The 57671-nt window shown below is 37.6% G+C and carries 45 protein-coding genes and 1 pseudogene (1 of these 46 running past the window's edge); 36 read left to right on the top strand and 10 right to left on the bottom strand.

Translation table 11 applies throughout. From position 1 onward, the window contains the following. The 15 genes from wecA to H4J70_RS15190 form a co-directional block, all read left to right on the top strand. Positions 1–723, top strand: partial view of a UDP-N-acetylglucosamine--undecaprenyl-phosphate N-acetylglucosaminephosphotransferase gene (gene wecA, locus H4J70_RS15260; RefSeq protein WP_259368063.1) — the 3' portion only. Its footprint begins 315 nt before the window's first position; 723 of the gene's 1038 nt are visible here — the last part of the coding sequence; its start codon lies off the left edge, out of view; its stop codon occupies positions 721–723. A gap of 205 nt (positions 724–928) precedes the next feature. Then, positions 929–1942, top strand: a complete 1014-nt coding sequence (gene pseB, locus H4J70_RS15255; protein WP_182251380.1) for a UDP-N-acetylglucosamine 4,6-dehydratase (inverting) — start codon at positions 929–931, stop codon at positions 1940–1942. A 23-nt stretch (positions 1943–1965) separates the two neighbouring features. Further along, entirely contained in the window at positions 1966–3126 is a 1161-nt protein-coding gene (gene pseC, locus H4J70_RS15250; RefSeq protein ID WP_182251379.1) for a UDP-4-amino-4,6-dideoxy-N-acetyl-beta-L-altrosamine transaminase, read from the top strand. A 4-nt stretch (positions 3127–3130) separates the two neighbouring features. Beyond that, positions 3131–3826 (top strand): pseudaminic acid cytidylyltransferase, encoded by a 696-nt coding sequence (gene pseF / locus H4J70_RS15245; RefSeq protein ID WP_182251378.1) that lies wholly within the window; start codon positions 3131–3133, stop codon positions 3824–3826. Then, positions 3819–4931 (top strand): UDP-2,4-diacetamido-2,4,6-trideoxy-beta-L-altropyranose hydrolase, encoded by a 1113-nt coding sequence (gene pseG, locus H4J70_RS15240; RefSeq protein WP_182251377.1) that lies wholly within the window; start codon positions 3819–3821, stop codon positions 4929–4931. Before pseF ends, pseG begins: the two co-directional genes overlap by 8 nt. After that, positions 4924–5583 carry a formyltransferase family protein gene (locus H4J70_RS15235; protein WP_182251376.1) on the top strand — a complete coding sequence of 220 codons (660 nt, stop codon included), beginning with the start codon at positions 4924–4926 and terminating at the stop codon, positions 5581–5583. The genes pseG and H4J70_RS15235 overlap by 8 nt, the downstream gene beginning before the upstream one ends. After that, a complete protein-coding gene (gene pseI / locus H4J70_RS15230) occupies positions 5573–6637 on the top strand; it encodes a pseudaminic acid synthase (RefSeq protein ID WP_182251375.1) in 1065 nt (354 codons plus the stop codon). Before H4J70_RS15235 ends, pseI begins: the two co-directional genes overlap by 11 nt. Positions 6638–6649: 12 nt before the next feature. Next, a complete protein-coding gene (locus H4J70_RS15225; RefSeq protein ID WP_182251374.1) occupies positions 6650–7909 on the top strand; it encodes a lipopolysaccharide biosynthesis protein in 1260 nt (419 codons plus the stop codon). A 49-nt stretch (positions 7910–7958) separates the two neighbouring features. After that, positions 7959–9419, top strand: coding sequence for a hypothetical protein (locus H4J70_RS15220; protein ID WP_182251373.1), 1461 nt, complete (start codon positions 7959–7961; stop codon positions 9417–9419). A gap of 14 nt (positions 9420–9433) precedes the next feature. Beyond that, positions 9434–10396 carry an ATP-grasp fold amidoligase family protein gene (locus tag H4J70_RS15215; protein ID WP_182251372.1) on the top strand — a complete coding sequence of 321 codons (963 nt, stop codon included), beginning with the start codon at positions 9434–9436 and terminating at the stop codon, positions 10394–10396. Between the two features lie 23 nt (positions 10397–10419). Next, complete coding sequence (locus H4J70_RS15210; RefSeq protein WP_182251371.1) at positions 10420–11541, top strand: hypothetical protein; 1122 nt, start codon at positions 10420–10422, stop codon at positions 11539–11541. Position 11542: 1 nt separating this feature from the next. Next, positions 11543–13474: an acyltransferase family protein gene (locus H4J70_RS15205; RefSeq protein WP_182251370.1), complete on the top strand. Its 1932-nt coding sequence runs from the start codon at positions 11543–11545 to the stop codon at positions 13472–13474. 58 nt (positions 13475–13532) lie between these two features. Beyond that, on the top strand, positions 13533–14240 hold the full coding sequence (locus tag H4J70_RS15200) for a WecB/TagA/CpsF family glycosyltransferase (protein ID WP_182251369.1): 708 nt from the start codon (positions 13533–13535) through the stop codon (positions 14238–14240). Between the two features lie 27 nt (positions 14241–14267). Beyond that, a complete protein-coding gene (locus tag H4J70_RS15195; RefSeq protein WP_182251368.1) occupies positions 14268–15434 on the top strand; it encodes a nucleotide sugar dehydrogenase in 1167 nt (388 codons plus the stop codon). A 51-nt stretch (positions 15435–15485) separates the two neighbouring features. After that, positions 15486–16520, top strand: coding sequence for an NAD-dependent epimerase/dehydratase family protein (locus H4J70_RS15190; protein WP_182251367.1), 1035 nt, complete (start codon positions 15486–15488; stop codon positions 16518–16520). Positions 16521–16704: 184 nt separating this feature from the next. Here the strand turns inward: H4J70_RS15190 and H4J70_RS15185 are convergent, their stop codons facing one another. From H4J70_RS15185 to H4J70_RS15170, 4 genes are read right to left on the bottom strand one after another with little or no spacing between them, the layout of a single operon-like run. Beyond that, a complete protein-coding gene (locus H4J70_RS15185; RefSeq protein WP_182251366.1) occupies positions 16705–18027 on the bottom strand; it encodes a hypothetical protein in 1323 nt (440 codons plus the stop codon). Positions 18028–18030: 3 nt separating this feature from the next. Continuing rightward, positions 18031–20916 (bottom strand): site-specific integrase, encoded by a 2886-nt coding sequence (locus tag H4J70_RS15180; RefSeq protein WP_182251365.1) that lies wholly within the window; start codon positions 20914–20916, stop codon positions 18031–18033. After that, a complete protein-coding gene (locus H4J70_RS15175) occupies positions 20916–23306 on the bottom strand; it encodes a hypothetical protein (RefSeq protein WP_182251364.1) in 2391 nt (796 codons plus the stop codon). Before H4J70_RS15175 ends, H4J70_RS15180 begins: the two co-directional genes overlap by 1 nt. Positions 23307–23320: 14 nt before the next feature. Further along, positions 23321–23971 carry a hypothetical protein gene (locus H4J70_RS15170; RefSeq protein WP_182251363.1) on the bottom strand — a complete coding sequence of 217 codons (651 nt, stop codon included), beginning with the start codon at positions 23969–23971 and terminating at the stop codon, positions 23321–23323. A gap of 799 nt (positions 23972–24770) precedes the next feature. On the opposite strand from H4J70_RS15170, the gene H4J70_RS15165 reads away from it, so the two are divergent. The 13 genes from H4J70_RS15165 (at position 24771) to H4J70_RS15105 (ending at position 44117) form a co-directional block, all read left to right on the top strand. Then, entirely contained in the window at positions 24771–25997 is a 1227-nt protein-coding gene (locus H4J70_RS15165; RefSeq protein WP_182251362.1) for an RNA-guided endonuclease TnpB family protein, read from the top strand. Between the two features lie 227 nt (positions 25998–26224). Next, positions 26225–27124, top strand: coding sequence for a UTP--glucose-1-phosphate uridylyltransferase GalU (gene galU, locus H4J70_RS15160; protein ID WP_182221000.1), 900 nt, complete (start codon positions 26225–26227; stop codon positions 27122–27124). 793 nt (positions 27125–27917) lie between these two features. Beyond that, complete coding sequence (gene pgi, locus H4J70_RS15155; RefSeq protein ID WP_182251361.1) at positions 27918–29537, top strand: glucose-6-phosphate isomerase; 1620 nt, start codon at positions 27918–27920, stop codon at positions 29535–29537. 188 nt (positions 29538–29725) lie between these two features. After that, positions 29726–31255 (top strand): SulP family inorganic anion transporter, encoded by a 1530-nt coding sequence (locus tag H4J70_RS15150; protein WP_182217332.1) that lies wholly within the window; start codon positions 29726–29728, stop codon positions 31253–31255. Between the two features lie 56 nt (positions 31256–31311). Beyond that, positions 31312–31617 carry a DUF1289 domain-containing protein gene (locus H4J70_RS15145; RefSeq protein WP_182217334.1) on the top strand — a complete coding sequence of 102 codons (306 nt, stop codon included), beginning with the start codon at positions 31312–31314 and terminating at the stop codon, positions 31615–31617. Between the two features lie 1951 nt (positions 31618–33568). Next, positions 33569–34993 (top strand): amidohydrolase, encoded by a 1425-nt coding sequence (locus tag H4J70_RS15140; protein WP_182251360.1) that lies wholly within the window; start codon positions 33569–33571, stop codon positions 34991–34993. 11 nt (positions 34994–35004) lie between these two features. Continuing rightward, positions 35005–36273: an amidohydrolase family protein gene (locus tag H4J70_RS15135; RefSeq protein WP_182245177.1), complete on the top strand. Its 1269-nt coding sequence runs from the start codon at positions 35005–35007 to the stop codon at positions 36271–36273. A gap of 666 nt (positions 36274–36939) precedes the next feature. Continuing rightward, complete coding sequence (locus tag H4J70_RS15130; protein WP_182251359.1) at positions 36940–37815, top strand: D-hexose-6-phosphate mutarotase; 876 nt, start codon at positions 36940–36942, stop codon at positions 37813–37815. Between the two features lie 121 nt (positions 37816–37936). After that, complete coding sequence (locus H4J70_RS15125) at positions 37937–38476, top strand: hypothetical protein (RefSeq protein WP_182251358.1); 540 nt, start codon at positions 37937–37939, stop codon at positions 38474–38476. Positions 38477–38479: 3 nt separating this feature from the next. Continuing rightward, positions 38480–40090 (top strand): GMC family oxidoreductase, encoded by a 1611-nt coding sequence (locus H4J70_RS15120; RefSeq protein WP_182251357.1) that lies wholly within the window; start codon positions 38480–38482, stop codon positions 40088–40090. An 819-nt stretch (positions 40091–40909) separates the two neighbouring features. Beyond that, a complete protein-coding gene (locus H4J70_RS15115; protein WP_182217344.1) occupies positions 40910–41200 on the top strand; it encodes an OadG family transporter subunit in 291 nt (96 codons plus the stop codon). 10 nt (positions 41201–41210) lie between these two features. Beyond that, positions 41211–42980: a sodium-extruding oxaloacetate decarboxylase subunit alpha gene (oadA, locus tag H4J70_RS15110; protein ID WP_182251356.1), complete on the top strand. Its 1770-nt coding sequence runs from the start codon at positions 41211–41213 to the stop codon at positions 42978–42980. A 6-nt stretch (positions 42981–42986) separates the two neighbouring features. Next, a complete protein-coding gene (locus tag H4J70_RS15105) occupies positions 42987–44117 on the top strand; it encodes a sodium ion-translocating decarboxylase subunit beta (protein ID WP_182217347.1) in 1131 nt (376 codons plus the stop codon). 126 nt (positions 44118–44243) lie between these two features. Here the strand turns inward: H4J70_RS15105 and H4J70_RS15100 are convergent, their stop codons facing one another. From H4J70_RS15100 to H4J70_RS15090, 3 genes are all read right to left on the bottom strand, one after another. Beyond that, positions 44244–45089 (bottom strand): transporter substrate-binding domain-containing protein, encoded by an 846-nt coding sequence (locus H4J70_RS15100; protein ID WP_182251355.1) that lies wholly within the window; start codon positions 45087–45089, stop codon positions 44244–44246. Further along, positions 45089–45760, bottom strand: a complete 672-nt coding sequence (pdxH, locus tag H4J70_RS15095) for a pyridoxamine 5'-phosphate oxidase (RefSeq protein WP_182251354.1) — start codon at positions 45758–45760, stop codon at positions 45089–45091. The genes H4J70_RS15100 and pdxH overlap by 1 nt, the downstream gene beginning before the upstream one ends. Positions 45761–45876: 116 nt before the next feature. Continuing rightward, on the bottom strand, positions 45877–46044 hold the full coding sequence (locus H4J70_RS15090) for a PA3496 family putative envelope integrity protein (RefSeq protein ID WP_157470838.1): 168 nt from the start codon (positions 46042–46044) through the stop codon (positions 45877–45879). Between the two features lie 214 nt (positions 46045–46258). Between H4J70_RS15090 and H4J70_RS15085 the strand changes: the two genes are divergently transcribed. Continuing rightward, the gene (locus H4J70_RS15085; RefSeq protein ID WP_182251353.1) at positions 46259–48481 is read left to right on the top strand and encodes a GNAT family N-acetyltransferase; all 2223 of its coding nucleotides are present in this window, start codon (positions 46259–46261) and stop codon (positions 48479–48481) included. Between the two features lie 260 nt (positions 48482–48741). Here the strand turns inward: H4J70_RS15085 and H4J70_RS15080 are convergent, their stop codons facing one another. After that, a complete protein-coding gene (locus tag H4J70_RS15080; protein WP_182251352.1) occupies positions 48742–48972 on the bottom strand; it encodes a hypothetical protein in 231 nt (76 codons plus the stop codon). A gap of 179 nt (positions 48973–49151) precedes the next feature. Between H4J70_RS15080 and H4J70_RS15075 the strand changes: the two genes are divergently transcribed. The 4 genes from H4J70_RS15075 (at position 49152) to H4J70_RS15060 (ending at position 52430) form a co-directional block, all read left to right on the top strand. After that, entirely contained in the window at positions 49152–50066 is a 915-nt protein-coding gene (locus H4J70_RS15075) for an ABC transporter ATP-binding protein (RefSeq protein WP_182245064.1), read from the top strand. 5 nt (positions 50067–50071) lie between these two features. Then, positions 50072–51076, top strand: a complete 1005-nt coding sequence (locus H4J70_RS15070) for an ABC transporter permease (RefSeq protein WP_182217357.1) — start codon at positions 50072–50074, stop codon at positions 51074–51076. A gap of 230 nt (positions 51077–51306) precedes the next feature. After that, positions 51307–52047 (top strand): transporter substrate-binding domain-containing protein, encoded by a 741-nt coding sequence (locus H4J70_RS15065; protein WP_182251351.1) that lies wholly within the window; start codon positions 51307–51309, stop codon positions 52045–52047. Continuing rightward, positions 52044–52430 carry a YbaN family protein gene (locus H4J70_RS15060; RefSeq protein ID WP_182251350.1) on the top strand — a complete coding sequence of 129 codons (387 nt, stop codon included), beginning with the start codon at positions 52044–52046 and terminating at the stop codon, positions 52428–52430. The genes H4J70_RS15065 and H4J70_RS15060 overlap by 4 nt, the downstream gene beginning before the upstream one ends. A gap of 10 nt (positions 52431–52440) precedes the next feature. Here H4J70_RS15060 and H4J70_RS15055 read toward each other — a convergent pair whose 3' ends face one another. Then, positions 52441–53040 (bottom strand): DUF4202 domain-containing protein, encoded by a 600-nt coding sequence (locus H4J70_RS15055; protein WP_070374524.1) that lies wholly within the window; start codon positions 53038–53040, stop codon positions 52441–52443. A 291-nt stretch (positions 53041–53331) separates the two neighbouring features. On the opposite strand from H4J70_RS15055, the gene H4J70_RS15050 reads away from it, so the two are divergent. The 3 genes from H4J70_RS15050 (at position 53332) to H4J70_RS15040 (ending at position 57096) form a co-directional block, all read left to right on the top strand. Beyond that, on the top strand, positions 53332–54969 hold the full coding sequence (locus H4J70_RS15050) for a CTP synthase (protein ID WP_070374523.1): 1638 nt from the start codon (positions 53332–53334) through the stop codon (positions 54967–54969). A gap of 158 nt (positions 54970–55127) precedes the next feature. Next, the gene (gene eno / locus H4J70_RS15045; protein WP_146800278.1) at positions 55128–56426 is read left to right on the top strand and encodes a phosphopyruvate hydratase; all 1299 of its coding nucleotides are present in this window, start codon (positions 55128–55130) and stop codon (positions 56424–56426) included. Between the two features lie 472 nt (positions 56427–56898). Then, entirely contained in the window at positions 56899–57096 is a 198-nt protein-coding gene (locus H4J70_RS15040) for a helix-turn-helix domain-containing protein (protein ID WP_259364816.1), read from the top strand. Between the two features lie 317 nt (positions 57097–57413). Here the strand turns inward: H4J70_RS15040 and H4J70_RS15035 are convergent. Beyond that, positions 57414–57671, bottom strand: a pseudogene (locus tag H4J70_RS15035) (transposase); the annotation flags it as partial.

Below are 57671 nucleotides of genomic sequence, written 5' to 3'. Positions count from 1 at the left end.
GCTAGTCTAATGATTTATGGTGTTGGTGGTTATATTTCAAACTTAGGTAACTTGTTTGGTTTAGGTGATGTAACACTAGGTCCTGTAGGTATTATATTTACTTATGTCGGTATTATTGTTGTTATCAATGCTTTTAATATGGTTGACGGTATTGACGGGTTAATTGGCAGTTTAAGCATTAATACTTTTACGTCTATTGCTATATTATTTATTATGAGTGGTCAAAACGATTACGTGAGTTACCCGTTAATACTTGCTACGGCGACTATCCCCTATTTAATTTTTAATTTAGGTTTAGCGTCCAAAGCCAAAAAAATATTCATGGGTGACGCAGGCAGTATGTTCATTGGCTTGAGTGTTATTTGGTTGCTTACTATGGGGACTCAAAATGAAAACGCCTCATTTAGGCCTGTAACCGCGCTGTGGATTTGCGCCGTACCATTAATGGATATGCTAGCAATAGTGGTACGACGTTATAAAAATGGTAAATCACCATTTAAACCAGACAGAGACCACCTTCATCATATACTTCAACGAGTAGGTTACAGTTCACGACAAACCTTGGTTATTATTTCTACATTCGCAGTAGCAATGTCAGTAATTGGTTTGGTGGGTGAAAATTTTGCTATACAAGATGTGATTATGCTAACAGGTTTTATATTTATCTTTGCTTGTTATGTACTAGTAATTCGTAAAATGACAAAATCAGAAAAAATTAAATAGGCAAACCTATTAGCATGAATAAATAGAGGCGCTCGTGAAGGCTATTGTCTCTTTGGTTACAAAGGGTTTAGACAGTTTTTAAACAAGCTGAAAAATGTCTCAATCAAAACGAAATTTGTCTCAGATAATGAAATTATCTGAGTGTATATGTTGAAAATACTCAACAAAACTAAATCTTAATTACTCGAAAAAGAATGGATATTGTATGTTAAATAACAAAGTAGTATTAATTACCGGCGGGACCGGTTCTTTTGGTAAAAAATTTATTGAAACCATTTTAGATCGTTATCCTGAAGTTAAAAAGATAATTATTTTTTCTCGAGATGAATTAAAGCAATCAATAATAAAGCAAAAATACCCTGAATATGATTTTCCTCAGCTTCGTTTTTTCATTGGTGATGTACGCGATAGATCACGGATCACTCAAGCTTGTGAAGGTGTAGATGTAATCATTCATGCTGCAGCCATTAAACAAGTAGATACAGCAGAGTATAACCCAACTGAATGTATCCGTACGAATGTAGATGGTGCTGAAAATGTTATTCATGCAGCATTAGCGTGTGGTGTTAAAGATGTTGTTGCTTTATCAACCGATAAAGCTTGTGCGCCTATTAATTTGTATGGTGCCACCAAATTAGTATCTGATAAATTATTTGCCGCAGCTAATAACATACGAGGCTCTAAAGATATTAAGTTTAGTGCAGTTCGATACGGTAATGTTATGGGTTCACGAGGTTCAGTTATTCCTTTCTTTATAGACAAGAAAAAAGAAGGTGTTCTACCTATCACGCATATGGAAATGACCCGCTTTAATATCTCATTGCAAGATGGTGTAAATATGGTGATGTATGCGATTGAACATCATTTAGGTGGAGAGATTTTTGTGCCTAAAATACCTTCTTATAAAATAACTGATATCGCAACAGCAATAGCACCTGAGTGTAAAACTCGTGATGTTGGGATCCGCCCAGGTGAGAAACTTCATGAAGAAATGATCACGGATACAGATTCTTTGAATACCATCGATCTTGGTAAGTATTATGCTATTTTACCTTCTGTGTCATTTACACATTCAGTTGATGATTTTATTACGCATCATAAAGCAGTAAAAGTACCGTTTGGCTTTAAGTATAACTCTGGTACCAATACTGAATGGGAAACAGTTGAATCACTTCGTGATTTAATTATTGAACATGTTGATCCAAACTTTACAGTATAAATTATTAGAGCGTAGATAAAAGTATGATCCCTTACGGAAAGCAAGAAATAACACAGCAAGACATAGACGCAGTAGTTGATGTGTTAAAATCTGATTTTTTAACACAAGGCCCACAAGTACCTTTATTTGAAGCATCAATAAAGGAAGCCGTGAATGCGGACTATGCTTTAGCGGTGAATTCTGCGACATCGGCATTACATATTGCCTGTTTAGCTCTTGGTGTTGGCGCAGGGGATGTTGTTTGGACTACTCCTATTACCTTTGTTGCCTCTGCTAATTGTGCTTTATATTGTGGTGCGGATATCGATTTTGTTGATATCAATAGTGATACATACAATCTGTGCGCCGATAAGCTTGAACAGAAGCTTATTCATGCTAAAGCTAATAATTTGCAATTACCTAAAGTTGTCATTCCCGTTCATTTATGTGGGCAACCTTGTGAAATGGATAGAATTCATAAACTTGGGAAAGAATATGGTTTTTCAATACTCGAAGATGCATCACACGCTATAGGTGGAAAATATAAAAATAAGCCAATAGGTAATTGTGACTATAGTGATATAACCATTTTTAGTTTTCATCCGGTTAAAATTGTAACAACTGCTGAAGGTGGTGTTGCGACTACCAATAACCCAGCGTTAGCACAAAAAATGGATTTGTTAAGAAGCCATGGTATTACCCGTGATACCGCGTTAATGACAGAGCAAAGCCATGGTGGTTGGTACTACGAGCAAATAGATCTAGGTTATAACTATCGCATGACAGAAATGCAAGCTGCGTTAGGTGTAAGCCAAATGTCACGTTTGCATGATTTTGTTGCAACGCGCAACGCGCTTGCTGCTAATTATGACCAATTACTTAAAAATCTGCCCTTAATTACACCTAAACAAGGTGATGATTCATATTCAGGTCGTCATTTATATGTTGTCCGCTTGAAGTTAAATGAAATTTCTTTATCACATAAAGAAGTTTTTGAACAATTACGAGAAAAAGGGTTAGGGGTTAATTTACATTATATTCCGGTTCATACACAGCCGTATTACAAAGAACTTGGTTTTGTAGCAGGTCAATTTAAAGAGTCAGAAAAATATTATACTGACGCAATAAGTATTCCTTTGTTTCATACCATGACTCAAGAACAACAAGATAAAGTTGTGTCAGTTTTAACTGACGTATTGGTTTAAATTAATGAAAATAGCGATTATACCGGCACGTGGTGGAAGTAAGCGTATACCGCGTAAAAATATTAAACTTTTTCACGGTAAGCCGTTAATAGCCTATTCTATTGAAGCTGCGTTGAAATCAAAGTGTTTTGATAGAGTGATAGTTTCAACAGATGATAATGAAATAGCTGAAGTTGCAAAAAAATATGGTGCTGAAATACCCTTTATGCGACCGAAGCATGTTTCAGATGACTTCGCTACGACGATGGATGTCATTAAGCACTCAATTAATGAACTTTCTTTGACTGATGATTGTCAGCTTTGTTGTTTATATGCGACAGCACCTTTCGTGCAAGTTCACGATCTTGTTGAGGCTTCTAATATGCTCTCATCAATTAATATCGATTACGTATTCAGTGCTACAGAATTTTCATTTCCCATCCAAAGAGCAATTAAAATAGATGAAAGTGGCTTTTGTGACATGTTTCACACTGAGCATGAAAATACTCGCTCCCAAGACTTAGAAAAAGCTTATCACGATGCAGGTCAATTTTATTTTGGGAAAGTCAGTGCATATCAACAAAATAAGCCTTTTTTCCATAGTTCAAAATCTAAACCTTTTTTACTTCCAACTTACCGTGTACAAGATATTGATACATTAGAAGACTGGAAGAGGGCAGAGCTATTATTTGAAGTGCTAATGCAGGAAAGTAATGTCTAATTGGTTTGTTATTCGGGCCGACGCGAATAAAGCAATAGGCATCGGGCATGTGATGCGTTGTCTAGCTTTAGCAGAATGGCTATATTCTCATAATGTAAGGCCATTGCTGTTAACCAAGTCCCCCAATAAACTTATTGAATCAAAAGTTAGCCTTTTAGAAGGTAAAATAATTTATTTACCTGAATCTTCATCATTACCTAGTGATATATATTTACATTCAAAGTGGCTCAATGGGTCAGAAAGTGACGATGCTAAATTGTGCATTGATGTGATTGAAAACGAGATACAAAGAAGTGGTAAATCACCATTATTCATAGTTGTTGATCATTATGCCCTTGCCGCGCCTTGGGAAAAGAAAATATCTGCATATGCGCCGATTTTAGTTGTAGATGATTTAAGTGATCGTCAGCATGAATGTAAGTGGTTAATTGATCAAACTTTTGGAAAAAAAGATGGTGATTATTTAAGCCTAGTGCCTGATAATACTAAGTTAATGATCGGACCACAATATGCTTTGATACGTAAAGAGTTTACTGAAGTAGCAAAACTATTTAAAAGAAATTTACCAAATACAGAAATTAGGGTACTGCTGACATTAGGTGGTGTTGATAAAAATAACGATACATCTAAAGCGCTACTATTTCTTGAATCGTGCAAAGATATTAGCGATAAAAAAATAGTGACAACAGTAGTAACAAGTCATTCCAACCCTAATTTAAATGACTTGCAAGCAACGGTTGGACGACTGAAAGACACTTTATTGCTTATTGATGTAAATAATATGGCTGAATTAATGGCAACTCATGATGTATGCATTGGTGCTGCAGGTTCTACTTCTTGGGAACGTTGCGTTATGTCCTTACCTACCCTCTCGATTGTTCTCGCGGAAAATCAAAAAACCATTGCAAAAAATTTAGCTGAAGTTGAAGTTGTTTTAGACTTAGGTTTGATGGCAGATATTACCCAAGAGAAATTTATGGAAACATTTTATTCATTACTTAATGATATGAATTTGTATAACTCATTAAGTATAAAATCCAAATCTTTATGTGATGGTTTGGGTTGTAATCGTATAGTGAACGAAATAGTTGGTCAAAATGCTTAAAGTTTCAATTATTGTTAGCAATATAGAACACCCTGTTTACCCGGTTATGAAGGAATGGGTTGATAATCATTCACATATAGATGCTGAAATAGTAAATAGTACGAAAGAGCTAAGAGATTCTGGTGAGTTTTTATTTTTAGTGTCTTGTACTGATATTATCAATCAAGAAATTCGGAGCCGATTTAGCCATTGCTTAGTGTTACACGCGAGTGACCTTCCAAGAGGTAGAGGCTGGAGTCCTCATATATGGGAAATTGTTAACGGGAGTAATGTGTTAACGTTAAGTCTACTTGAAGCTGAAGATAAAGTTGATTCGGGCCGTATTTGGCTAAAAACGGATGTTAACTTAGACGGAACAGAGCTTTTTGGTGAGATAAACAACAAGCTATTTACTGCAGAAGTAGAATTGATTCAGCGGGCAGTGAATGAACATGAAACAATAATACCATATGAGCAGAACTCAGATATATCTCCAAATTATTTTCCTAAGCGTGTTCCAGAAGATAGCCGGATAAACCTTAATGATTCCATTTTGGATCAGTTTAACTTACTTCGAGTATGTGATAGTGAACGCTTTCCAGCATTTTTTGAATTAAATGGGCAGCGTTACGCAATAAAATTAGAAAAGGTAGAATCAAGTAATGAAAAATGATAATAAATATATTGAAATAGCGGGCCAAAAAATAGGACCAGATTTTCCTCCCTATATTATTGCTGAATTATCAGCCAACCATAATGGCGATATTAATAGAGCATTCGAAATACTTGAAATGGCAAAAGAGTGTGGCGCTGATGCGATTAAATTACAAACATACACGCAAGATACACTAACCATAGATTGTGATAAACCTGACTTTAAAATTGAAGGCGGTTTGTGGGATGGTCGTACATTGTATGATTTATATACCGAGGCACATATGCCGTGGGAGTGGCATAAACCATTATTTGCCAAAGCTAAAGAGTTGGGTATAACTATCTTTAGCTCGCCCTTTGATACTACCGCTGTTGACTTACTAGAAAAACTTGGTGCCCCAGCATATAAAATAGCTTCGTTTGAAGCGATAGATTTACCTTTAATCGAGTATGTTGCTAAAACAGGTAAACCGATGATTATTTCAACTGGTATGGCCAATAAAGAAGAAATTCAAGAAGCTGTTACTACTGCAAAAAATGCAGGTTGTACAGAATTGGTAGTTCTGCATTGTGTGAGTGGCTATCCTGCTCCCGCGCAGGATTATAACTTAGCTACTATCCCCGATATGGCTGAGCGTTTTGATGTATTGACCGGATTGTCTGACCATACTATCGACAATACAACCGCAATAACTTCTGTTGTTTTAGGTGCATGTTTAATCGAAAAACACGTAACATTAGATAGAAATGGTGGTGGGCCTGATGACAGTTTTTCTCTCGAAAAACCTGAATTAGCCCAGCTTTGTAAAGATGCTAAAACAGCATGGCAAGCATTGGGTAAAGTCAACTATGCACGTAAAGATAGTGAAAAAGGAAATTTGGTTTTCAGACGCTCTTTGTATGTTGTAAAAGATATTAAAGCAGGTGAGGAGCTTACTCATGAAAATGTCCGAAGTATTCGACCTGGTTATGGATTACCACCTAAATTTATATGTTCTATTATAGGAAAGTCTACAACGGAAGACATTCTTAAAGGGACACCTCTGAGTACTGAACTTATTAATGATTTTTAGATTTTTTATTCTATGAACTCACAGCTTTTAGAAAGACTCACAAACTTAGCTTTAAGAGGGCTAAGCATGGGGAGTAAATTTGTCTTAGTTATATTTTTAGCTAAATACCTTTCTGTAGATGATATTGGCATTTACGGGTTAGTTATTGCCACAGTTAGTTTTGCAATCGTTTTAGTCGGTGGTGATTTTTATACTTATAGCCAAAGGGAATTATTAGGTTTAGATAACTCTAAGTGGCTTTGGGTCATTCAGCATCAAAGTGTTGCAGCTAGTGTTTTGTATTTATTTGCTTTACCTTTACAGGTTATTATTTTTTATAATGGCTGGTTACCTATGGTATTAATGCCCATATATTTTTTATTATTAGTTAGTGAACATATAGCCCAAGAAATTAACCGTTTATTAATTACAATGCAAAAGCAACTTATAGCAAGCTTTGTCCTTTTCTTTAGATTAGGGGCATGGTGTTGGGTTGTTATCGTTTTATTTTTGTGGGATGAATCATTTAGGAAGCTAGATGTTGTCTTATGGTCATGGCTTATGGGCAGTTTAATATCCATACTTATTGGTGGCTTTTTTGTTGTGCGTCAATTACCTAATTTAAACTTATCAAAAATTGATAAGTTATGGATTAAAAAGGGCTATGCAATAGCTTTTAAGTTTTTCTGTGCAACATTGTGCTATAGAGCAATTATGACAGCTGATAGGTATGTGATCGAATATGTCGGTGGCAAAGATATGTTAGCTGTTTATGTGGTGTACATAAGCATTGCAATGGCTATAAATAGCGTGCTTGTACCTACTGTTTTTTCTTTTATTTATCCTAAGCTCGTAGGAAACTATAAGAAAGGAAATATTTCTGAATATAAGAAAAACCTTAAAGAGCTTATTCGTTCTGTTTTTATAATAGGTGGAGGGGTTGCCTTATTGATAGGAGTATTTGCTCCTTTTGTATTCCAATGGACAGATAAATTAATATTACTAGAAAATACTCATATATTATGGCTTTTATTGATAATGTCATTTTTGTACTCAGTGAGTATGATCCCACATTATGTTTTATATGCAAAAGGGCAGGATAATCAAATATTATCTAGCCATGCGGGTGGTTTACTTACCTTTTGTGTTGGCTGCTTAATTAGTGTGAGCGTTGGAAATGTTAATTTTGTTTTATACTCTTTGATCAGCTCAATGTTATGCATTTGCGCTATTAAATCTTGGTTCGCCTTCAAACTCGATTTTATTGGAAGAAAAAAAGTTAAATATGTTTAAAAAAAACACAATATTCATTTGCTGTATAGCTGAACCTTGGATTAATGTTATGGAAGAGTTAAAGCCACATGGCATAACTCCAAGCTATGTTGTTCATTGGCGTGATGAAAAGGAGTTGTATTTAAACTCTACTATCGACAATTGTTTTTTTCAATCGGTCGAAGACGCATGGAGCGGCAAAGGCTTTCCTGATAACAATGCTCCAATCCCGTTAGATGAAGAACAGCTAAAGTCTATCGCTTGGTATGAGTCTCAAGCTTTGATTATGATGGGTAGGTTAGACCCCACAGAAGTCCGAATGACTACTGCTACTCGTCAATATTTCTTTAGGGATTTAGTGGGGCACTGGTTGTCCGTCATACAAGAAAAAGACATTCAACTTGTAGTTTCACCATCAATACCTCACCGTGTATTTGACTATGCTTTGTATATAGCCTGTAAAATTAAATCAATAGATTTCTTATCTTTTCAACTCACTCCTTTTGGCTCCAATAGCTTAATGATCCCTAATATTGAAGGAATGCCTGAAATACATGCTGATTACCAAGGTGAGTTAGAGAAGCCGAGCGAGGAAGTTTTAAACAGAGTAAATCAAATTTTAGCAGATTATAAAATTGCTATTCCTGACTATATGAAAGCTCACGCAAAAAATAATAAATCTTTTTTAAAGCCTATAAAAAAACTCTACAATTCTTTAAGTAGAAACCTGAGAGAAGGTAATGTTTATAAGTTTAAACAACCCAATACCTATTGGGCAAAATTTGGTTATATGCCATTTGAAAATAATATGGGCTGGTTGGAATATAGCAAAGTTAAGTTATGTCATGCTTTGAAGGTAAAACAGCTTGAAAAAGCATATAGTAAAATAGTGAGCACTCATTGGGATAAATCAGCGCCTTATATTTTTGTCGCATTACATTATCAGCCAGAGGAGACGTCTTGTCCAACGGGTGGGTCTTATGCTGATCAACTATTGATAATTCAACTCCTTAATGAAGTGCTTCCACTTAATATTAATATTATTGTTAAAGAGCACAAATCACAATTTTATCGTGATCAAGAGGGATCTGCAGGAAGAAGCAAGCTTTTTTATAATCGAATGTCAGCAATATCGCAACGTATCTATTTTGATAGCGTAGATAGTGATCCCTTTGCATTAATTGATGATGCAATAGCAACTGTTACGGTTAGTGGTACTATTGGTTGGGAAAGTGCAATTAGAGGAACACCTACGCTGAATTTTGGTCGAGCATGGTATGAAGGTATGCCAAGAGTCTTCAGGATTAGAAGCAAAAGTGACTTAGCAAATACTTTGCCAAAGTTGAATGATTTTAAAACGAAAGATCTTCATAATGAAATTTTACATTTTCATAAGTTATTAGAAGATAGATTTATAAACGCAACTCACTACAAGTCATTTGTCGGAAAAAATGATGTAAGCATTAAAGACTCAATTCAAACGTTGAAAAATGCTGTATTATCACATTCAAAAGGAAAGTTAACTCAGTAGTTAATGCTTAAATTATGATAGAAAGTACCCTAAGGTTTATTTTAAATAACGTTGTAGCACCGGTTGTGAATATTATTACTTATCCATTTATTGAACGTAAATGGAAGCAAGACTGTAAGAAACTTCCTTTAACCCAAGAGCATAAAGAACTTTATCTTATAATTCATCAACATACAGCTAGAAAACTCTTTAAGTTTCCTGATCTAGTTAATTGTCAAGATTTTAATGATAAAATTCAATGGTTGAAATTATTTGATCAAGATGAATTACAAATAAAATGCTCAGATAAGTTAAAAGTACGAGATTATGTAGAGGAAAAGGCTGGGACTAAATATTTGGTACCGATGTTTCAAGCTGTAAAGTCTTTTGATGAAATAAACTTTGATGAATTGCCAGAGTCATTTGTTATGAAAACTAACCACGATTCTGGAACCGTAGTGTTAGTTAAAAATAAAGCAAATTTGGATAAGAAAAAGGCTAAAATGGAGTTAGAAGCTTCTTTGAATAGAAAGTTTGGTCGGAGTGTAGGTGAGTGGGCATATAGTTTTATCCCTCCAAGAATAATTATAGAGCACTACATAGAGCCAAATAACTCAGCTCCACCTGCGGATTACAAGTTTTATTGTGTTAATGGTGAGGTTAAGTTCTGCCATTATATTTATGACAGAGGAAATAATTCAAAAGAGCAATTGTTGTCAGAAAATGGTGATGACTTAAAAACTCCGTTACATGAGAAGTTTGAATTAGGAACTGACTTTGTAATACCACCTAATTGGAATGAAATGTTAGAAGTTGCCAAAAAAGTCTCAGCTGAATTTAAGTGTGTAAGAGTTGATATTTTCTCTAGCCAGGGAAGTATTTTTGTTGGCGAAATGACATTTTGGCCAATGGCAGGTACATATAGAGGAGAAGGCCAAAAGTTTTTTGGAACATACTTAGATTTCGATAGAAGTACTTATAAAAAATCAGTGTTGTAAATCTTTGTTAATCAGGTGTTTAAGTGTATTTTAAAGTTTTATTTTTTTGTTTTTTTATCCTTGGTATTCTTGGGTTTTCTAATTATGGAAGAGCGCATGTTATTAATGTTTCTACAGCATTTGATATATTGTTAGTTTTATCTGTTTTTATTTATAAGCCAAAGTTTGCTGATAAGACATCTTTGCTGCTGTTTCTTGTGTTTTTGTCATATTTTATTATTTCATTTGCAATTGCTACCATGTTGCAGGGCAGCCATTTGCTAGACTTTTTGCTTGCCTATAAAGCCATTTTTTACTTCACCTTATTATTTTACTTTGAAAGAAAAAAAATAGGAGGGAAAAAAAGATTTTACCAACTGTATAAGTGGTTGGTTATATTTTTCCTTATTAAATATGTATCATCAGTATTGCTAAGTTTGAATGATCGTCCTTTGCTTTTTAGAGAAAACAACTTTGAATTAATGTTTTTAGCTTTGTTATTTTATTTAAGGTGCATTCTGTTTGATAAAGTAAAAGGGTGGGATGTTTTAGCTATAATTGTTATTTTCTTAATTTCAGGATCTAAATCAGCAATCCCCATACTGTTTTTGGTTTTAGCTAGTGTCTATTTAAAAGGACTCACGTGGAAGAAAATACTCTCTTTTTCTATCATTGGTATAGTATTTATTGGTGTTTTTGCCTCATTATTATTATCAAAATATGGTTTAACAGGGCTTGGAGGGATTGATAGGATTGCTTTCTTTCGTGTTTTTTACCTAGAAATGATCAATAGTACAACTTTAGAAATATTATTTGGTCATATACGCATTTCTGCTTTATTAGAATCATCTTGCAAAGCGTTATATTTTTACCCAGGCTTGTTCAGCTTTAAAAATGATGGAAGTTGCTATTCTCTAATATTCCACTCATTTATACTCAGATCTGTTTTTGATCATGGGGTCGTCGGTACTTTATTGATCTTTTATTTTTGTTACTTTCTTTTATCTAGAGCAGGGTACTCTAAGCGTGTTGCTTATACATTTCTTGGTGTTATGTTTTTAAATTCATTATCGGTTTCAGGTTTCAATAGTGTGTTCTTCGCTCTTAGTATGCTGATGTATATTGGATTTTCTCCAAATAAAATAATAAATAATCGAGATATTTAAGATGAGTTTAAAATATAGACCAGATATTGACGGATTAAGAGCTATTGCAGTATTACTTGTTATTTTTTACCACGCAGGTTTCAAAGTTATAAGTGGTGGGTTTGTAGGTGTCGATGTTTTTTTTGTTATATCTGGTTTTTTAATTACGTCAATAATTAATAAAGATATTCAAAAAAATGAATTTAAATTGTTTAATTTCTATGTAAAAAGAATTAAGCGAATTCTACCCTCATTTTATGTCGTTATTTTCACTACATTATTGATAGGTTTTTTTCTTCTGTTGCCAAATGACTTTATTGCATTAGGTAAAAGTTTTTTAGCGTCGAGTATGTTTTTTGCCAATATGTTTTTCTGGAAAGTAACTGGTGGTTATTTTAATTCCAGTACTGGTGAGATGCCTCTCTTACACATTTGGTCTTTGTCTTTAGAAGAGCAATTCTATTTTATTTGGCCCTTTTTTTTGCTATTCATTTTAAAATCAAGAGCGAATAAGTCCATTATCCCTCTGACTCTAGTGGCTGTAATATGTCTTTTTATATTTTCAGAATGGGCCGCTATTCATAAACCCAATGCAGCATATTATTTCTTATTGACTAGAGCCGGAGAGTTATTGATTGGAGCTTTACTTGCACTTACTCTTGCTTCAGGTTTTAGGTTAAAACCTTCTTTAGCAAAGTACCTTTCTATTTTCGGTGGTGTTTTAATCTTAGTTCCTGCTTTTAGCTTGTCAAAAACATCTGTTTTTCCGGGATTAAACTCTTTATGGCCATGTTTAGGTGCTGCACTTATCATATTATCTGGAAGTGCTTCTACGACACTTGTTAGCAAAGTTTTATCATCGAAACTTTTGGTATTTATAGGACTAATTTCCTATCCAATGTATTTATGGCATTGGCCAATAATCGCTTATATTAATTACCTTAATTACGATCTTGATTATGTTTTAGGTGGAGGGGTCATTTTATTGACCACTGTTTTGGCTATATTGACCTGGCATTTTGTAGAAAAGAGACTTCGAAGAGTGCAACTGTCAGATGTTTCAGCGTTTATTCATATCTTTGCAATTCCGTCGTTAATTGTTTTTTCTCTTAGCATATTGATAATTGTAAATGATGGTTTTGATAAAAGGCTAATAGGTAATATCAAATACTTAAAGGTTAAGCAAATATTAGAAATGCCAACGGTTTCCAAAGGTTGGTGTTATCAGACTGATTCTGTAATGAATCATAAAGAGTCTCTCGCTTGTTCTCTAGGTATTGAAGACGGAGACATTAATGCCATTTTTATTGGTGATTCACATGCCGGTCATTATCAATATTTAGTTAACCATATTGGAAATAAAAAGGGTCTTAAAATAGCAACTTTTATCACCTCTAATTGTTTCCCGAGTTTATATACTACTAGTAGTGAAAATTTGGGAGGAAATCCTGCACTATGTAAAGCTTTTCGGACTGAAGTTAAAAGAATAGTTGATAATAATAAGGTTCAATTTGTGTTTTTAGCAGCCAGGTGGGATGCTAATACAGAGTGGCTTCATGAAACTAAAGAAGCATTAGACACATTTTCTAAACGGGCGCATAAAATTATAATATTTCCTCAAATTCCTAGTTACATTAATAATGTACCTCAGGAATACCTAAGGTCTACTGCAATAAATTGGTTTAATAAAAAGTTTGTAAATAAACTTGATAATTCATATGTTTTAGCTAATAAAAAAGTCAAAAATATTGCTGGAAGATATGAAAATGTATTTTATTTAGATTTACAGGTATTCACAGGAAATAATCAAGAGCTACCATTATTTACTGATGAGGGACTACCTTATTATTTTGATAGTCATCATTTAAATATGACCGGTTCAAAGATGTTAACAAAGAAGTTTATGGATAGCCCTATCGGTAACATGTTAATAAAAGTGGCAATAAAAAATTAAAATAATCGCGATAGCATGCTGTTGAGATGAGTATTAAATTAAATAGAGATAATGACTAATGTTTACTTTTATAAAAGAAAAAATTGTTAATGTTGAAGAGATGCTTATAAATAATGAGAAGGGCAGTGTTATTTACTTAAACCCATCTACTTATAACTACTTTAGAAAGAATATGGATTTAATTGAGAATGTAGATGGAGTTAGGTTTGACGGCATATTTATGTCTTCATTCTTGAAGTTGTTTGGCATTAATGTGCCCAAACGCCAGAGCTTTGATATGACTTCGTTAGCACCTCAAGTGTTTGAAAAGGCAGAGAAAGAAGGGCTGACTTTGTTTTTTTGCGGTGGGGCTGATGAAGATGTGAATAAGTTCTGTCAAATAATACAGAGTAAATATAAAAACTTACAAATAGCTGGGAAACGTAATGGTTATTTTTCTGATGACGATTTTTCTAAAGTCAAAGATGAAATTATAAAAGATAAGCCTGATATCGTTATTTTAGGATTGGGAGGGCGTAAACAAGAAGTTGTAGCCTCAAAGTTAACACCTTTTATAAACGGTTATATTTTTACATGTGGTGCCTTTATTTCTCAAACAACAAAAAGAATTGATTTTTATCCGAAGTATATAAATCGACTGAATTTGAGGTGGGCATACAGGTTTATTGTTGAACCTAGAACAATTAAAAGAGTGCTAATTAGTTACCCGTCTTTTGTTGTTTATTTGTTTATAGATTTTATTAATTATAAAAATAGAAATCAATAGAAATCAATAGGAATTAATAGGAATAATATGAACATCACTATTGCAGGAACAGGTTACGTAGGCTTATCAAATTCTATGTTATTAGCACAACACAACAAAGTTATTGCAGTTGATATAATCAAAGAAAAAGTGGACTTGTTAAAAAATAAGAAATCGCCAATTTCTGATGTTGAAATTGAAGATTTCTTACAAAATAAAACGTTGGATTTTACGGCAACCCTCGATAAAGAATTTGCCTATAAAAATGCAGACTATGTGATTATTGCCACGCCAACTGATTACGATACTGTAACCAATACTTTCAACACAAAAAGTGTTGAAGCGGTTATCAAAGATGTAATGGTAATTAACCCATCAGCAGTTATGGTAATTAAGTCCACTGTACCTGTTGGCTATACGGCTCGAATTAAAGAAGAGTTGGGTTGTGAAAATATAATGTTTTCACCTGAATTTTTACGAGAAGGCCGTGCGCTTTTTGATAACTTACATCCTTCACGTATTATTGTTGGTGAAAAGTCAGAGCGAGCAACTATATTTGCTAATTTATTAGTACAAGGGGCGATAAAACAAAATATTGATATTTTGTTTACCGACTCTACCGAAGCAGAGGCCGTTAAGCTTTTTTCGAATACTTACCTTGCGATGCGCGTTTCTTATTTTAATGAATTAGATTCTTATGCTGAAACTCATGGTTTAAATGCTAAGGAAATTATTGAAGGGGTAGGATTAGACCCTCGTATTGGTAGTCATTATAACAACCCTTCTTTTGGTTACGGCGGTTATTGCTTACCTAAAGATACCAAGCAGTTATTAGCTAATTATCAAGATGTGCCTAATAATCTGATCAGTGCTATTGTTGATTCCAATACTACGCGAAAAGATTTTATTGCTGATTCTATTATTAATAAAAAACCGAAAGTGGTTGGTGTCTATCGTTTGATCATGAAAAGTGGTTCAGACAACTTCAGATCTTCATCTATTCAAGGGATTATGAAACGCATCAAAGCCAAAGGTATTGAAGTGGTTATCTATGAACCCGTGTTAGAAGAGGCTGAGTTTTTTCATTCTAAAGTATATAACGATCTTGAAGCGTTTAAAGCTATTTCAGATGTTATTGTATCCAATCGCATGGATGATGAATTAGTTGACGTTGCCGATAAAGTTTATACCCGTGATCTTTTTGGCAGTGACTAGTTAGTGGCGATTTGTTATCAAATTTTATATGTAAAAGATTAAGAGTGCTTTATGAAATATTTAGTGACCGGTGCAGCCGGATTTATAGGTTTTCACCTAACAAAACGATTGTGCGCGCAAGGGCATGATGTTGTTGGTATTGATAATTTAAATGATTATTACGATGTTAACCTTAAGCTCGCCCGTTTAGCGGAATTAGATAAGTTTACTGTTAAAAATACCACAAATGATAATGGTGTTTTTAGATTTATAAAGTTAGATCTTACCGAACGTGAAGGGATAGCGACATTATTTACCGATGAAAAGTTTGATCGTGTTGTTCACTTAGCGGCACAGGCGGGTGTTAGGTATTCAATCGAGAATCCTATGGCTTATGCTGACTCAAATTTAATTGGTCACTTAACCATTCTTGAAGGTTGTAGAAACAATAATATTAAACATTTGATCTATGCTTCTTCTAGTTCAGTTTATGGTTTGAACAATAAAACGCCATTTTCGACGAGCGACTCAGTTGACCACCCAGTATCGCTTTATGCAGCAACCAAAAAATCTAATGAATTGATGGCTCATAGTTATTCGCATCTGTATGACGTGCCAACTACGGGGTTAAGATTTTTCACCGTTTATGGTTCATGGGGACGACCTGATATGGCGCCCTATATTTTCACTAAGAAAATTTTAGATGGCGATATTATTGATATTAACAATAATGGTGATATGTGGCGTGACTTTACCCATGTAGACGATATTGTTGAAGGTATTGTGCGCATCGCTGATGTTGTTCCAGTGCGTGATCCTACTTGGAAAGTAGAAAGTGGTTCTGCTGCTTCTAGTTCTGCACCGTATGCTATTTATAACATAGGCCATGGCTCACCTATTAATTTGATGGGCTTTGTTAAGGCCATTGAAGATGAACTGGGCATTGAAGCTACGAAAAACTTTCGTGAAATGCAAGCGGGTGATGTTTATCAAACCTATGCAGAAGTTGATGACTTATTTGACGCTGCAGGTTACAAATCACAAGTGTCTGTCGCCAAAGGTGTTGCTGAATTCGTTAAGTGGTATCGAGCATTTTACAATAAGTAGAAAATAGATTTTTAGAATATTATTTTCATGAAGAAACGATGTCATTTGGTGTTGAGTTGACTGATGATTTTCGAGCTCATTCGACTGAATTGATCGGCTAGTGTAACTTTACCGTCATGCTGAATTTATTTCAGTATCAGGTTTTTGTGCTTTTATTAGCTTCATTAAGTCCTATTATCTATCACTACTTCTTTATCGCAATCAACTTATAGAATTTTTTATGTTGTATACCTTCCTGTTTGATGAGCAAGTGGCCTATATCGTCAACAGCCCACTGGCAAGAAATATCCGTTGAGGTAAATGCTGACACTGCGTTATCAAAAGCGGCGAGATTATAACTGTAAGTTTGTGAAGTCTTGAACGGTGATGGGCTTATTAGCACAACTTCTGATTCTGGTGTACTGGCATTATTAAAGCTGCAGTTATATCGAGTAGTCACTTTAAAAGGAAGTATTTGAGTTGATGGTTTATGTGTAGATTCAAATACTATCATGCTGTGTTTTTTATCGTCACTGATAAATTGAGTGAGCATTTGCTTCACATTTTCAATTTTACAATCTGCGTGATGGTTGGCGATGTTAAGCTGCGACACGATTGCAGAAATTTCTTTTTTTTGTGAAATCGTGTTGACTCTTAACAAAGCACTATCAATTTTAAAAAGTAGTTGGTTGTGGTCTCGCGCAATTGTTATCTGGTGTGCATCACCGCACAGTTTTAGTAGCGTTGAAGCGGTTTTAATACCAAGAGAGACAAGAAACTCTTCATCAACTCCCCCTTGTGATAAAGGTAACACTTCAACGCCTAAACAAACGCTACTTAGAGCGTAGAGGCCAAGGTTGTTTTTTTGAGTCACGTGAAGATAAAATTCATGCGTACCTAATATTGTTTGTCCATTGGCTTGGTAGTTGTGTTTGGCTACAGTGAGTGTGTTATTAAATGCAGCCGTAAAATTGTTCACATCGATGTTTCTTAATGTGATTTTTTCTGAAAAGTTAAAGTCGTATAATGCTAGGTTGTTATCATCTACATCAATATAGTGAAGACTATGCTTAGGAAAAACAATCGAGTTTTTTTGCCTTTTTTCTTCATTTAGCCGGTCAGAAATAATATTGGCTTGGTCGGTGGTTTCTTTTTGCTTGATAGAAAAACTCATCCGTTTTTCATCGGCCATGATGTTGATAACAATTAAGGCGTTGCTTTGTTGTGTCGCCATTAATTCACACTGTTTAATAAAACCAATAAATTTACTCGCGTCAACGAACAACTGTTTATTATCTGAGGAGGCTGGATTAATGCAGTTAATATGTAAGTCTACGGAGCCTTGAATGCCTGTTGATGAAAGGGTGCTTGTGGTAAGCCTTAATACTTTATTTTCGCAATCAATGGTTAATAGTATAAAGCCACTATTGATTTGATCAGCCTGACGATTTTCAGCCGTGTTTGGCACGGCAATCGTTGAGAATTTTTGAAGCTGAGTAGGTAAGTTTGAAGGTAAGGTTATGAGCATTGTTTATTTCACCATTGAGCGTGTAAATACACTTTCTGTAAAAGTCAGGTAAGCTAAAATTAAGTCGATTATTTCCGGTAATATGAACCACAGAGCCCAATTGAGACGGTAAGGTCGTAGCGCTGCCGTTGCCGTTGCCGATTTTGATGTACCTTCAGTTATTCGACATGGACGGCCTGTTTTATCTATCATGTCTTTCCAAGAGTTGAGCTGAACACTGTCCTTTCCTGACATTGTTATTGGATAGTGTTTATCGATGTCTATGGCATTTAAGGCGTTTAAGTGTCGCTTTAACTCTCTGATATTATTAATTGGCATGTTTATTTTTAATTTGTGTTGTAATTGACGTAATGCGGTTACTTCAATGCTCGTAAAGTCATTTATCCGCCAGTCGAGATGCTGACTAAGTTTTAACCAAGGGATGTATTGATTCGTTGAAAGTGTTAACGGTGATGGAAGTTCCGATGTTTTTTCGATGAACACCATCATCCATGGCGCCAATTGCGTATCATTGAGACCTTGAGAAGCTAAGGATAGCTGCTGAGTAAAACGGCTAAAGCATAGATTATTGTCTGGCGTTAGCATGTTTGTTGATAGATGAGGTTTAACCTTTGCCTTATAAAAGTTTGGTACTTTATTGTATTTTGTTATGACCCATCGAAGTGTTTCGTTTTTTAACAGCCAAACACATTTTTTTGTTTGTTTTGATGGTGTACTTAATTTTTTGGCAAGATTAAACCCGTACTTTAAGTTAGCGCTAACGCAGTGTAGTAATTCTGGTTTCGATACAGTGTATTCCGTTTTTGATTGTTGAAAAATAACATAATCTACTAAGTGTAAATAATTACCTAAGGTGGTTGCAGGGCCTGCATGCCCAACCAGTAAAGCAATTGCATCTAGCACCGGAAAAGTTAAATCAAAGGTAGTGCCTAGTGCACTAAAAAAGGCTTTAATATGTGTTAACTTTTCCTTGGAAAATAACGGGTGTTCAAATGCGCTCGGCAAATAGCTTATCAGTCCCGTAAGTAGTGAAAAAGTGAGTAGGGCATTGTTCGCTCCACAATGACGAAGTAAATGTGTTACCCAGGTATCATCTAAGGTTTCTTTTCTTAAAAAAGTGATGAATTGTTGCTCGAGTGTGTGATACGGCCATTCGTCAAAAAGTAATGCCTCTTTTCCTGTGATATTTAATCTCTGTTGGTATAGCGTGATCAACTGTCTCAATACATCATCGCTCAACATGCATAATGGAAACTTCCGAACGCTTTGCAAAGACTTTCGTTTTTTATCTGGTGTGATGTTAATGAGTCCACACTCAAAATCAATATCCCCAACCTTTAAACTCAGTACATCATCTTCACGAAAGCACCCGTAATAGCAAAGCTGCATAAACAAGGTGATTTGCTGTTCAAAAATCCCTTTTCCTGTTTTAAATTTCTCACAAATTAGGTCGAATTGACGAGGACTTAAGTAGTTAGTGCGTACCCGACCATCGCGATGTGTTAAATTGATTTGTTCAATATCGATAGTCGGTAACTCATTAAATCGATTGATGAAGTGCAAAAAGCGTACGCAGGTTAATTGGCGTTTACTGCATGAGATCTGATCAATTGCTGCTTGGCTCTGTTTGTTAAGGTTATTTGTACTAAGCCTCCTAAAGTCATAGGTACCGAAGGCTGTTTGAATAAATTGATTAACGTCAGAAAAATATGTTAATAAAGACCTCGCGGCTAGCTTTTCTGTCCAAGGAGAGCCGTTTTCGAACAAATAGGCGATCCACGAAATCGCCATTAATAGTGCGAGGTTCATTGGGCATTGCTGACAGTTTTTTAATTGGCGAAGGCATTCTTGATAGCTTGCTGCACGATGATCATTTTTTACATTAACTGTCATATAATGTCTGAGCGTACCATTCACATGACGCTTTGCTTTTGTATTGTCTCCCTTAGCTGTCTGGTTATCTGATTCATAGGGAAGTCTTAACGTTGTGATGCTTCGTGAAGATGACGCTGTGATCTCTACGGGTGTATTGGTAAATAAGTGAACTAACTGTTCATCAGTGAGACTATGCTCGTTTGGCCAATACTGGTGCAAGCCTGCCGGTTGTTGCAGTAAACCAATATCACGTAAAATGGAGGTAAGTGGATATTTATTCAACGCTTCGCTCAAGTCAGCAAACGCAAACTCGAGATAAGTGTTGATTGCTTTTTGTGCTATATTTTTTCCTGCCATTTTCTTAGTTGAATCTAAGTGGGGAAGCTCAGAGCTGTTTAAGTGATGAAGCAGTAATGCGCCCATTGGTCTTAACCAAACTCTCTGGTGGCTATTGGGCAAAAATGCAGTAATAGCAGGAACCGCTTCAAAAAAATACCAAGCATCAAAAGGCAGTGCTGCTAGTTCATTTAATGCTGATAAACGATTGATATTGCATTCGAGTGCGCAGAGTAACAACCATCGACCAAATGTAAGTTGGTGTTGGTTATTCATTGAACGGTTCAAATCAATCTGGTTAGGGTGATAGAGACGTTCACAGAGTTGAGTAACTAAATTAATCGGCAATGTATCAGCGTGAAAAAGTGGTGTGTCAACGGGGGATGAAATCAGTTGAGCAGGGGCTTTAAGTTTTGGGGCTTGCTTTTGATGCAAACGAAAAAGCGCTTGTATGCATAAGTTAAAGCAGCTTAGCTCAGCATCTGTCGATATGTAGTCCCTTAAAAGACGCGGGAGCGTAGCTATCGAATTAGCAGCCCATTTATCAACAGATTTTATTAATAGTTTGTGAATTTCAGGGATGGCCAAAAACTCGGTGATCAACTCTCTTCTCTCGCGATCCTCATCAGCAAGCTCTGTGAGAAGATGATTGTGATAGTCGTTTATTTTGTGTTTCATTAAAGAGCCCTTCCATTGTCAATGAGTTTTTCAATGAGTAACAGGCATGCTTTGTCACTTTTATTAAATACGCTCATTAGGGACGACAACTTAACTGACTGTTGAACAGCAAGTTGAATAGGGCTGCATAAATTGTATTGCCCGAGTGGTGATTGTCCGATTTTAAAATGATTCATTTGTAAATTGAGGTGTTGTTGGTTGAACTTATCAGAGGTCGGTGCGTGTAAGTCGTTATCTATCCACAAAGTACATAAGCTTTGACGAAAGCTGTTTGGATCAAGTTGAATATTTAGTTTTGTAAATACATTTTGAAGTACTTCTTTATTCATTTCTATCGGTTGACCCTTCTTTAAATTCGCTAGGCTAGGTTGTTCCGAGATATTTAGGTAGGAAGAGCTGTAAAACCAGTCAGTCCACTGCTTCCAAATTTCGCTCAACGTGTTGTCGAGAAAGATCAAGCGATGTTCGCCATTTTTATGGGCGTCTTTATCTTGGGTTGTAAAAATGCTGTGCGCTAGGCTAGTCGCTGAGAATGCAGGAAAAGGTTGTTTTACTGGCCGTAATCCACCGCTAAAACAAGCTCTTAAGGCAATATAACAGGTGATGAGTTGACTAACCTTTTCGATACCCTGCCTTAATTTCTTTTGGCGAAGTTGTGTGTATTTGATAAAGCTATTTTCAAAGTAATCAGCGAGTAATTTAAGGTGATCTTGTTTTACTGAAAGTGCCGCCCCAAAACTTTGCAGACTGTTTTTACCTTCAGGCTTGCTAAGTTCATCAGATCCTATCAGTGAACCCGCTTCGAGAGAGAACCCAATCTCTTTTATGAAGTTCAGCCATTGGTTATGGAGTGTATATTGCAAAGTTTGCTTATCCGCGTTGCTATAGTAATGTTGGATCATCGCGCTACCTTGCTGCCATCCCAAGTAAGAACTTGGAATGCGGCCCGAAATATAGTGATGAAAGCAGCTTCGAATTTGAGCAGCCTTGACATATTGGTGGCAATGACTGTTGTAAGCTTTTATCTTTTCTTTTAACCAGTTACGGTATTGTTGTTCATCAATCTTGGAGATATAAACTAAGGGGTTAGCGTGTCTTTTCGTAGCATTGACTAGCTTTAATGGGATATATAAAAGGTGCTGGAGAGGATAGGGAACGATCAGTGTCACAGGCCTATCATCACTACTGGTAGAGTACACATTCGATGTTGCTGATGGTGCTTGTTTTCCCTTGACCAATAACTGTGTTATTACTAAGTAAGCATGGCAGTGACCATCATTAGTCAAATGGTAGTGCAAACCAGGCTGTGTATCATGATCTATAATTTTCCTTGTACGCTGGTTAAATAACCTCAGTGATTTGATCTGAGAATATGGGAGAGCTAGCCACAACTCGAGAAAGATGATCACCCAATACCAGCACTCTTTTTGTGTAATGATATCTAATGTGTTATCCATCAATTGTGGAAAGCTATATGTGAGGAAGCCTTCCAGCTCTTTTGGTGTCAGTGCCTTCTGACTCAGTGGTAGCTTAAGGTTTTGCCTGCGTATTGCACTTTTTAGTCCCCCTAGCTTTTGACGGTAGTGTTGCTGTTGCGACTTTATACTTAAAGGCTTGCTCGGTTTCAGTGTTAAATACGACTGTTGAACTTCTCCACTTTCATCAACAAATTGATACTGTTGCAGTTGATCACCTTGGAAATCAAAAGAGTGGTCAGTTAAACACTGAAGCCCGTTCTTTTTAATTTTATTTATACGTGGTTTACGTACGAGATACTGAGAAATCGTATCGAACGTTGGACTAATATCATTCAGCACAACAAGCTGAGCTTTTAGTTCAAAATTAGTCAGTATATAAAATTCAGCGATTGTCACATGCTTCGTGAGCGTTGAGATGTCTATATTCAACGCTCTTGCTTTGTCGAGTGCGAGTAATGGGGAATAGAGATCATCAGGTAACAATAAGTAAATACGAGCAGTGAGCAATGTCCACCAATGCAGATCAATTTCGTTTTTCTGGTGATTGCTAGCAATTAACACTAGCGTCGAAAAAAGTGGGTGATCAGTTAGGAAGTCATGTAAATCACGGCGAGTTATCTTTCTTTTGTTAGTGGCACCTGATGTCGCTATCACCTTATTCTTAAATAAAAGAGCAATAGCGCTTTTTAGCTCCTCTTGCTGCTTTCTTTGATATGCATTTTTTTCGGGTACAAGTTCACAGCACATTCGGTGGAAAAGTGGGAGTATCTCACTAAGACGATCAAATAAAGGAGATAAAGGCGGTAGCTTAAATGCTTGCCAAACTCTCTGAACATCATAGTTATAGACGTTGGCGTATATTCCTGTTGACGCTATTTTTTCAGAATTTACGATATAATTAGGATAGGGCATCAAATTATTCCTTTTTACCAATCAAACATTGAGTCAAAGTCATTCACAATATTTTGATTAAAAACATCGTGTTCAAGTTGTTTATGTCCAGTAGATTTATCAGTGTTTTCTGCACGCGTTTTAGCGGCGATACTTAACGAGGATTGATTTATTCCAAGGATTTTTGCGTACTGATGCTGACTAAACTTAAACCCCAGATCAACAATGTCATTTAAGTTTTTTTCAATCGATTTTAATTCACTCATTTTTATTGAAGAAAAAGTGGTTAAATAAGAATGTAAAACAAGTATTTGCTTCAGTTCTTCTAAGGTATTCACTTGACTGGATATATAGCTATTGATTTTTATGTCGGGGTATTGCTTTTTGGCAACATACCAAAATTCAGCATATTGAACCGGGTAATACTCACCATCCAATTCTATGAGTGCAATGCTGATTTTTTGTAATTGTTCAATCATCAACTTGAATGCCGTTAGATTGTTAAACGCAATATTTAAAAAGTACTCTTCAGCTTTATTTAACTCTCTTATGTCTTTTATGAAGCTAAATTTGCTTAGATTGATCACTTTTTTCTTGTTCCTCTTTTTTGTTTTATTGGTACTCGCGTTATTACTTATTTTTTGTGGTCTTTTTAAAACGCTATTATTAGATTTACTTGAACTCATACGTTTACTCCGATATTTAACTTATATATTTAGGCTTTATGACAATATGTTTTCTTATTCGGTATTGTGTGAATTACTTCATCTAAATATGCATTAAATGTGAAATAACTGATTATTTATTAAAATAAACACGTATCAAGGTCAATTAGCACCTTAATTTGGTTATAAATAATCTCACAAGAAATTCGCCAATACCCTCATGTGTGAACTAATTCATCTAAATATAGGTAGATAAAAATATAAATATTAATCAAACGTGAAATAGCTGAGTATTTATTAAATTAAACACGTATCAAGGTGAACTAGAACCTCAATTTTTTTATAAATAATCTCACAGGAAAACAGACGTTGATCTACGTATTTGTCACTAAACAGTGAATAATCGAAGGGAATGGTCTTTATTTTTTATGTTAGGGGATATGTGTCTTCGCATTTTGTAAAGAACGAGAGTTCCAAAATGTAAGCTGCAAAGAAAAATCAACGGTGCAATAATATTACTTTATTCATATAAACGTCCTTTTTGATAAATACAGGGCATCCCTTGCTATCTTTTTCTTACCACTTACTTTATCTCAATATATATATTTATTGCTTCTAAATTTAAATGTGATTAAATTACTGATTATTAGTGCTTTATTTTGTTTTTAGGCAGGTTGTGTCCGGTTCATATGTTCAAAAAATTAAATTTACATCAGGCTCTAAATTTTATTAGCACCGTCGAGAAAACTCGGTACTTTAGTACCGAGATGAATCGATAATTTCTTGACAATCTCTGCTTGTACAGTACGCTATACAGTATATGAAAAGGACGCTCAGATACAATTACCGGCTCAAGCCAACAGTAGACCAAGAAGTTAAACTCGTAGCGTTTGGCTCATATGCTCGTGGGCTGTGGAACTTGTTGCTGTCTGAAAATATACGTCGATATCGATACGATAAAACGTTTTTGTTTTACCCTGAAATGGCGGGGTTAATTCGTGACTTGAAAAAGTTCGACGAATTCTTTTGGCTCAAAGCCTTCGACGCTGCTGCGGCACAGCAAGTAGCTCGTGATTTGGAAGCGGCTTTAAAAAACGCATTCACAAAAGGTCGATTGCAGCAGTTTCCTACTTTCAAAGTGAGCTTTAAACAAAAAAAGCTTCACGATGACAGCTTTCGATGTGTTAACAACTCTAATTGTATTAGGGTTGAAAAAGGGGCTATTAGTATTCCTAAAATCGGTAAAGTGCCGATTGTTTTACATCGAAAACTAGCCAGTAAAATCAAAACAGCTACGGTGCAATTTAAACACGGGAAATGGTATGTTTCACTCACTCAAGAAGTTGAGTGCAAAAGCGCAAAGCAATTGCTATCAACGCTTGTTGGTTATGATATTAACAGCCAGTACACCGTCGTTGGTTCAAATGGGTGGTACGTTAAAAATCCGAAAGCTTTCAAAAAATCTTCAACCAAATTAAAGCAAATTCAAGTCCAGTTGAGCCGTCGAAAGAAAGGCTCTACTCGCTGGCACAAAACAAAAACACGCTTAAATAAACTTCACGGAAAAATCTCTCGCCAACGCTTAGCGTTTGCTCACGAAGTATCATGTTCGATAGCCAAGACCAGTGATATTATCGTGTTTGAGGATTTAAACGTGAAAGGAATGCAGCAGTTTAATGGCCAAATGGTGAACGATAATGTGATGGGTATGGTCACAGTGTTAACCAAGTACAAGGCTGAATTAAATGGCGCTGTGTATCATGAAATAGGTCGATATGTGAAATCGTCAGGCATTTGTTGCGAATGCAAACATGAGCATAAATTCGATTTGAGAGTCAGAAATTTCGCGTGTGAGCGCTGCGGCACAGTGCAGTGTAGAGATTTTTCTGCCGCTAAGTCAGTGGCAGACACCGGCGAAAAAGAGTTAATAGCTAATGGGATATTAGTTAGGGCGTTGCCCAACACTCAGCAGAAATCACCTTCTAAAATGAAAGTCTTTGAGCAATCAAAGTTTGGTGTGGGAACTGAGAAAAAAGAAGTAGCCTAGCCGTTAAAAGCTAGATTGCAGAAGCTCGGTACTTTAGTGCCGAGTAGTTCACTAGCTGGTATAGAGAGTTCTACAAAAAACAAAGAATATCAGGCTAAAATTTTTTCACGATAAAAATGACATCAATTGATGTCATTTTTTATTTGTTGGGGGGAAATGTTTATTTCACCGTGACAATTGCTAAAAGTCCCTTTAATATTAGTTATCGTAAAAATTTAGGGACGAAAATGACAAATAAAATAACAAAAGCGGTAATTCCAGTAGCGGGTCTTGGTACTCGTATGTTGCCAGCAACTAAAGCAATTCCCAAAGAAATGCTGCCAATTGTAGACAAGCCGATGATCCAATACATAGTTAATGAATGTGTTGCGGCAGGTATTAAAGAAATTGTGCTAGTTACCCATTCTTCAAAAAACGCCATTGAAAATCATTTTGATAAATCTTTTGAACTTGAAACGACTTTAGAAAATCGTGTTAAGCGTCAGTTGCTTGAAGAGATTCAAGCTATTTGCCCGAAAGACGTTACCATACTGCATGTTCGTCAAGGCGAAGCGAAGGGCTTGGGTCATGCTGTATTGAAGGCTCGTCCTATTATTGGTAACGAACCTTTTGTTGTGGTACTTCCTGATGTTATTTTAGATGATGCTACAGCAGATTTGAAAACCGAAAATTTAGCGGCGATGTTAACGCGTTATGATGAAGTGGGTGGCTATAGCCAGATTATGGTTGAACCTGTGCCAATGGAGCAAGTCAGTAGTTATGGTGTGGTTGATTGTGGTGGTGTTGAGCTTGCCCCTGGTGAGTCAAAAACTATGACGGCTATTGTTGAAAAACCAGCGATGGAAGACGCGCCATCAAACTTAGCCGTTGTTGGTCGCTATGTCCTTTCTGAGAAAATTTGGGATTTATTAAAGTTAACCCCTCCAGGTGCTGGTGATGAAATTCAATTAACTGACGCTATTGCGATGTTAATGGAAAAAGAAACGGTTGAAGCTTTCCATATGACAGGTAAGTCACATGACTGTGGTTCAAAACTAGGTTATATGAAAGCGAATGTTGAATACGGTTTACGCCACCCAGAATTAGCTGATGATTTCAGAGCATATTTAACCGACTTGATGAAGTAACAACTATTTTTGCACTTTTGTACTTTAACATTTTTGCATTTTCGTCGTCATGCTGAATTTATTTCAGTATCTGGTCTTTGTTGTCCAAGTACAGATCCTGAAACAAGTTCAGGATGACGGTGTTGTGTTGAGGATGACTGTTATCCCACCGGATGACGTTTATTTCTTTAGGTGACGGTTTTGGTATCAGGGAGTCGTTAATCGTTTAGCACTTTTGTCGTCATGCTGAATTTATTTCAGTATCTGGTCTTTGTTGTTGCAAGTACAGATCCTGAAACAAGTCCAGGATGACGGTGTTGGTATCAGGATGACGGTAGTCGTTTAGTACTTCTGTCGTCATGCTGAATTTATTTCAGTATCTGATCTTTGTTGTTATAAGTACAGATCCTGAAACAAGTTCAGGATGACGGTTATCCCGCAGGACGATGTTATTGGTATCAGAGAGTCGATAATAATTTAGCACTCTTGTCGTCATGCTGAATTCATTTCAGTATCTGGTCTTTGTTGTTATAAGTACAGATCCTGAAACAAGTTCAGGATGACGGAGTAGTGTTCAGGATGATGGTTATCCAACAGGATGGCGGTATTGGTATCAGGGAGTCGTTAATCGTTTAGTACTTCTGTCGTCATGCTGAATTTATTTCAGTATCTGGTCTTTGTTGTTGTAAGTACAGATCCTGAAACAAGTTCAGGATGACGGTGATGGTATCAGGATTACTGTTATCCCACAGAATAACGGTATCAGCATGACGAGTTTCACCTATTTTAAATTTATTATAAGAAAAGTATAAATATGGATATATCTTCTTTATCAGCGCTTTCGAAAGCGGCTAAGTCTCGGGCAATTGTTTCATTGTTCTCTACTGACCAAAGCCGTGTTGAGCAATACTCAACTAGCAATGCTGGTCTATACCTCGACTTCTCTAAACAAAACATTAACGTAACAGAACTTAATCAGCTTTTTGAATTAGCAGAAAAGTCTAGTTTAGCTGAAAAAATCAACGCGCAGTTCTGTGGTGAGGTTATCAATAACACTGAAAAGCGTGCCGTGCTTCATACCGTTCTTCGTGCCCCTGACGAAACAAAACAAGCAATATTAGGTGCACAAGCTGACGAAGTTATTGCCACTGAGCAGCACATGGCCGACATCGTTAATGATATTAGTTTGGGAACGTTACTTTCAGCTTCTGGTGAAAAATTCACTGACATTATCGCGATTGGTATTGGTGGCTCTTATTACGGTATTAAAGTTGCGCTTTCTGCATTAAGTACTTTTCATACCACTGGCTTGAATGCCCATGTTATTGCCAATGTTGACGGCGCTGCAGTTGAAGAGAAACTCGCTAAGCTGAATGTTGCTACCACCTTGGTCGTTGTTATTTCTAAAACTTTTACCACCCAAGAAACATTATTAAATGCGCTTGCGGTTAAAAACTGGATGCTAAAGCATTCTTCTGATACTGATATTATTGAAAAACAGTGGTTTGCGGTTAGTACTAATATCGTTAAAGCGACTGAGTTTGGTGTTTTAGAAAAAAACATTCTTCCGATGTGGGATTGGGTAGGCGGACGATTTTCGCTTTGGTCTGCTGTTGGTTTACCGCTGGCTTTAGTGATTGGCAATGAAAATTTCAATAAGCTGAAGCAGGGCGCTTATCAAATGGACCAGCATTTTCAAAATGCTCCCTTTGAGCAGAATATGCCGGTGTTAATGGCACTGCTTGGTATTTGGAATCGTAATGCTTTGCAGTATTCAAGCCTTGCTATTTTACCGTACGACCATTCTTTGCGGGCTTTACCCGGTTATCTACAACAAACAGATATGGAAAGTAATGGTAAGTCAGTATCTAATACTGGCGAGAAGTTAGCGTGGCAAACCGCCCCCACTGTTTTTGGTCAAGAGGGGACAAATGGTCAGCATGCTTTTATGCAATTAATGCATCAAAGCGATGATATTATTCCTACCGACTTTATTGTCTGTTTAAAAGGCGCGAGCAATTTGCCTGAGCATCATCAAGTATTAGTGGCTAATTGTTTTGCGCAAAGTGAAGCGTTAATGCGCGGTAAAACCTTAAATGAAGTTGAAGGTGAACTTGACGCTGCTGGCTTAACACCTGACGAAATTTCTACACTTGCGCCACATAAAACCATGAAAGGTAATACGCCTAGTAACACGTTATTACTTGAAGAAATGACACCCGAAAATTTAGGGGCGTTGCTTGCACTTTATGAGCATAAAATTTTTGTGCAAGGTGTTATTTGGCAGTTAAATTCTTTTGACCAATGGGGTGTTGAATTAGGTAAACAATTAGGCAACAGTATTTTATCAGCAATCAATGGTGGCGAAATGTCAATGCTGTCAGCTTCAAGCCAAAACCTAATCAAACGTTTTAATAGTTCTACTAATAAATAGCATTGAAATATGAACAATAACTAGTCATAAAAGTGGCTAGTTATTGACTTTTTCACGGCAAATCTATAGTATTCCCGCGCTTTTACCTTGATATACCCTCAAATAAGTCAATTAACGCTTCTTGTTAAGTTTTCCTATTATTAGGACGTCGTCAGGTTACACCCCACTATCCATAAAATGAGAGTGCAATGTTCGAATTACATGCCAGTAAAGTTTCTAACCTGAAGAACGATGTTCTTTCAGGACTTACCGTCGCCTTAGCGCTAGTGCCTGAAGCTGTTGCTTTTGCATTTGTTGCTGGTGTCGACCCTCTTGTTGGTTTATATGCTGCTTTTATGGTGGGTTTAATTACCTCTGTTTTCGGTGGACGCCCTGGCATGATTTCTGGTGCAACCGGTGCTATGGCTGTTGTCATGGTGAGTCTAGTGGCTATTCATGGTGTTGAGTATTTATTCGCTACGGTGGTATTAACAGGCTTACTGCAAATTCTTGCTGGTATCTTTAAACTGGGTAAGTTTATCCGCTTAGTACCCCATCCGGTTATGCTTGGCTTTGTTAATGGTTTAGCTATCGTTATATTTTTAGCTCAGCTTGGTCAATTCAAATTTACTAATGACGCGGGTGAATTAGAATGGATGCAAGGGGCACCTCTTTATACCATGGCAGGGTTAATTCTTTTAACCATGGCAATTATTCATTTTTTCCCTAAGTTAACTAAAGCGGTACCGTCAACATTGGTTGCGATAGTTGCTGTGTCATTCTTAGTTTTCGGCCTTAACCTAGATACTAAGTTAGTGGGGGATGTTGCTTCTATAGCTGGCGGATTACCAACATTTAGCATACCTAGCGTACCGTTTGATTTAGAAATGTTAAAAATCATCTTTCCATTCGCTATCGTATTAGCAGCGATTGGTTTAATTGAATCATTATTAACGTTAACCCTTATTGATGAGTTAACCGGTACTCGTGGTCGTGGTAACCAAGAATGTATTGCACAGGGTGCAGCAAATACTGTTACGGGTTTCTTTGGCGGTATGGGTGGTTGTGCAATGATTGGTCAATCAATGATCAACGTGAACTCAGGAGGTCGAGGTCGAGCATCAGGCATTACTGCAGCACTAGCATTACTTGGCTTTATTTTATTTGCCTCAGGTTTAATTGAACAAATCCCTCTAGCTGCCTTAGTCGGCGTTATGTTTATTGTTGTTATTGGTACCTTTGAATGGTCGAGTTTCCGCATTTTAGGCAAAGTGCCTAAGGCTGATGCCTTTGTGATTATTCTTGTCTCAGGTGTGACTGTTTATTCAGATCTTGCTATTGCTGTTGTTGTTGGTGTTATTGTCTCAGCGTTAGTTTTTGCTTGGGAACACGCAAAACACGTTACTGTGCATCGTTCAACTAACGAGCATGGCTCAACCGTTTATGATGTTAAAGGACCGTTGTTTTTTGGTTCGGTTGCCAACTTTTTAGAGCAGTTTGATATGGATGAAGCAAGTAGCGACATTATCGTAGAATTTAAAAATTCACGCGTTGTTGACCATTCTGCTATTGAAGCGATTGATACCTTAGCTGACCGTTATTTGTCGCGCGGCAAAACCATGCACTTAAGACATTTAAGCAGTGAATGTACAAAGTTATTGACCAAAGCGGGTAGTCTAGTTGAAATCAACGTGATTGAAGACCCTGACTATCATATTGCTACTGATAAATTAGACTAATATGATACAAGCCTATACATTATGTATAGGCTTTTTAAGTTTGGCCGAAGGTTATTATGCAATTAGAGTTTTTTGATGTTCCCAGCCCTTGTATGGGTGTGTGTCAGTCTGATGAAAAAGGCAATTGTCTTGGCTGCTACCGTACGCGTGAAGAACGCCAAACGTGGATAAACTTAACATCTGATAACAAACAAAAAGTAGTTAAACGCTGCTTGCAACGCAAAAAACGTAAAAATGCCAAACCGAAAGTTAAAGTTATTCCAACCCAGATAGAAACGCAACAACCTTCGTTACTTGATCCCCAATCAAAAGCAAAACCAGATCCCTCAACAGATCTTGATTTTGGTGACTTTGAACTCTAAGACAATCATTCTCAACAGACTCTTGAGTCTAGAAAATACTCTGTCATCCTGAACGAATATTTCACCTTTCTCGAATAACGTCATCCTGAACTCGTTTCAGGAACTGTACTTACTCTACAAAAACCAGATACTGAAATAAATTCAGCATGACGACATGGGAGTGAAACAATACGATTCATCAACAAACCACTCTCCGTCATCCTGAACTTGTTTCAGGATCTGTGCTTGCTCTACAAAGACCAGATACTGAAATAAATTCAGTATGACGACATGGGAGTGAGATAATGCGAATCATCAACAAACCACTTTCCGTCATCCTGAACTCGTTTCAGGATCTGTTCTTGTTCTACAAAAACCAGAGACTGAAATAAATTCAGCATGACGGCATGAGAGTGAGAAAATGCGAACCATAAACAAACCACTCTCCGTCATCCTGAACTCGTTTCAGGATCTGTCCTTTTTCTACAAAAACCAGATACTGAAATAAATTCAGTATGACGGCATGAGAGTGAGACAATACGAATAATAAACAAACCACTACCGTCATCCTGAACTCGTTTCAGGATCTGTCCTTGTTCTGCAAAGACCAGATACTGAAATAAATTCAGCATGACGACACACGAGTGAGACAATACGAGTAATAAACAAACCACTTTCCGTCATCCTGAACTCGTTTCAGGATCTGTTCTTGTTCTACAAAGACGAGATACTGAAATAAATTCAGCATGACGACACGGGAGTGAGACAATGCGAATCATCAACAAACCACTTTCCGTCATCCTGAACTCGTTTCAGGATCTGTACTTGTTCTACAAAGACCAGATACTGAAATAAATTCAGCATGACGGCATGGGAGTGAGATAATACGAATCGTGAACAAATCACTTTCCGTCATCCTGAACTCGTTTCAGGATCTGTCCTTTTTCTACAAAAACCAGATACTGAAATAAATTCAGTATGACGGCATGGGAGTGAGTAGATACTGAAATAAATTCAGTATGACGACAAAAAGGCTACACGATTACCGACTCCCTGATACCAACACCGTCATCCTGAACTCGTTTCAGGATCTGTACTTGCTCTACAAAGACCAGATACTGAAATAAATTCAGCATGACGACATGGGAGTGAGAAAATGCGAATCGTGAACAAACCACTCTCCGTCATCCTGAACTCGTTTCAGGATCTGTACTTGTTCTACAAAGACCAGATACTGAAATAAATTCAGCATGACGACACGGGAGTGAGACAATGCGAATCGTGAACAAACCACTTTCCGTCATCCTGAACTTGTTTCAGGATCTGTGCTTGCTCTACAAAGACCAGATACTGAAATAAATTCAGCATGACGGCATGGGAGTGAGATAATACGAATCATCAACAAACCACTCTCCGTCATCCTGAACTTGTTTCAGGATCTGTGCTTGCTCTACAAAGACCAGATACTGAAATAAATTCAGCATGACGGCATGGGAGTTAGATAATACGAATAATAAACAAACCACTCTCCGTCATCCTGAACTCGTTTCAGGACCTGTACTTGCTCTACAAAGAGCAGATACTGAAATAAATTCAGTATGACGGCAAAAAGGCTACACGATCACCGACTCCCTGATACCTACACCGTCATCCTGAACTTGTTTCAGGATCTGTACTTGATCTACAAAGACGAGCTATTGAAATAAATTCAGCATGACGGCATGGAAGTGAGTAGATGCTAGATACTGAAATAAATTCTGTATGACGGCATGGGAGTGAGCAAAAACCAGAAGGCAAATTTACTATGTGCTTTTAGTATCTGAAATACTCTTATTTATTTGCTTCATTCTCCATTCACCGTGAATGTATAACCATTGGACGTAATTGGCTCAGGTTCACTTGCCGTATTGTTCAAATCATTTTATTGTTGACTATTAAACCCCAAAATAATAATCCGCACAGGAAGCATTAAATGCATATCAAGCAAAGCATCGCGCCTACGTTGTTGGCGCTTAGCGTATCACTCGCGTTATCTGGCTGTTTAGAGTCTGAGCAGCAAGACCCAAAAGTGTCTATTAATAAAAACCCTTATCCGAGTACTTATCAACCTCTACCTAAGCAAACGACTTTAATTAAAAATACCACGGTATTAATTGGTAATGGTGAGCGTTTTGATAATGCTGATGTGTTGATGAGCGATGGAAAAATATCTCAAGTTGGCAAAAACTTGTCCGCTGCGGGTGCTGTCGAAATTGATGGAACAGATAAATGGGTTACGCCTGGTGTTATCGATGTGCATTCGCATCTAGGGGTTTATCCAAGCCCGTCGGCTGAGTCACATTCAGACGGTAATGAAATGAGTTCGCCCAATACTTCTGAAGTTTGGTCTGAACATAGTATTTGGCCACAAGATCCTGGTTTTAATGCTGCCCGTGCTGGCGGTGTTACTACAATGCAAATTTTACCTGGCTCTGCTAATTTATTTGGTGGCCGTGGTGTAACGCTTCGTAATGTATCAAGCCATACGATGCAAGGCATGAAGTTTCCAGAAGCGCCTTATGGTTTAAAAATGGCTTGTGGTGAAAACCCTAAGCGTGTTTACGGTAGCCGTAAAATATTACCCTCAACTCGTATGGGCAACATGGCAGGTTACCGCATGGCTTGGGCAGAAGCGACTGAGTATAAACATGCATGGGAAAAATACGACCGTGATTACGAAGCGGGGAAAAATCCTTTAGCGCCAGCACGAGATTTAGAGCTTGATACCCTACGTGGTGTACTCGACGGTGAAATTTTAATTCACAATCATTGTTACAAAGCTGAAGAAATGGCGATGATGATTGATCTGGGTAAAGAGTTTAATTACCAGTCAGGGACTTTTCATCATGCGATTGAAGGTTACAAAATTGCTGACTTATTAGCTGAAAATGGAAACTGTGCAGCCATGTGGCCTGATTGGTGGGGTTTCAAAATGGAAGCTTACGACATGATCCACGAAAACGTTGCGGTTGTTAACGCGGTGAAAAACTCTTGTGCGATTGTTCACTCAGACTCAAACAGTACTATTCAGCGTTTAAACCAAGAAGCAGGTAAAGTAATGTACCGTGCTAACGAGAATGGTTTTGCCTTAAAACCAGCAGAAGCTATTCGTTGGATCACTTTAAATGCAGCTAAATCTTTAGGTATTGATGATAAAACCGGTAGTTTAGAAGCGGGTAAAAATGCGGATGTAGTGCTTTGGAATCAAAGTCCTTTCAGCGTCTATGCACAAGCTGAACAAGTATTTGTTGATGGTGCAAAAGTGTATGACCGCTTTGATGATAAATACCAAGCAACAAGTGACTTTATGTTAGGGCAAGCTGAAGTTCCTGCTTTACCTAAAAAGGGAGGGCAGTAATCATGAGAAAAATTAAGTTATTTAAAGCCTCGTTAGTTGCACTTGCTTTAGCGGCAATAAGCCATGCTAACGCAGAAAGTTTAGCAATAACCAATGCCACTATTCATACGGTTACTGAACAGGGTGTTTTAACAAATGCCACGGTTGTTATTGATGACGGAAAAATTATTGCGATTAACCCTGAAAAGATTGTTGCTGATGTAACCTTCGATGCGATGGGGAAAATACTGACACCGGGTTTAATTGGTTCTATGAATTCATTAGGTTTGGTTGAGGTGAATGCAGTATCAAGAACCCGTGATGCTAGTGATAAAAAAGCAGACATCACTTTTGATGCATCAATCGCTTTTAACCCACGCTCAACGGTTGTGCCTTATACACGCAAAGGTGGTATCACCAGTAACGTTTCAGTACCTAGCGGTGGTGATAGTATGTTCAAAGGGCAAACCTTTGTAACAGACCTCTCAGGCGAGTTTGACAGTGTTTACATTAAAGAAAATGCCGTCATCATAGATCTTGGTGCTAAAAGCAGTGGTTCACGCGCTCTAAACTTACAAAAACTGCGTTACACGCTTGAAGACGCCCAAAAGGCCTTAACCAAGGCTGCTGAAGACGCTAAAACAGCGAAAAAAGATAAAAAGGCTGACGAGAAGCAAAAAGAACCAAAAGAATTAAAGCGTGATGAAAAAATTATCAACGCCTTATTAGCCGGTGATAAACCGCTTGTAGCTTATGCCGACCGCGCCACAGACTTACTCGAATTACTGAAATTAAAAGCTGAGTTTAATCTTGATTTAGTGATTGCTGGCGGTGCTGATGCGATATTAATTACTGAGCAATTAGCTGCAGCGCAAGTCCCTGTTATATTTGGCGCTTTAGATAACTTACCGAGTAGTTTTGATTCGCTGCATTCTTCACTAGACAATACGGCGAAATTAACCCAAGCAGGTATCAATGTTGCTTTAGCCATAAGCGACGCACATAACTTGTATCAGCTGCGTTTTGAAGCGGGTAATGCAATTGCTAATGGTTTAACCAAAGACCAAGCACTTGCCGCTGTTACTGCCAATGTTGCCGATGCTTTTAATATTAATGCGGGTCGTATTGCCGTTGGTAAAAAAGCCGACTTGGTTTTATGGAGTGCTGACCCTTTCGAGCTTAGTACGAAAGTAGATAAAATGTGGATTAACGGCAAAGAGACCTCAACGCAGAGCCGTCAAGACAAACTGCGTAAACGCTATACCACTGAGAGTGATATGCCAAGAGGTTACACGAAGTAACCCTTATTGGCAGTTTGCTATTCGATAGCGAAAGGCATTAAACGATAATTCGTTTAATGCCTTTTTTTTTGCGCTTTGTTGTTTAGCACTTTTGCCGTGATGCTGAATTTATTTCTCTTGTCGTCATACTGAATTGATTTTTCTAGTCGTCATACTGAATTAATTTATCTAGTCGTCATGCTGAGTTTATTTCAGTATCTGTTTTTTGTAGAGCAAGTACAGATCCTGAAACCAGTTCAGGATGACGGAGATGGTATCAGGGTGACGGTGTAGGTATCAGGGAGTCGGTAATCGTGTAGCCTTTTTGTCGTCATGCTGAATTTATTTCTCTAGTCGTCATACTGAATTTATTTCAGTATCTGGTCTTTGTTGTTGTAAGTACAGATCCTGAAACAAGTTCAGGATGACGGAGTTGGTATTAGGATGACGGTGTTGGTATCAGGGAGTCGGTAATCGTGTAGCCTTTTTGTCGTCATGCTGAATTTATTTCAGTATCTGGTTTTTGTGGTTGTAAGTACAGATCCTGAAACCAGTTCAGGATGACGGAGTAGTGTTCAGGATGACGGAGATGGTATAAGGATGACGAAGTAGTATTCAAGATGACGGTTATTTATATTATCGTTATAATGATTTATTTATTACTTTCTAAATACCGCTTGAGGTTGTATGTCATCAATTATTGCTGAAAATGAATTTGGTCAAATTAAGCAAGTTTCGCTTACCGATCAGATAAATGCATTAGAAATTATCCATAATACTTGTACAGCAAAAATAAGTTTATATGGTGGTCATGTTCTCGCTTGGCAACCCGCTAACCAAAAGCCGGTATTTTGGCTTAGTGATGACGTTATTTTTGAACAGGGAACGCCTATTAGAGGTGGGATCCCTTTATGTTGGCCATGGTTTGGTCCATATCAAGCACCTAGCGGTGAAAAAGCGGGTAATCATGGTTTTGCTCGTCAACGAAATTGGCAACTTGATGACGTGATCGTTGCTAAAGACAGGGTTACGGTAACTTTATCTTTGTCTGGAGAAAATGAGCACCCATTATGGCCTCATCAATACCAATTGAAGCAGCAGTTAATTTTTTCTAATCAATTTGAACAAAAATTATTTATTAGTAATTTATCATCCAAGGCGTTTGAATATTCAGCGGCATTACACAGTTACTTTGCCGTTAGTGCACCAGAAAATATTACGGTAGCGCCCTTAGCTGAGTTTCCCTTTGATGACAAAGTTACGGATAAAGAACAGCAGCTTGCTGCTTTAGAAAATTGTCTGGGTGAAGTCGATCGTATTTATTACACTAACCAACAATGCTTAATCGAAGATAAACAATGGCAAAGAACGCTTACAGTATCGTCAACAAATTGTCAGCAGTGGGTTTTATGGAACCCCGGCGTTGAGGTTGCTCAGAGAATGAAGGATCTTCATGTTGGCGCTGAAAAAGAATTTGTTTGTTTAGAGGCAGCTAATACTGACAGGCAAGTTGTCCAAGCGAATGAGACCGTGATGATCGGGCAGAAAGTCACGCTAACATAAACACATCAAAAACAGCACTCAATTTAAGCCACTAGACTTTGTCGCTATTATCCTTTATCTTTTGATGATTAATTAACAGGTAATACCAGTTGGTATTATCTTTTATAATTTTGGTGGCTGTGTGAATACAAGTCGTAGAGAATTCTTTAAAGTTAGTCTGCTTGGCAGTGCCATCTTGTTGGTTGGCAGTAGCTTGTCTGCTATAGCACTGGCCAATCCAAGTACAAAAAACCTACAAAAATTTGATTTTCTTCAAGCATCTGATGCTGATTTTTTATTAGCGCTTGCCCCTGTTATGTTAAAGAGTAACTATCCTGGTGTATTAGCTGAAGACGCTGGAGTGCGTTTATTAATGGCTGTTGACCAACAAATAATTACTTTAGGTGAACACTCCCAAAAGCAATTACGGCAGCTGTTTGATTTAATGTCATCGACGACATTTCGTTATCTTGTTGGTGCACCGACCAGTGATTGGAACGTAACCTCAGCGAAAGAAATTGAAAGCTTCCTACAAGGTTGGAAAAATAGCCTATTTTCATTAAAACGTACTGGCTACGCTTCTTTAGGTAAGCTGATTATTATGAGTTGGTATGCTCAGTCAGAAAATTATTTACAAGCGGGATACCCAGGCCCTCCTAAAATATATCCATCGCAGGAATAAAACGTGAAAATAGTCTCTGAAATTCGTGGTATTAGCGATCCGTACTCAGCAAAGAAAGCGATCACTAAGCAAACGGTCAATGCTAATCAGCTAGATACCAATATTATTAACGCCGATGTCATTATTATTGGCACTGGGGCCGGTGGTGGCACAAGTGCTGAAATATTGGCACAGGCAGGGCTGAAGGTGTTGATGATAGAAGAAGGGCCATTAAAGTCGACCCGTGACTTTAAAATGGATGAACGAACTGCCTATGCCGATTTGTATCAAGAAAATGCTGGGCGAGCCACAAAAGATGGTGGCATTGGTATCTTGCAAGGGCGCTGTGTTGGCGGAACTACGGTAATCAACTGGACCTCAAGCTTCAGAACACCGTCACCAACCCTAGATTATTGGCAAAAAACATTTCAGGTAAAAGGCTGTAGCAGCAGCGATATGGTCCCTTGGTTTGAACAAATGGAAAAGCGCCTAAATGTCACGCCATGGCAAGGTGGAGCGAATGAAAATAATGCGGTGCTAAAAGAAGGTTGTGAGCAACTCAATATTCCATGGAAAGTTATTCCGCGCAATGTCAAAGGCTGCTGGAACTTAGGTTACTGCGGTATGGGGTGTCCGACCAACGCAAAACAATCGATGCTAGTTACCACTATCCCAGATGCGCTTGAACATGGTGCCACATTACTTTATCAAGCTCGTGTCGAACGGTTAATTATTGAAAATAATAAAATAACAGCCGTAGAATGTTTTGCGCTCGATGATAATAAGAACAAGACAGCGAAAAAAATCATCGCCAAAGCACCTTATATTATTTTAGCAGCTGGTGCGATTAACGGCCCAGCAATGATGTTACGCTCTAAAGCGCCAGATCCGAATAATCGTATTGGTAAAAGAACCTTCTTGCATCCAACTGTTTTCTCCTTTGCTCAATTTGATAAAGAAATATCGCCTTTTTATGGTGCGCCACAAACTATTTATAGTGATCATTATCAATGGCAAAATGGTGCTACCGGGCCGTTAAGTTATAAGTTAGAGGTACCGCCATTACACCCGGCTATGTCATCAATTATGTTAATGGGCCATGGCACTAAACATGTTGAGGATATGGCTAAGCTGAATAATACCCATGCAATGTTAGCCTTGTTACGTGATGGCTTTGACGCTGATAGTGAAGGCGCTGAAATAACGCTTTCTGATGACGGTAGCCCGATTGTTGATTATCCGATGAATGATTATTTATTTGATGGGGTTAAGCGCGCTTATTTATCTATGGCTGAAGTGCAGTTTGCTGCTGGTGCTAAAAGAGTTCGCCCCGCACATCAACACGGACAATGGTTTGAAAGCTTTGAGTCTTTTAAAGCCGGTTTTAATGAACTTGAGCATAAAGTAAGCAACAACTTAATTGGTAGCGCTCACGTTATGGGAGGCTTAGCGATGGGTGAAAACAAAGCGCTATGCTTAGTCGATAGCGATTGTAAGTACCATTATTTAGATAATTTATGGGTATTTGATGGCTCTGTTTTTCCTACATCTATTGGTACAAACCCGCAACTTTCTATTTATAGCTTAGTTTGTAAACAAGCGACCAAACTTGCTAAAAAATTGAATGAATTATAAAGGTTTTATTTTTGGCGTTAGACAAGAAAACAACTAAACTTACGATGAAAAATAGACCGAATTATAATTATTAGCACAATTTTCATCATGCTGAATTGATTTCTCTTGTCGTCATGCTGAATTAATTTCAGTATCTGCGTTTTTGTTCTAAGTACAGATCCTGAAACAAGTTCAGGATGACGGAGTTGTGTTCAGGATAACGGTGTCGTGTGCAAGATGATGGTGTCGTGTGCAAGATGATGGTGTTGTGTTCAGGATGACGGAGATGTGTTCAATATGACGGTGTTGTGTTCAGAATGACGGAGATTATTCAGGATGACAGTGCTCGCTTAACACTCTTGTCGTCATGCTGAATTCATTTCAGTATCTGCGTTTTTGGTTCTAAGTACAGGTCCTGAAACAAGTTCAGGATGACGGATATGTGTTCAGGGTTATGGGTGGCATTCAGGGTTTTTGGCTGGGGTCTCTTATGTTTACTTTGTTCAAAATAGCTATTCAATACACATGCTAAAGCAGTTGATTATTTGTTAATTAAACCCCCTTTATATATTTATGCACATATTTAGAATAAACGAAAGCTATATGTATATTGTATATTATACTGGTTTTTATCTCGCTAGCTCAGCAATATAAGAATACTATATTGTATACAATATGGTAAATATACAGTTTTTTCTTAATAAAACGCTAAAAATACTGAATATTTACTCTAATCTAGATTGACACGAAATTATTTTTATGAAACTGCAATAATTAGTTTGCTTTTTAGGCATTGGAGTGATTATTCTAATAAAACTTTTTGTTTGAATGAGACTTTTCATGGAACACCTAAACCAATTATTTGTAGAAGCGGGCACGTTAATGTTTGCTGGCATGGTCTTCGTTTTTATCTTTTTGGGATTAATGATTGTTTTTATTAATGTCGTTTTAAAACGCCTCGCCATCAAATTTCCAGATGCCGTTATCCAAACAAGATCTACCCGCTCAAATCAAAAAACAAAACAAAATGTTGATGGTGTTTCACCTAAAGTGGTGGCAGCAATTACTTCTGCTGTATCGCAATACCGAAAACAACATAATCAACCCTTAAGCAACCATAAAACTAAATAGGAATAAACTCATGACAAAGCCATTAGGTATCACTGAAGTTGTTTTAAGAGATGGTCATCAATCATTGCTCGCCACTCGTTTACGCCTTGAGGATATGTTACCCATTGCGCCAAAACTTGATGAAATTGGTTTTTGGTCAATCGAGTCTTGGGGTGGTGCTACGTTTGACTCTTGTATTCGCTATTTAGGTGAAGATCCTTGGGAACGTTTACGCGCATTAAAAAAAGCGATGCCAAAAACTAAACAACAAATGTTATTTCGCGGTCAGAATATTTTAGGCTACCGTCATTATGCTGATGATGTGGTCGAGAAGTTTGTTGAACGTGCTCATGTTAACGGTATTGACGTGTTTCGCATTTTCGATGCAATGAATGATGTACGTAATTTACAAACAGCGATTAAATCAGCAGTAAAAGTCGGCGCTCATGCGCAAGGCACATTAAGCTATACCGAGAGTCCAGTGCATACCCTTGAAGGTTGGCTGACGATGGCTAAGCAAATTGAAGATATGGGCGCGCATTCTTTATGTATCAAAGACATGTCTGGTCTATTAAAACCTTACGACGCTGAAGAATTGATTGGTCGTCTAAAAGAAACGGTCTCTTTACCTATTTCTTTACATTGTCATGCGACCACAGGTTTAAGTATTGCTACTCACATGAAGGCTATTGATGCCGATGTAGATGTTATCGATACGTCTATTTCTTCAATGAGTATGACTTATGGTCATTCACCGACAGAAACGATTGTTTCGATTGTTGAAGGTACCAAACGAGATACCGGTTTAGACATGGTAAAGCTTGCTGAAGTTGCCACTTACTTTCGTGAAGTTCGTAAAAAGTATGCCAAATTTGAAGGTAGCTTAAAAGGTATCGATGCGCGTATTTTACTTGCACAAGTTCCTGGCGGCATGTTGACAAATATGGAAATGCAGTTAAGAGAACAAGGCGCTGCAGACAAGCTTGATGAAGTATTAATTGAAATTCCAAAAGTAAGAAAAGATCTAGGTTATATCCCATTAGTGACACCAACCTCGCAAATTGTTGGTACGCAAGCGGTATTAAATGTATTGACGGGTGAGCGTTATAAGTCAATCACTAAAGAAACAGCCGGTGTTTTAAAGGGTGAATATGGCGCAACTGCCGATAAAGTTAATGCCGAATTGCAAGCGCGTGTTTTAGATGGCGCTGAAGCGATAACTTGTCGTCCTGCTGATTTAATTAAACCTGAACTTGATAATCTTACTGCAGAATTAGAAGAACTTGCTAAAGAGAAACAGATTGATTTAGCCGATGAAGTGATTGATGACGTTTTAACGTATGCATTGTTCCCGCAAATAGGACTGAAATTTCTAGAAAATAGAAATAACCCGGATGCATTTGAACCTGTGCCTACGATTGAAGATGCGGTAGCAGCCTCTGCACCCGCTAAAAGTTCAACTGCGCCAGAAAGTTATGCCGTTAGTGTTGATGGTCAGGTGTTTGACGTCGTTGTAGGCCCTGGAGGGGATATTAGCCAAATTACTCAGCCTAGTAGCAGTCAGTCATCAAAACCGTCCTCATCAACTTCTGAAGCGTTAAATGCACCACTTGCTGGCAATATATTTAAAGTGTTAGTTAATGAAGGTGATGAAGTTGCAGCCGGTGAAGTTGTTATCATTATGGAAGCAATGAAAATGGAAACTGAAATTCGTGCAGTTAACTCAGGTACCGTCACTTCAGTGGATATTAAAGAAGGCGATTCTGTAACTGTTGGTCAAGCTTTATTGAGTTTAGGATAGATAATAATGGATTCGTTAAATAAACTTTGGTTGTCTACTGGCTTAGCTAACTTCGAGTCAGGTCAGGTGATCATGATGATAGTTGGCTGTTTGCTACTTTATCTTGCAATAGCACGTAACTTTGAACCGTTATTGTTATTACCTATGGGCTTTGGTGCGATATTAACCAATATACCATTAGCTGGATTTTCAGAAGTTGGTGGTTTATTACATTTCATCTACTATGCGGGTATTGATACGGGGATATTCCCGTTGATTATCTTTATGGGGGTGGGTGCAATGACCGACTTTGGCGCATTAATCGCTAACCCTAAAACCTTATTGCTTGGTGCTGCTGCCCAATTCGGTATCTTTGCCACCTTATTTGGTGCTATTGCTTTAAACGCAATACCGGGTATTGAATTTACGCTTAAAGATGCATCAGCTATTGCTATTATTGGTGGTGCAGATGGTCCGACAGCGATATTTTTAGCATCAAAACTAGCGCCAGAATTATTAGGTGCTATTGCTGTTGCTGCTTATTCTTACATGGCTTTAGTGCCAATTATTCAGCCACCTATTATGCGCGCATTAACCACTGATGCTGAACGTAAAATTGAAATGGAGCAATTACGCCCAGTAACAAAAATTGAAAAAATAGTATTCCCGTTAGGTGTTCTCATGATGACTATTTTCTTTTTACCATCAGCAACACCTTTAGTTGGCATGTTCTGTTTGGGTAATTTGATGCGTGAATGTGGCGTGGTTGAACGATTAAGCTCAACAGCGCAGAACGAGTTAATTAATATCACCACCATATTCTTAGGTTTAGGGGTTGGCTCTAAATTAAGTGCCGAAGCCTTTTTGAATATAGAAACCTTAGGTATTTTAGGTTTAGGTGCCGTGGCATTCTCAATTGGTACTGCTTCTGGGGTATTAATGGCTAAGTTAATGAATAAACTTTCATCAACACCTATTAATCCTCTCATTGGCGCTGCCGGTGTTTCAGCCGTACCTATGGCGGCACGTGTTGCTAATAAAGTGGGTTTAGAAGCTAATCCACACAACTTCTTATTAATGCATGCTATGGGGCCTAACGTTGCCGGTGTGCTTGGTTCAGCGGTTGCGGCAGGTATCTTACTGGCATTAGTGGGATAGGAATTGCGGTACGCTTAACGCGTTAACTAACAAAAACGGGAAGCTTTGCTTCCCGTTTTTTTCATTTTAGCTGCGCTAATGCCCAGGTACGATAACAATTGACATCTTTGCTAGCTTAGCTATCTTTTACTCAATTATACCGTTATCAGGCAATTGGGCGTAAGGAGCTATTTTTTTAAAGTAGTGAGCGGTATCGTCAGACAGCAAGGCATCTAATTGTTTTTTTAGCTTTGCTCCTACTGAATCGTTTGCAACAGCAAGACTTGCTGCAATAACTTTAAACTTTTGATAATAAATTTTTTGTGGGCTTTCGGGGGAGTTGAATTCTGTTGGAACTTTGGTGGAGAGGTCGTCTTGTAATTCTTTAATCGTCGACATCATAGCCACCCGCTCGAAAAGTATAACTTTAAGTCTCCCGCGTGCCATCATCATAATTAATTGCGCTAAACTACTTACTTCAACAAACTTTTCTCTGGGAACTTGAGCTAATTCAGCGAAAAAATCAGCATTACCAATTAGCGTACCTATACTCCCTTCGGGCAAATTTTTGATGTCAAAGTTAGCAGGGGATGTTGAATAAAGATCAACGGTAGTGTCAAAGTGCCAAGATAACTCTTGTGCGTATTGGTAAAAGCTTTCTGTTTCACTATCTTTAGGCGTTAAACCTACCATGTCGATACGGTAACTTTTTAATTCCAGCTTCGCCCGAGCATAGGTCATTATTTGATAATTAAAAGTTAGTGTTGAATTTTCTTGCAGGCCATTAAGCATATCAATAACAAAACCAGTGCCGTCTTCGTTTACTAAAGGAGGAAATGGCTCCAAGCCAACTAAAATATTAGTAGGGTTGGCTAATGATTTAACGCTAAATAAAGCACATAAAACAGCAACACCGACAACTTTATATAACACTGATATGTTGTTTGAAATAGACATCTTATAAATACTGTTTGAATATTTAAATATAGCCATTAAGGATTCAATTTAAATTGATGCCATAGTACCTTTTTGTCATCTTGATTTTGCTCTGGTTCAAAGCAAATACGGTCATGTAAACGATTAGCTCGACCTTGCCAAAATTCAAGATAATGAGGTTTTATTCGCCAGCCGCCCCAAAATTCAGGTAAGGGGACTTCTTGGCCAGCAAACTTTTTAGTGTAATAAGCTTCGCTCTGCTTTAATGCTTCTTTACTCGCCAGTGGTGAGCTTTGCTTCGACGCCCATGCGCCAATTTGGCTACCGCGGTCTCTGCTATGAAAATACTGTTCTGATTGTTCAGGCGTTACTTTTTCTACTCTGCCTTCTACCCTGACTTGGCGTTGCAGTACATTCCAATGAAATAATAAGGCTATCTTATTATTCTCATTTAAATCTTGGCTTTTTCGGCTGCCGTAATTAGTATAAAAAACGAAACCATCGTCATTAAACTCTTTTAACAACACCATACGTGAGCTAGGTTGACCGTTTTGATCGCAGCTGCTGACCGACATTGCTTCAGGTAATAAAATGCCTGATTTTTTCGCGTCATCAAACCATTGGCCAAACAATTCGATGGGTGTTGTTTTTTCAGAAATATCGGGTAGTGGTAAGGCAACACCTTGACCAAATGTTAATAAGCAGCGTAATTTTTCAAATAATGTCATAACGTTAAATTTAAATGATGTCAGGGAGAATAGGTTCGTTAGATAGTAGCATGAATGTTTTATCTAACAATAAGAGATTATCGGCTTAATGCAATCAAAAGTTAAAGCAGTGATGATTATATTTCCCAATCATCACTGAAGTCTAATGCTTCACGAAGGCGCTTTTTTTCTAGCAAATCATCGATACGTTTACGCACCTTGCTATTTTTATCTGCTTTTTTACCGGTGGCGAGATCTTTGTCGTAGTTATCAGACTCGTCATTTGCTTTATATTCATCTGCCATTATCGTGTTTTTCTCACGGTTAAGTATTTTTATTAATAAGGATTAATTTCAAGATAGGCAACAACTGAGAAAATTTCAATAAATTAGCTCAATCGCCTACTATTAATGCCATTATTTTTAGTAAATAACCGCAGATAAAAATAAACTATTTGAATTGCGGTAGCACATTGATAAACTGCTTTCACTTTAGTTTTACTGAATTTAGCGCCTGCTTATGTCTAACCGTAATTTCGTCGAATGGCTTGAAGAAATGCAATGTCAGGCTTTGACCAAATTTCAGCGACAACTGGTGTTACTGGTCGGTGATGCTTGCTGGGTGAAACAGTTACTGAAACTTAATGAACAAAACCAGAGTAAAGACGCTTGGCTGGTGTTTAGTCACCACCCGGAAATTTCTGCCACGATCAATAACAAACACTTTGCTCAGCAACTCGGTAGTGAGCATAGTCGAATATTATTTTCAGGTGTTGAAAATAGCGACTGTTCTGCGCTTAATAGTATCAATTTAGATGCTTTTGCGGCGCTCTCTGGCACGCTAGTCGCTGGCGGTGTTATGTGTTTATGGCTTGAAAAACCATTAATACAAGCGATTGAGCAAACAAAGCAAGCTTCACTTAAGTATTTTTATCGACAACTACTCGACAATAAAGCCTTAATTACGATTACACAAAGTGACGAGCAAACTTTTCCGTTGTTAGATGATATCGCACCAGCAATATCGACCGTCTCTAGTGATTTTTTATATCAATGTAAAACCAAAGAACAACAAATAGCCGTTGAACATATTATTAAGGTCAGCCGAGGTCATCGAAACCGCCCATTAGTGTTAACTGCTGATCGTGGTCGTGGAAAATCATCAGCGCTTGCTATTGCTTGTGTTGAGCTCATTGCAAATAACACCGCTATGGGCCATGAAAAAATTAATATAGTTATTACCGCACCCCATGTTCGTTCTTTATCGGTTTTTTACCGCCAACTTGCTTGTTCATTAGCGGCACTTGGCGAAAAATTTGACTATGCTAATACCAGCAAAACCGCTTTGGTTCACCCCTTGGGTTCGATAACTTTTGTTGCGGTCGATCAACTCATTCGCCGCGATGATCCATTGAATATTTCGCTATTACTGGTTGACGAGGCAGCTGCCATTCCGGTGCCTTTATTAACAAGCTTAACGGCTCTTTTTTCTCGTGTTGTTTTTTCAAGTACGGTTCATGGTTATGAAGGAGCAGGGCGCGGCTTTACGGTAAAGTTTCAACAAGCGTTAACAAAGCAAGTGCCGCAGTGGCGAAGCTTTCATATGCATCAGCCTATTCGCTGGCGTCAAGACGATCCGTTAGAAGTCTTTGTTTTTGAAAGTTGTTTACTTAACGCCAAGTTAACAGAATTGCCGTTACTAACTCAGCCTGTAACCGAAATTTCTTTGGATAAAGCAACCTTAAGCCAATCATCAACAGTGCACTTTGCTAAAGAATCGTTATCTTTTAGCCAAGTGTCATCAACCTCGTTGATTGAAGACACGGCGTTATTAAAGCAAGTTTTTGCTGTGCTGGTCACCGCTCATTACCAAACGTCACCGAACGATATTACGCTATTACTTGACAATAAAGCGCTACAATTATTTGTCGCCAAATTAGGTGATGATATTGTCGGTGTTGCCTTACTTCTTGAAGAAGGGTGTAATAAAGCAGCCGATATTCAAGCGATAGCAACAAATCAACGTCGACTAAAAAATCAGTTTATTCCCCAATCTTTATTAACTCATTGTGGTTTTAGTGAAAGCTTTAGTTATCAATATCTGCGGGTTTTACGCATAGCTATTCATCCACAATATCAAGGATATGGTTTTGGCCGTTGTTTTGTTAAAGCGCTAGAAAATTTTGCAAAAAAGCAGCACGTTGATTTTATTGGCGCGAGTTTTGGTGCCAATGCGCAGTTACTTAAGTTTTGGCAAGATGCTGATTATCAAGTTGCTCGAATAGGTTTTACTAAAGACCAAGCCAGTGGTGAGCATTCCGCGCTGGTGGTTTCTGCAATGAGCGACCGGGGGCAATTTTTTGAACGAAAAATTGCCAGTGAATTTTATAGTTCATTCGATTATTTACTCACCGATGAATACAAAGGTTTATCGCCTAAGTTAGTGTGGCAAATATTACATCATTGCCCTGATAAAAGTTTACCGCAGTTAAGCGCCCATCAGCTGAGCAGCATTAGCGATTTTATTCAACAAAAACGGCAGTTTAGTCATTGCGTAAAAGCGTTACATTATTGGTGTCTTTTACACTGTAAAGAAAATTATCAAGCAAGTATACTCGTGTTAATCGAGCGTATTTTGCAGAAAAAGCCCGTTGATGAAGTATGTAAAAATCATCAGTTAACCGGTAAAAAAATGCTAAATCAGGCATTAATTGACTACATTGCGCAGGCTCAAGCGCACTAGCTATTCAATCGCCTAGGCAATCTGTTGTTGCCAAAATTTAAGCATAGTAAAATAATGACAAGGCTGACTGGCGAAAGCGGTGAAGTCGTCATGTTTGATAAGGCGAGTTAAATAATAGCTGATCACCTTTGCTAATCCATTACTGGGATGCTGCGCATAAGTCTTGGTCAATACGCTCAACCAATCTTATATTTGATAAAGCTCACTTGAATATGCAATAGCGCAATGAATACTATCTTTGTGAGAGCCCGCAGAATAAGTTAACGGCATGTTGATTGCTCTCCCTGTAAGCTGCTTAGTAAGAGTGATTGCCATAATGTTTTACGCGCAGCATCATCTAAGCACCTGCACTCATTACCGGGCAAAGCGCCAGACAAGATTAACTTTTCTAATAATATGATGGGTAATTCAACTTTTGCCTTTTCAGTGTGTATGTGGTGATAATTGTCTTGAATATTTTTTCTATTGATAGAATATTGTTGCGCACCCATGATGAAACTCCTTTGCTTTGTCGATGACGTTAGATTTAATTTAATGTAATAGTTGCCACAATGCAAATGATAATTATTATCATTTGCATTGTGGCGGTATTTTATTGTTTTTAGTGATGTGATCTTTACACAGATCCCATTACAATAATGAGCAAGCATTAGGTATTATTAGGAAAGTTATGACACAGAGTCAGCAACGGGTTGGTCAAACAAAAAACGATGTTATTGAAGTTAATCATTTAGTTAAAAGTTATAAAGGCGTGCAAGCGGTTGATGATATTAGTTTCACCATTACTAAAGGACACTGTTTTGGTCTGTTAGGACCAAATGGTGCAGGAAAAACGACGACCATTGAAATAATGGAAGGGATAATTCCAGCGACCAGTGGTGAAGTGCTTTACTCAGGAAAAAGCATAGGTAAGGATATAAGTCAGCAAATTGGCATTCAATTTCAAAGTACTGCTTTGCAAGATTTTTTAACGGTACAAGAAACCTTAAATTTATTCACCGCATTTTATGACAACACCGTACCTCATCAGCAATTAATTGAGCTCTGTGGTTTAAAAGATTTTTTAGATAGAGATAATCGTTTGTTGTCGGGTGGACAACGCCAACGGTTATTATTAGCACTGGCGTTAATTAATGACCCCGATATTATTTTTCTTGATGAACCCACCACTGGGCTTGATCCACAGGCGAGACGTAATTTTTGGCAATTAATAAAAAATATTAAAGCCCAAAATAAGACGGTTATTTTAACCACTCATTACATGGACGAAGCGGAACAACTTTGTGATGAAGTAGTTATTATGGACAATGGTAAAATTATTGAAAGTGGCACACCTAATCGATTACTTGCTAAGCATTTTCAAGAGGTCTTTATTTATTTACCTCTAGAACAAGTACCGCAGCCATTAATTGAAAAACATCAGTGGACTATCGAACACGAGCGCGTCGAAATAACGACGCAACATGTGGAAGAAACTATTAGCTTGTTAATTGCTGAGAAAATTCCATTAGAAGGTTTACAAGTAAAGTCTCCAAATCTTGATGATCTTTTTCTAAAATTAACCGGCCATTCATTGAGAGAGTAAAACATATGAATTTCAAACGTTTTTTTGCGGTAGTCAAAGCCCGTAATATTGAATTTTTTCGCGATCGTTCATCGTTAGGGTGGAATTTATTTTTCCCTATTCTCATGTTAGCGGGTTTATCTTTTGTTTTTTCTGGTGACGGAAAAGCCGTTTATAAAGTGGGGGTTATCGACAGTAAAACCGTTCAATCGAGTTTTATGGAAACACGTTACGTTGACTTTATTGACTATCAAGATAAGGCGTTAGCAACCGTAAAATTAGAACAGCATGCTATTGATTTTTTAGTCGACTTTAGCCAAAAAAGCTATTGGGTTAACCAAGGTTCGCCAAACAGTTACCTGGTTGAAAAAATCTTTTTAGGACAACACAATAACTTTCAACGCCTAGAAACCTATGGGAAGAAAATTCGTTATGTCGACTGGGTTCTGCCTGGGATCCTTGGAATGAACATGATGTTTAGTTGCCTATTTGGTGTTGGCTACGTGATAGTACGTTATCGGAAAAATGCGGTATTAAAACGTTTAAAAGCGACACCGCTTTCAGCGTTTGAATTTGTATCAGCACAATTAGTGTCACGTATCTTTATTGTGATGTTTATGTCGAGTGTTGTTTATATTGGCTGTAATTTCTTTTTTGATTTTTACATGCTGGGCAGCTATTTTGATCTATTTATCATCGCAGTTTTAGGCGCTATTAGCTTAATATCTTTAGGTTTGCTGGTCGCGAGCAGAAGTAAGAGTGAAGAGCTTATTGGCGGTTTACTTAATTTGACCTCATGGCCAATGATGTTGTTATCAGGTGTTTGGTTTAGTCTAGAAGGTGCACCTAATGCGGTAAAAGTTTTTGCTGACTTTTTACCTTTAACTCATTTAGTAGCTGGAGCGAGAAAAGTGATCACCGAAGGTGCAACCCTAGCTGATATCAGTTATCACCTGAGCGCACTTTTGATTATGAGTACTATTTTTTTAGCGTTAGGCTCTTACTTATTTAGTTGGAATACCGAGCGATAATAGCGGTTGCTGTTTTATAGCGAGACCTATCAATAATTATACTAGGTCTCGTTGCGTGACAAAAACCATCGATAACACCCCCTCATCGTTAGGAGTGTTATCGATAATACCTCGCTGTTGAGCAAAGATAACCTTGTTATAAATCAGTGAAATTTAAAGTGCTTAAAAAATATTTTTTTATTAGATAAAATATATTATGCTTAATTCATAGCAGTTAAGGATAGTTATTAGTGATTACCAATCGTGTGTTTATTAAGTTTATTTGCCTTTTAAGTGTGTTGTTTTACTGTAATACCAGTATTGCGACAGATATATTACGTGTCAGTATTCCTCAAATGCCAGTTCATGCGGTAAGTAAAGATGAAGGGGTTTTGGTCGATTTTGTTAAAGTGCTTGCCAAAAAACTAGACCAAAATATAGAAATCCAGATAGTGCCTTTTTCGCGTTCTATCTATTATGTTATTACTAATCAAGTTGATTTTCATTTACCCTTTATTAAGCCCAAAGCTGAGAATTCGCCTCAAGATAACTTTATTTACTCAGACGAAACTATTTTTCATGTCAACTTTGTACTTTATACCCATAAAGATAGGTTTGTTGATCTCACTAAACTGGTAAATTATAAGATTGAAACTGATGCTGCTCACCTGCCTTTTTTTAGTGAATTAAAGATGGGTTCTAGTTGTATCCTTTGTAGTTTAAAGAAAGTGCAGCACAAAATGACCGACGGTTATATTTTTGCTGATTCTTCCACCGATCCTCTTTTACGTGAAAATTTGCCGTTGTTAGCTGCTGTTAAACGTCAACTTTATAAAAAGTTTGAAGTTAAAATGGTTTTTCCAAAGACAGAGAAAGGACAAAGTCTTAATAAAGCACTTAGTGTAATTGTTAATGAAATGCGCTTGTCAGGAGAGCTACAGCAGTTATTATCCTCAGTTGACTTTATCTATAATGATTGGCAAATAGAATGAACGAACTGCTAGCACAGAGGCTCTTAAAACTTACTGGTTTGTTCTTTGTAGGTCTTGCTCTACTGGGTGTGGTACTGCCGATTCTTCCTACCACACCTTTTCTGTTAGTTGCGGCGAGTTGTTTTGCTAAGTCTTCGCCACGTATGAATAAAATATTACTTAGACATAAAGTTTTTGGCCCCTTGATTTACCATTGGCAAACATCAGGCAGTATTCCTAAAAGGGCTAAAACAATCGCTTTAAGTACTATTATCTTAGCCACCATGGGTTCGTGCTATCAATTAGACAATAACCTACTGCGAGTGTTGGTCATCGTTTTAGTTGCAGGGCCCTTTATTTTTCTATGGCGTTTACCTCTTTCAGTAGAGGAACAACAAACTTAACTGTTAATTATTAATCAGCGAGTGCTTTACCCACTAAGGTCGCTAAATGGTTAGGTAGTGTTAATGAAAGTGCTATTTCGTGGCCACGCGCTGACATTTTTCCCCAAGTTTTCTTTACTATCCTTATGATTTTAGCTTCGTTGTCTGCTTCGGTATATTTAGCGGCAAAAGCGTCAAAGTAATATTGTAAAAAGACTAAGCAAGCGACATCCTCTAACGTTTGCGTGTTGGCATTTGTTTTGAGCTGTTCTTTTCTTAAAATACAAGCGGTCAATTCAGCCTCATGCTCAGAATAATCATTTTCTAACATTAATGACTTAGTGAGCTCAGCGTGGAACTTTCCTTGGGAAATCCGCCACTGATAATAGCCAGCTTTGCCTTCATCAAATTCGGTACGCTTTAAGTCCCAGCGTTTAATATGCTGTGCCCGCACAGCTATTTGTAATAATTCATTTGACTGAGGAAAATACTGCTCAAGACAAGAGGTCATGTATTGACCATAAAGTAATTCATTGGCTTGAGGATGCCCATTAACAAGTGTTTGATTGGGATCTTCACTATTTATTTTATCGATAGCACAAAGTACGGCGGTTAAACGAGATGAAGTCATAAAGGGTATCCAATGCCTAGGGTGAATTAAAACAATATGTTAGCTTTTTATCGATAAAATAAACACAGTCATTAAATATTTTTGTCAAAATAACAGAAATTGATCTGTAGATCATATTGTCGTGGTAGCTAGTTTTAAGTATAATGTTTTCCCGTCCTGCTAGGTTGGTGTGTTTTTCAAAATCATGACTAAACTTACCTCATTATTCGCTAATTAATTCGTATAATAAGCTAGCAAAACAACTTAAGTAAAACACACAAAATTCCTGCTCACTCTGACTTTTGGTATCACATGACAACTAGATATATTTTTGTAACCGGCGGCGTTGTATCGTCTCTTGGTAAAGGTATTGCCGCGGCTTCTCTTGCTGCAATTCTTGAAGCACGCGGCTTAAAAGTCACAATGTTAAAACTTGACCCTTATATTAATGTTGACCCGGGTACGATGAGTCCTATTCAACATGGTGAAGTGTTTGTTACCGAAGACGGCGCGGAAACTGATTTGGATTTAGGGCATTATGAACGATTTATTCGTACCAAAATGACCAAGCTTAATAACTTTACCACCGGCAGAATATATCAAGATATTCTTGCACGTGAGCGCAAAGGTGAGTTTTTAGGTGCCACTATTCAAGTTATTCCTCATATTACTAACGACATTAAGCGTCGCGTTATCGAGGGTGCTGAAGGTTATGACGTTGCTATGGTTGAAATTGGCGGCACGGTTGGTGATATTGAATCACAACCTTTCTTAGAAGCTATCCGCCAGTTAGGTACCGAATTAGGACGTGAACGTGCGATGTATATGCATCTAACGTTAGTGCCTTATATTAAAACAGCCGGCGAAATTAAAACAAAACCAACTCAACATTCAGTGAAAGAGCTACGCTCAATCGGTATCGTCCCTGATATTTTAGTGTGTCGAAGTGAACGCACTGTGCCTGCTAATGAGCGAGCAAAAATATCTTTGTTTACCAATGTTGCTGAAAAAGCGGTTTTATCAATGCGTGACGTTGATAGCATTTATAAAATTCCGGCGTTACTTAAAGCCCAAGGTATAGATGAATTAGTGGTTAAACGTTTTGGTCTTGATGTACCTGCAGCCGATTTAAGTGAATGGGAAAAAGTACTCTATCAAGAAGCTAACCCTTTTGGTGAAGTTACCATAGGCATGGTAGGTAAATATATTGAATTACCAGACGCGTATAAATCTGTTAACGAAGCATTAAAACATGCCGGCTTGAAAAACCAAGTAACGGTAAACATTAAATACATTGACTCACAAGATCTTGAGAGCAAAGGAACTGATGTTTTAGGAACCGTTGACGCGATATTAGTGCCAGGTGGTTTTGGTATTCGTGGCGTTGAAGGAAAAATTTTAGCGGCGAAATATGCCCGTGAAAACAAAGTGCCTTATTTAGGGATTTGTTTAGGTATGCAAGTGGCGCTTATTGATTATGCCCGCAATGTTGCTGGTCTTACTGACGCTCATAGCACCGAATTTAACCCTGAAACCCCACATCCAGTGGTTGGTTTAATTAATGAATGGTTAGATGAAGAAGGCCAAGTTGAATACCGTCATGAAAATTCAGACTTAGGCGGCACGATGCGTTTAGGTTCACAATTGTGCCACCTTGTGAAAGGTACCAAGGCATATGACGTATATGGCAGTGAAACAATTTATGAGAGACACCGTCATCGTTATGAGGTAAATAATAACTACCGTGAGCAAATTAGCAAAGCTGGTTTGGTGTTCTCGGGGTTATCTACGGATAAAACATTAGTTGAGATGATTGAAATACCGGATCATCCTTGGTTTATTGCTGGGCAGTTTCATCCTGAGTTTAATTCAACTCCACGTGATGGACACCCATTGTTTGAAAGCTTTATTGCTGCTTCATTTGAGCATCAAAAACAGCAATCAAGTTAAACCTGAAAATTAATAAAACCGTAGCATAGTGCTGCGGTTTTGCTTTCTGGCATAATTATTTATGGCAAAATGTTTTATCAGTAAAATGTAAACTAAAAACTATTACCAACTTAATAGCGGTTCATTCGCTGTAGTGCACTCAATTTAAAGGAATTATAATGTCGAATATCAGTAAAATTATCGCCCGTGAAATTATGGACTCTCGTGGTAACCCAACCGTTGAAGCTGACGTTTTTTTAGCATCGGGTGCTTGGGGCCGTGCTGCGGCACCCTCTGGCGCATCAACCGGTTCACGTGAAGCGTTAGAGTTACGTGATGGTGATAAGTCTCGTTATTTAGGTAAAGGCGTATTAAAAGCGGTTGCGGCGATAAACAATGACATTCAAGCGGCATTGATCGGACAAAGTGCTTTAGAACAAGCCACTATTGATCAAATCATGATCGACTTAGACGGTACTGAAAATAAAGAAAAATTTGGTGCCAATGCTATTTTAGCGGTTTCATTAGCAAATGCAAAAGCAGCCGCAATGGAAAAGAAAGTACAATTGTTTGAACATATCGCTGATTTAAACGGAACTCCGGGTCAATACTCATTACCTTTACCTATGATGAATATTATCAATGGCGGTGAACATGCAGACAATAATGTTGATATTCAAGAATTCATGATCCAACCGGTAAGTGCTAAAAATTTCAGTGAAGCATTACGTATGGGCGCTGAAATATTTCATGCCTTGAAAAAAGTATTATCAGCAAAAGGTTTAAATACTGCCGTTGGTGATGAAGGTGGTTTTGCACCTGATTTAGCCTCGAATGCTGACGCCTTAGCGGTTATTAAGGAAGCAGTTTCTGCTGCCGGTTATGAATTAGGTAAAGACATTACGTTAGCGATGGATTGTGCTGCTTCAGAATTTTATGACAGCGAGAAAGGCATTTACGATCTGAAAGGCGAAGGCAAGCAATTTACAGCTAACGAATTCTCTGATTTTTTAGCAACGTTATGTGAAGAATATCCTATCGTTTCTATTGAAGACGGTTTGGACGAGTCTGATTGGGACGGTTTTGCTTACCAAACAAAATTATTGGGCGATAAAATACAAATTGTTGGCGATGATTTATTTGTAACGAATACTAAAATCTTAGCACGTGGTATTGAACAAGGTATTGGCAACTCAATTTTAATTAAGTTTAACCAAATTGGTACCTTAACTGAAACATTAGCGGCGATTAAAATGGCAAAAGATGCTGGTTTTACTGCAGTTATCTCTCATCGTTCAGGCGAAACCGAAGATGCAACGATTGCTGATTTAGCGGTAGGTACAGCGGCAGGCCAAATTAAAACTGGTTCACTTTGTCGTTCAGACCGTGTTTCTAAGTACAACCAATTACTACGTATTGAAGAGTACCTTGGTGATAAAGCTATATTCAACGGCCTGTCAGAAGTTAAAGGCCAATAACGATTAAACTATGTTTATTTCTTCCTACCACGTTGTTAGAAGTACTCATTGACTATCGTCAACTCCGTGCGTCTGCCTAGTGGTAGTTTGAACTAACTCATATTTTGATTCGTTATTTTAGTTATAAATATAGTCATATAAAGCCACTCATTTGAGTGGCTTTATATTTTTAGGGATAGCTGATTTAGATAGGAGACTAGTTTAATAACCTAGCTAAAGCATGTTTATTTCTTCCTACCACGTTGTTAGAAGCACTCATTGACTATCGTCAACTCCGTGCGTTTGCCTAGTGGTAGTTTGAACTAACTCATATTTTAATGCGTTATTTTTGTTATAAATATAGTAGTTATAAATATAGTCAGATAAAGCCACTCATTTGAGTGGCTTTTTATCAGCACCGTCGAGAAAACTCTGCCGAGATGAATCGATAATTTCTTGACAACATCTGCTTGTACAGTACGCTATACAGTATATGAAAAGGGCACTCAGATACAATTATCGGATCAAGCCAACAGTAGACCAAGAAGTTAAACTCGTAGAGTTTGGCTCATATGCTCGTGGGCTGTGGAATTTGTTGTTATCTGAAAATATACGTCGATATCGCTATGATAAATCTTTTTTGTTTTACCCTGAAATGGCTGGTTTGATTCGAGATTTAAAAATCCGATGAATTCTCATGGCTGAAATCCTTTGATTCTGCGGCTTCTCAGCAAGTCGCTCGCGACCTTGAAACGGCACTGAAGAAATTACTATGCCACCCATAATTACTTTCCGCAGTAATTACTATGCCACCCATGATAATGCTGCACAATAATAAGGCACTGAAACACCGCTATCCATTGGTCAGCAACAAGGCATGTACTTCATCTTGTAAGTCTTTGTATATCGATTTTTATAGATGTTGATTAAATGAATGAATTTCAGGCAAGCTTTACTTCTCCCCCAAGGTAGCTGTATTTTTCTTGCTGTTTTTGAATGTAGCTATGTTTACGCGCTATTCAAACAAGCTTGGGCATTTGCTTTACCGTGTGCGCGCTTTAACCCCACGTGCTCAGTAAATTCAGACAAATGCTCTGCGGTGCCGACCGCGCCCGTGAATATACCTTCAAAGTTTGTGGTAAGTTTGAGCCAACTTTCATCGCTGATGTGAAGTCTTGACAGTATATTTGCGGTTTTGTTATCGATAGCGCCTCGTTTGTCTGCTCTTATTACGCGACCTGTTTCATCTACAAGGGTTAAATAGTC

This window comes from Colwellia sp. BRX8-9 (assembly GCF_014077245.1).
Taxonomy (GTDB): Bacteria; Pseudomonadota; Gammaproteobacteria; order Enterobacterales; family Alteromonadaceae; genus Colwellia_A.
Note: the sequence above shows the minus strand (reverse complement) of the source record. Positions and strands in the feature narration are given on the sequence as shown.

Excerpts from the sequence above, each read along its gene's own strand:
- pseB (WP_182251380.1), top strand. The coding sequence starts at position 929 with ATGTTAAATAACAAAGTAGTATTAATTACCGGCGGGACCGGTTCTTTT.
- pseC (WP_182251379.1), top strand. The coding sequence starts at position 1,966 with ATGATCCCTTACGGAAAGCAAGAAATAACACAGCAAGACATAGACGCA.
- pseF (WP_182251378.1), top strand. The coding sequence starts at position 3,131 with ATGAAAATAGCGATTATACCGGCACGTGGTGGAAGTAAGCGTATACCG.
- pseG (WP_182251377.1), top strand. The coding sequence starts at position 3,819 with ATGTCTAATTGGTTTGTTATTCGGGCCGACGCGAATAAAGCAATAGGC.
- H4J70_RS15235 (WP_182251376.1), top strand. The coding sequence starts at position 4,924 with ATGCTTAAAGTTTCAATTATTGTTAGCAATATAGAACACCCTGTTTAC.
- pseI (WP_182251375.1), top strand. The coding sequence starts at position 5,573 with ATGAAAAATGATAATAAATATATTGAAATAGCGGGCCAAAAAATAGGA.
- H4J70_RS15225 (WP_182251374.1), top strand. The coding sequence starts at position 6,650 with ATGAACTCACAGCTTTTAGAAAGACTCACAAACTTAGCTTTAAGAGGG.
- H4J70_RS15220 (WP_182251373.1), top strand. The coding sequence starts at position 7,959 with ATGGAAGAGTTAAAGCCACATGGCATAACTCCAAGCTATGTTGTTCAT.
- H4J70_RS15215 (WP_182251372.1), top strand. The coding sequence starts at position 9,434 with ATGATAGAAAGTACCCTAAGGTTTATTTTAAATAACGTTGTAGCACCG.
- H4J70_RS15205 (WP_182251370.1), top strand. The coding sequence starts at position 11,543 with ATGAGTTTAAAATATAGACCAGATATTGACGGATTAAGAGCTATTGCA.
- H4J70_RS15200 (WP_182251369.1), top strand. The coding sequence starts at position 13,533 with ATGTTTACTTTTATAAAAGAAAAAATTGTTAATGTTGAAGAGATGCTT.
- H4J70_RS15195 (WP_182251368.1), top strand. The coding sequence starts at position 14,268 with ATGAACATCACTATTGCAGGAACAGGTTACGTAGGCTTATCAAATTCT.
- H4J70_RS15190 (WP_182251367.1), top strand. The coding sequence starts at position 15,486 with ATGAAATATTTAGTGACCGGTGCAGCCGGATTTATAGGTTTTCACCTA.
- H4J70_RS15185 (WP_182251366.1), bottom strand. The coding sequence starts at position 18,027 with ATGCTCATAACCTTACCTTCAAACTTACCTACTCAGCTTCAAAAATTC.
- H4J70_RS15180 (WP_182251365.1), bottom strand. The coding sequence starts at position 20,916 with ATGAAACACAAAATAAACGACTATCACAATCATCTTCTCACAGAGCTT.
- H4J70_RS15175 (WP_182251364.1), bottom strand. The coding sequence starts at position 23,306 with ATGCCCTATCCTAATTATATCGTAAATTCTGAAAAAATAGCGTCAACA.
- H4J70_RS15170 (WP_182251363.1), bottom strand. The coding sequence starts at position 23,971 with ATGAGTTCAAGTAAATCTAATAATAGCGTTTTAAAAAGACCACAAAAA.
- H4J70_RS15165 (WP_182251362.1), top strand. The coding sequence starts at position 24,771 with ATGAAAAGGACGCTCAGATACAATTACCGGCTCAAGCCAACAGTAGAC.
- galU (WP_182221000.1), top strand. The coding sequence starts at position 26,225 with ATGACAAATAAAATAACAAAAGCGGTAATTCCAGTAGCGGGTCTTGGT.
- pgi (WP_182251361.1), top strand. The coding sequence starts at position 27,918 with ATGGATATATCTTCTTTATCAGCGCTTTCGAAAGCGGCTAAGTCTCGG.
- H4J70_RS15150 (WP_182217332.1), top strand. The coding sequence starts at position 29,726 with ATGTTCGAATTACATGCCAGTAAAGTTTCTAACCTGAAGAACGATGTT.
- H4J70_RS15145 (WP_182217334.1), top strand. The coding sequence starts at position 31,312 with ATGCAATTAGAGTTTTTTGATGTTCCCAGCCCTTGTATGGGTGTGTGT.
- H4J70_RS15140 (WP_182251360.1), top strand. The coding sequence starts at position 33,569 with ATGCATATCAAGCAAAGCATCGCGCCTACGTTGTTGGCGCTTAGCGTA.
- H4J70_RS15130 (WP_182251359.1), top strand. The coding sequence starts at position 36,940 with ATGTCATCAATTATTGCTGAAAATGAATTTGGTCAAATTAAGCAAGTT.
- H4J70_RS15115 (WP_182217344.1), top strand. The coding sequence starts at position 40,910 with ATGGAACACCTAAACCAATTATTTGTAGAAGCGGGCACGTTAATGTTT.
- oadA (WP_182251356.1), top strand. The coding sequence starts at position 41,211 with ATGACAAAGCCATTAGGTATCACTGAAGTTGTTTTAAGAGATGGTCAT.
- H4J70_RS15105 (WP_182217347.1), top strand. The coding sequence starts at position 42,987 with ATGGATTCGTTAAATAAACTTTGGTTGTCTACTGGCTTAGCTAACTTC.
- H4J70_RS15100 (WP_182251355.1), bottom strand. The coding sequence starts at position 45,089 with ATGGCTATATTTAAATATTCAAACAGTATTTATAAGATGTCTATTTCA.
- pdxH (WP_182251354.1), bottom strand. The coding sequence starts at position 45,760 with ATGACATTATTTGAAAAATTACGCTGCTTATTAACATTTGGTCAAGGT.
- H4J70_RS15090 (WP_157470838.1), bottom strand. The coding sequence starts at position 46,044 with ATGGCAGATGAATATAAAGCAAATGACGAGTCTGATAACTACGACAAA.
- H4J70_RS15085 (WP_182251353.1), top strand. The coding sequence starts at position 46,259 with ATGTCTAACCGTAATTTCGTCGAATGGCTTGAAGAAATGCAATGTCAG.
- H4J70_RS15080 (WP_182251352.1), bottom strand. The coding sequence starts at position 48,972 with ATGGGTGCGCAACAATATTCTATCAATAGAAAAAATATTCAAGACAAT.
- H4J70_RS15075 (WP_182245064.1), top strand. The coding sequence starts at position 49,152 with ATGACACAGAGTCAGCAACGGGTTGGTCAAACAAAAAACGATGTTATT.
- H4J70_RS15070 (WP_182217357.1), top strand. The coding sequence starts at position 50,072 with ATGAATTTCAAACGTTTTTTTGCGGTAGTCAAAGCCCGTAATATTGAA.
- H4J70_RS15060 (WP_182251350.1), top strand. The coding sequence starts at position 52,044 with ATGAACGAACTGCTAGCACAGAGGCTCTTAAAACTTACTGGTTTGTTC.
- H4J70_RS15055 (WP_070374524.1), bottom strand. The coding sequence starts at position 53,040 with ATGACTTCATCTCGTTTAACCGCCGTACTTTGTGCTATCGATAAAATA.
- H4J70_RS15050 (WP_070374523.1), top strand. The coding sequence starts at position 53,332 with ATGACAACTAGATATATTTTTGTAACCGGCGGCGTTGTATCGTCTCTT.
- eno (WP_146800278.1), top strand. The coding sequence starts at position 55,128 with ATGTCGAATATCAGTAAAATTATCGCCCGTGAAATTATGGACTCTCGT.
- H4J70_RS15040 (WP_259364816.1), top strand. The coding sequence starts at position 56,899 with ATGAAAAGGGCACTCAGATACAATTATCGGATCAAGCCAACAGTAGAC.